This is a genomic window from Streptomyces sp. NPDC017936 (assembly GCF_044328485.1).
Classification (GTDB): Bacteria; Actinomycetota; Actinomycetes; order Streptomycetales; family Streptomycetaceae; genus Streptomyces.
In genome coordinates, this window is the sequence record NZ_JBIRHK010000002.1 from 510,250 (window position 1) to 567,446 (window position 57,197).

The window sequence follows — 57,197 nt, forward strand, 5'->3', positions numbered from 1 at the left end:
TCGTCCCACCATGACGACGACCGTACGCGTACCGGCGGGCTGGCCCGCGACCGAGGAAGAGGCCCGTGCCGTCCAGGACGAGCTGCGGGCGAGGGTGGTCCTCGACGAACCGGGCCCCCCGCCCGGCACGGGCCTCGTGACGGGCGTGGACGTCGCCTACGACGACGAGCTCGACGTGGTGGCGGCCGCGGCCGTCGTGCTGGACGCGGCGAGCCTCGACGTCGTCGCCGAGGCCACCGCCGTCGGGCGGGTCTCCTTCCCGTACGTGTCCGGCCTGCTCGCCTTCCGCGAGATCCCCACCGTCCTGGCCGCCCTCGAGGCCCTGCCCCGCCCGCCCGGCCTGGTCGTCTGCGACGGCTACGGCCTCGCCCATCCCCGCCGCTTCGGTCTCGCCAGCCACCTCGGGGTGCTCACCGGGCTCCCCACGATCGGCGTCGCCAAGAACCCCTTCGCCTTCACCCACGAGGACCCCGGCGCCGCGCGCGGATCCGCCTCACCGCTGCTGGCGGACGGCGACGAGGTGGGCCGCGCCCTGCGGACCCGCCGGGGCGTCAAGCCGGTGTTCGTGTCCGTCGGGCACCGCGTGACCCTGGACGACGCCTGCGCGCACACCCTCGCCCTCACCCCGCGGTTCCGTCTGCCGGAGACGACCCGCAGGGCGGACGCGCTGTGCCGCCGGGCGCTCCAGGAGGCGACGACGCGTCCCTGACCGGCCGCGCGGCGTCCCGCGCCGGGGACCCGCGGTCCGTCACGGGGCTCCACGGCGCGGTGACGGACCACCCCCGCACGCGGGGCGTGTTCGTCGCCCGGACACGCGGTCTGAGTACGCCGTCTGAGTACCCGTACCGATGTGGGGTCCCGTCGCCGCCCGGCAGGCTGACCCGCATGACGACGCACCGCTCCCCGCAGCCCCTCGCCGACCCCGACCGGCCCGTCGAGCGCGCCGTGAACGCCGCGCTGGTCCTCGCCGTCCTGGCCGGACTGGCCTGGATCGCCGGGATGATCTACACGCTGGTGGAGTGGCCGGTCTGAGACGCGACGGGGCCGGCCCGACGCACGACGGGCCGGTCCGACGCGCCGCCGAGCCGGTCCTGGGCACGACGGGCCGGCCCGACGTGCCACCGAGCCGGTCCTGGGCACGACGAACGCTCCGACGCACGACGGGCCTGTACGGAGCACGGCGGCCGGCCTGACGCACGACGGGCCCGTACGGGGCACGGCGGCCGGCCCGACGTGCCACCGAGCCGGTCCTGGGCACGACGAACGCTCCGACGCACGACGGGCCCGTACGGGGCACGGCGGCCGGCCCGACGCACGACGGGCCGGTCCGACGCGCCGTCGGGCCGGTCAGCGGCGCGCGGCCACCCGGAAGCGGATGCCGGCCGCGCGCAGCCGCTCGGTCAGCGCGTCGCCCATCGCCACCGCCGTGGTGACCTGACCGGCCGTCTCCGGCAGGTCGTCGAAGGCCAGGGCGAGCGCCGCCTCGGCGAGCATCTTCGCCGTCTCGTCGTAGCCGGGGTCGCCGCCCGAGACCTCGGTGTACACGCGCCGGCCGCCGCCCTCGCCCACGAACCGGACCGAGAACCGGCTGCGCGCCCGCTTCTCGGCGCTCGGCCCGTCCCCGGGCTTCAGCCGCTCGGACAGCCAGCGCCGGGCGGGCGGCAGTTGGGCCGCGGCGACCAGCGCCCCGACGGCCGCGGCGCCGCCCACGGCGACCGGCAGCCGCCGCACGGCCGCGTAGTGGCGGTAGCGGAAGTCGGGGCCGTAGCGCTCCAGCGCCTTCGCGGACCGGCGCACGACCTGCGGGTCGATGGTCGGCAGGGGCAGCGCCCAGGCCCCGGCCTCCGCGGCGAACCGGGGCGCGCCCAGGGGCGCCGTGACCCGGCGGCCCATCAGCCGCGGCTCGTGCCGGTGCCGTTCCCGCGCGGCGGCCACCATCTGCCGGCCGCGGGCGAACTGGCCCAGCGCGGAGGCGAACGTGCCGCCCGAGAAGGCGGCGTCGGCGGTCACGAACCCGTCCACGGTCAGCGGTACGCCCTCCGGCAGCTGCCGGACGGTGAAGTACACGCCCAGGTCGTGCGGGACCGAGTCGAATCCGCACGCGTGCATCAGGCGCGCCCCGGTCTCCCGCGCGCGTGCGTCGTGCCGGACGTACACGAGGTCCACGAACTCCGGCTCGCCCGTGAGGTCGAGGTAGTCGGTACCGGCGTCCGCGCAGGCGGCCACCAGTTCCTCGCCGTACGTCACGTAGGGGCCGACCGTCGTCGCCACCACGCGCGCGTGCTCCGCGAGGGCGCGCAGCGAGACCGGGTCCGACACGTCCGCCCGCAGCACCCCGGGCCGCGTGCCGCCCGGGAGCAGGTCGCGCAGCCGCCGCAGCTTCGTCTCGTCGCGGCCGGCGATCGCCCAGCGCAGGTCCTCGGGGGCGTGGGCCGCGAGGTACCGCGCGGTGAGCGTCCCGGTGAAGCCGGTCGCCCCGAAGAGCACGATGTCGTAGGGACGGTCCGTCCTTTTCAGCCTGCTCATGACACCCCTTGGTATGTGCAGCCCGCGCCGCTGTCGGTGGCTGAGGCTAGCGTGAGGGGTGCGGAGCCCGACGACGAGCCCGGAGGCAGCAGGTGGCCGTGCCCAGGAACGCCCCGAGGAAGCGGGAGAAAGCGCGCAAGTACGCCCTCGGCCGGCCCGGGTCCGCCGCCGGGGCGGCCGCCGCACCGCCGCGTCCCGGCGGCCCGGAGCGCTGACGGGTGGCGGCCGAGGGCGGGCCGGCGCACCGGGCCCCGAACTGGCTAAGCGCTTGCTCGCCCAGCTCTTGTGTCCACTGGAACACGTTCTTAGCATCACTGGTGTCACATCGGTGGTGTCACGGCGAGGGGGCCGGATGACGACGGCAGGCACGGCGGACCCGGCGGCCCACGGCCCGCTCACCGGTGTGCGCGTGGTCGAACTGGCCGGCATCGGGCCCGGCCCGTTCGCGGCCATGCTCCTCGCCGACCTCGGCGCCGACGTCGTCCGGGTGGACCGCCCCGGCGGCCCCGCCCTCGCGATCGACCCGTCCCGCGACGTCGCCAACCGCAACAAGCGCTCCGTGATCGTCGACCTCAAGGCCCCGGACGGCCCCGCGCGCGTGCTCGACCTCGCCGCCCGCGCCGACGTGCTGATCGAGGGCTACCGCCCCGGCGTCGCCGAGCGCCTCGGCGTCGGCCCCGAGGCCTGCCACGCCCGCAACCCCCGCCTGGTCTACGGCCGGATGACCGGCTGGGGCCAGGACGGCCCGCTCGCCCACCGCGCCGGCCACGACGTGTCCTACATCGCCCTCACCGGCACCCTCGGCATGATCGGCGCCCCGGACACGCCTCCGGCCCTCCCCGCCAACCTCCTCGGGGACTACGCCGGCGGCTCCCTCTACCTCGTCGTCGGCGTCCTCGCGGCCCTGCACCACGCGCGCGCGACGGGCACCGGCCAGGTCGTCGACGCCGCGATCGTCGACGGCGCCGCCCACCTCTCCGCCATGATCCACGGCATGCTCGCCGCCGGCGTCTGGCAGGACCGCCGCGGCGCCAACCTCCTCGACGGCGGCTGCCCGTACTACGGCACCTACGAGACCGCCGACGGCGGGTACATGGCCGTCGGCGCCCTGGAACCGCAGTTCTACGAGGAGTTCGTCCGGCTGCTCGGACTCGACGGCTTCGCCGACGCCCACCGGGACCCGGCCCGCTGGGACGACCTGCGGGAAGCGGTCGCGGCCCGCTTCACAGCCCGGACCCGGGACGAGTGGACGGCCCTGTTCGCGGACTCCGACGCGTGCGTCGCGCCCGTGCTGTCGCTGCGCGAGGCCCCGCACCACCCGCACCTCGCCGCCCGCGCCACCTTCACCGACCACGGCGGGATCACCCAGCCCGCCCCCGCCCCCCGTTTCTCCGCGACCCCCACCGCCGTCCGCAGCGGTCCCGCACGGCCCGGCGCCGACACGGCGGCCGTGGCCCGCGACTGGGACACACCCCGGCTCGCCGCCGGCCTCCCCCCGGGCGACTGACCCGTTCGGCCCACCCTCCCCGAAAGGCTTACCAAGTGAGCACCGAAGCGTACGTGTACGACGCGATCCGCACCCCGCGCGGGCGCGGCAAGGCGAACGGCGCCCTGCACGGCACGAAGCCCATCGACCTCGTCGTCGGCCTCATCCACGAGCTGCGCGACCGCTTCCCCGGCCTCGACCCGGCCGCGATCGACGACATCGTGCTCGGCGTCGTCGGCCCCGTCGGCGACCAGGGCTCCGACATCGCGCGCATCGCGGCGATCGCCGCCGGGCTGCCGGACACGGTGGCGGGCGTGCAGGAGAACCGCTTCTGCGCCTCGGGCCTGGAGGCCGTCAACCTGGCCGCCATGAAGGTCCGTTCGGGCTGGGAGGACCTGGTCCTGGCGGGCGGCGTGGAGTCGATGTCCCGGGTGCCCATGGGCAGTGACGGCGGCGCCTGGTTCAACGACCCCATGACCAACCTGGCCGTCGACTTCGTGCCGCAGGGCATCGGTGCCGACCTCATCGCCACCGTCGAGGGCTTCTCCCGGCGTGACGTCGACGAGTACGCGGCGCTGTCCCAGGAGCGCGCGGCCACGGCCTGGAAGGAGGGCCGCTTCGACCGCTCCGTCGTGCCGGTGAGGGACCGCAGCGGTCTGGTCGTGCTGGACCACGACGAGCACCCGCGCCCCGGCACCACCGCCGACTCGCTGGGCGGGCTGAAGCCGTCCTTCGCGGACATCGGCGAACTGGGCGGCTTCGACGCGGTGGCGCTGCAGAAGTACCACTGGGTGGAGAGGATCGACCACGTCCACCACGCGGGCAACTCCTCCGGCATCGTCGACGGCGCCGCCCTGGTCGCCGTCGGCTCCCGAGAGGTCGGCGAGCGCCACGGGCTGACCCCGCGGGCGCGGATCGTCTCCGCCGCCGTCTCCGGCTCCGAGCCCACCATCATGCTCACCGGCCCCGCCCCCGCCACCCGCAAGGCCCTCGCGAAGGCCGGCCTGACCATCGACGACATCGACCTGGTCGAGATCAACGAGGCCTTCGCGGCGGTCGTCCTGCGCTTCGTGAGGGACATGGGCCTGTCCCTGGACAAGGTCAACGTCAACGGCGGCGCCATCGCCCTCGGCCACCCCCTCGGCGCCACCGGCGCGATGATCCTCGGCACCCTCGTCGACGAGCTGGAGCGCCGCGACCTGCGGTACGGCCTCGCCACGCTGTGCGTCGGCGGCGGCATGGGCATCGCGACCATCGTCGAACGCGTCTGAACACCCCGGCGGAACCAAGAGACTTCTACGGAGACCCTGTCATGACACAGAGCACCACCATCCGCTGGGAACAGGACCGCACCGGCCTCGTCACCCTCGTCCTCGACGACCCCGACCAGTCCGCCAACACCATGAACCGGGCGTTCCGCGCGTCGCTCGCGGTGGTCACCGACCGCCTGGAGGCCGAGAAGGACTCCATCCGGGGCGTCATCATCACCTCCGCCAAGAAGACCTTCTTCGCCGGCGGCGACCTGCGCGACCTGATCCGCGTCACCCCCGACACCGCCCAGGAGCTCTTCGACGGCGGCCTGGAGATCAAGCGCCACCTCCGCCGCATCGAGACCCTCGGCAAGCCGGTCGTCGCCGCCATCAACGGCGCGGCCCTCGGCGGCGGCTACGAACTCGCCCTCGCCTGCCACCACCGCGTCGCCCTGGACGCCCCCGGCTCCAAGATCGGCTGCCCCGAGGTCACCCTGGGCCTGCTCCCCGGCGGCGGCGGCGTCGTGCGCACCGTACGCCTGCTGGGCATCGCCGACGCCCTGCTGAAGGTCCTCCTGCAGGGCACCCAGTACAGCCCCCGGCGCGCCCTGGAGAACGGCCTGGTCGACGAGGTCGCCGCCACCCCCGAGGAACTGCTCGCCAAGGCCCGCGCCTTCATCGACGCGAACCCCGAGTCCCAGCAGCCCTGGGACCGGCCGGGGTACCGGATCCCCGGCGGCACCCCGTCGAACCCGAAGTTCGCGGCGAACCTCCCCGCCTTCCCCGCCACCCTGCGCAAGCAGACCAACGGCGCCCCCTACCCGGCCCCCCGCAACATCCTCGCCGCGGCCGTCGAGGGCGCCCAGGTCGACTTCGAGACCGCGCAGGTCATCGAGGCCCGCTACTTCGTGGAGCTGGCGGCCGGCCAGACCTCGAAGAACATGATCCAGGCCTTCTTCTTCGACCTCCAGGCCGTCAACTCCGGCGCCAACCGGCCCCAGGGCGTCGCACCCCGCCAGGTCCGCAGGGTCGCCGTCCTCGGCGCCGGGATGATGGGCGCCGGCATCGCCTACTCGTGCGCCCGCGCCGGCATCGACGTCGTCCTGAAGGACGTCTCCCTGGAGGCCGCCCTCAAGGGCAAGGGCTACTCCGAGAAGCTGTGCGCCAAGGCCGTCTCCCGGGGCCGCACCACCCAGGAGAAGGCGGACGCGCTGCTCGCCCGCATCACGCCCACCGCCGACGCGCAGGACCTGGCCGGCTGCGACGCCGTCATCGAGGCCGTGTTCGAGGACACCTCCCTCAAGCACAAGGTGTTCCAGGAGATCCAGCACGTCGTCGCCCCCGACGCGCTGCTGTGCTCCAACACCTCCACGCTGCCCATCACCGCCCTCGCCGAGGGCGTCGAGCGCCAGGCCGACTTCATCGGACTGCACTTCTTCTCGCCCGTCGACAAGATGCCGCTCGTCGAGATCATCAAGGGCGAGCGCACCGGCGACGAGGCGCTCGCGCGCGCCTTCGACCTGGTCCGGCAGATCAAGAAGACGCCGATCGTGGTCAACGACTCGCGCGGCTTCTTCACCTCCCGGGTCATCGGCCACTTCATCAACGAGGGCGTCGCCATGGTCGGCGAGGGCATCGAGCCGGCCTCCGTCGAGCAGGCCGCCGCCCAGGCCGGCTACCCGGCCAAGGTCCTGTCCCTGATGGACGAGCTGACGCTGACCCTCCCGCGCAAGATCCGCAACGAGTCGAAGCGGGCCGTCGAGGAGGCCGGCGGCACCTGGCCCGGACACCCCGCCGAAGCCGTCATCGACCGCATGGTCGACGAGTTCGGCCGCACCGGCCGCAGCGGCGGCGCCGGCTTCTACGACTACGCCGACGGCAAGCGGGCGGGCCTGTGGCCGGGGCTGCGCGAGCACTTCACGCGCGAGGGCGCACGGATCCCCTTCGAGGACATGCAGGAGCGCATGCTCTTCTCCGAGGCCCTCGACACCGTCCGGCTCCTCGAGGAGGGCGTGCTGACGTCCGTCGCCGACGCCAACATCGGTTCCCTCTTCGGCATCGGCTTCCCCGGCTGGACCGGCGGCGTGCTCCAGTACATCAACGGCTACCGGGGAGGCCCGGCCGGATTCGTGGCGCGCGCGCGTGAACTCGCCGAGCGCTACGGCGACCGCTTCGCCCCGCCCGCGCTGCTGGTGGAGAAGGCGGAGCGCGGGGAGGTCTTCACCGACGGGCGCTGAGCCGGCCCCGCGTCACGGGGAGCCGTCCGCCGGCGGCTCCCCGAGCCACTCCCGCAGTTCCCGGGTGAGCGACCGCTGGAAGGACGTCAGCAGGGCCTGGACCACCAGGGGCTGCATGTGCGCCGACAGCGACCTCACCTCCCGCGCGTCGCGCTGCGGCACCTCCTCGCGCAACAGCCGCGACAACGCCTGGGCGGCGGCGCACGCGTGCTCCAGCAGGACACCGCGGGCCGCGCTGATCGCGTCCTGCGACAGCGGCACGTCGAGGAGCCGGACCCCGAGCCGCAGCAGCCCGGAGTCGACGCGGTACGCGCCCGCGTCGGCGCGCCGGTCGCCGTCGGCCCCGTCCTCGGCACCGCTCCGGTTCCCGTCCTCGTCGGTCGCACCGGCGGTGGGAGCGACCACGCCCATCGCCACGAGCCGGTCCACCTCCTGCGCGCTCAGCGCCCGCCCCGCCCGCCGTCCGAGCTCCTCCCGCGTCACCGTCTCCACCGCGTCCGGCGCCCAGGACGCCACCACGGCCCGGTGCACGGCGAGGTCGTGCGCGCTGAGGTCCGGCGGCAGTCGCCGCAGACAGCGTCCGATCGCGGCGAGGGTCGTCCCCTGCCCCTGCAGCTCCTCTGTCAGCTCCAGGCGCGCCAGGTGCTCCGGACCGTAATGCCCCACCCGCCGCGGACCGATCACCGGCGGCGGCAGCAGACCCCTGCTGCTGTAGAAGCCGGACCGTCCGCACCGTGACCCCCGCGCGGGCGGCCAGCTCGTCGACCGTGAGGGCGGCCGGCTCCTCGGTCTCGATCGTCATGGGCAGCAGTATCGCCGTCCCACCGGCGCCGCGGCACCCGCGGTGATCACCGGACGGTCCCGGAGGCCGCCTCACGCACGGTGTGACGGCCGTGTGAGAAGTCACGCTCTGTGACGTGAAGCACCGCATGGCGCGGCCCCTTCGGGGAAGATGCCGCCTTGGTCTGTGCCCCGACCAGGGAGCCGCGGGCCAGGACCGTACGGACAGCCGGGCCGCACCGCCCCGGCGCACCAGAGAGTGGAACCACCCGTGAGCAAGGACACCGCGCGCACGGCCGGAGTCGCCGTCCATCCCGAGGCGACCGCGACACCCGCGGACGCGGGCGACGCCGGCTACAGCAAGGACCTCAAGCACCGCCACGTCAACATGATCGCGATCGGCGGCGCGATCGGCACCGGCCTCTTCCTGGGCGCCGGAGGCCGCCTCCACGACGCCGGTCCGGCGCTCGCGCTCGCCTACCTGGTCTGCGGCGTCTTCGCCTTCTTCGTCGTCCGCGCCCTCGGCGAGCTGGTCCTGTACCGGCCCTCGTCCGGTTCGTTCGTGTCGTACGCGCGTGAGTTCCTCGGCGAGAAGGGCGCCTACGTCGCCGGCTGGATGTACTTCCTGAACTGGTCGACCACCGGCATCGCCGACATCACCGCCATCGCGCTCTACACCCACTACTGGAGCACGTTCACGAGCGTCCCCCAGTGGGTGCTGGCGCTGATCGCGCTCGCCGTGGTGCTGACCGTGAACCTCATCTCGGTGAAGATCTTCGGCGAGATGGAGTTCTGGTTCGCGATCGTCAAGGTCGCCACCCTCGTCGCCTTCATGTGCGTCGGCCTCTTCCTGCTCGTCACCCGGCACGACGTCGACGGCCGGACGCCCGGCCTCGGCATGATCACGGACAACGGCGGCGCCTTCCCGCACGGCCTGATGCCCGTCGTCCTCGTCATGCAGGGCGTGATCTTCGCGTACGCCGCCCTGGAGCTGGTCGGCGTCGCCGCGGGCGAGACCGCCGAGCCGGAGAAGGTCGTCCCGCGCGCGGTGAACTCCATCATGTGGCGCGTCGGCCTCTTCTACGTCGGCTCGGTCGTCCTGCTCGCCCTGCTGCTGCCCGGTTCGGTCTACTCGGCCGACGAGAGCCCCTTCGTCACCGTCCTGTCGAAGATCGGCGTCTCCGGCGCCGGCGACGTGATGAACCTGGTCGTCCTCACCGCCGCCATGTCGTCCCTGAACTCCGGCCTGTACTCCACCGGCCGCATCCTGCGCTCCATGGCCATGGCGGGCTCGGCCCCGAAGTTCACCGCCCGCATGAACCGCAGCCAGGTCCCCTACGGCGGCATCCTCCTCACCTGCGCGGTGTGCGTCCTCGGCGTCGGGCTGAACTTCCTCATGCCCGACCAGGCCTTCGAGATCGTGCTGAACGTCGCCTCCCTCGGCATCATCAGCACCTGGGTGATCATCATGATCTGCCACCTGGTCTTCGTCCGCCGGGCGAAGGCCGGCCTGCTCGCCCGCCCCTCCTTCCGCCTGCCGGGCAGCCCGGTCACCGAGATCACCACCGTCGTCTTCCTGCTGGCCGTGCTCGGCCTGATGTGGAACGACGCCGAGGTCGGCCGCAGGACCCTCCTGCTCGTCCCGGTCGTCGCGGCCGCGCTCGTCGGCGGCTGGTTCGCGATCCGCCGCCGGGTGACGACGGCGGCCGACGAGGAGCTGTCGCAGCTCACGAAGTAGCGGCCCGGGCGGCGGCGGAAAACGCCGGGGCCGCTGTCGGTGGCACCGCCCACGGTGGCGTCATGTCGGAGGTCACGTATGTCCGGGGTGACGCCACCGCGCCGTCGGTGAAGGGCGTCAAGGTGATCGCCCACGTCTGCGACGACCTGGCGGACGCGGCAACGAGAGCCAGAGGAAGACGTACGACGTGGTCCAGATGCCGCTGTTCTACGACAACTACTTCGTGCCCCGCGGCTACGCCTTCGTCGCCGTCGACCCGCCCGCCGACACCCCGACCCTCACCCTCGACCTGTCCCGCACCTCGGTCCGGGTCCCCCTGGCCGGCGGCGCGAAGGCGTTCGCCGACGCGACGGCCGGGCGCGGGGCGAGCGCGAGCCCCGCCTCCGCGCACCCGGACGGCGTGCGGGCACCGCGGAACCCGTACCGGATCCCGTAGCCCACCGGGCCGGATCCAGCAGCCCGACGACGGGATCCCGCAGCCGGACGACCGGATCCCGCCCCGGTCCCTCCGGCTCCTCCGACCGCTAGGAGGAGCCGGCCGGGCACACCAGCCCGGCCGCCTCCTCCGCGCACCCCCACGCCACCGTCACCCCGCCCCCGCCGTGCCCGTAGTGGTGCACCACCGCCCGCCCGTCCGGCAGCTCCTCCCGCTCCAGACGCACCGCGTCCCGCACCGGCCGCAGCCCCACCCGGTGTTCCAGGATCCGCGCCCCGGCGACCTCCGGCCGCAACGCGGCGCAGCGGCGGACGATCCCCTCGGCCGTCACCGGGTCCGGTTCCAGCGACCACGCGTCGTCCTCCGCGGTGCCGCCCAGCAGCAGCCTGCCCCCCGGCTGCGGAAGGAGGTAGGCCGTCTCACCGGCCGGGTCCGTCGAGACGAGCCAGGTCCGGACACCGGGGTTCTCCACGACGACCAGCTGCCCCCGCTGCGGCCGTACCGACGCGTCCCCGGCCAGCTCCCGCGCGCCCAGCCCCGCGCAGTTGACGACGACCGGCGCGTCCGCCTCCGCCAGATCGGTCACCGTGCGCTCCTCGACGGTGCCGCCCGCGCGCAGCAGCCGCTCCCGCAGCCACGGCAGGTGGGCCGTCATGTCGATCAGGGGCAGCCGCGCCCGGACGCCGGTCCCGGCGCCGTACTCGTCCGCGGTCGCCCGGCGCAGTCCGGTCAGCCGGCCGGCGGTCCAGCCCTCGACGTCGGCCGGGTCCGTCTCGCCCATGACCCCCTCGACCAGGCGCACCCCGGTCTCCTCGGGCCGTTCGGCCAGCGCCTCGTAGACGTCCAGGGAGCGCAGCGCCCACGCGCGCGCCGAGGCGATCGGCTCGATGTGGTACGGCCACCAGAGCGCGCCCGCGACGGCCGAGGTGGTGCGTTCGGCGGGCTCCCGCGTCCACACCCGCACCCGGCGTCCCCGCTCGGCGAGGACCACGGCGGTCGCCAGCCCGATGACCCCGCCGCCGACCACGACGACCTCGTCGTCCCTCCGCACGTTCCCGCCGGGATTCTCCATGCCCGGACGGTAGCCGAAGCCGGCACGCGACGGCGACGGGGGACACCGGCACGACGGCGGCGCCGCGGGCCGACTAGGATCCACCGTCTGTGACCGCCACCCTCGTCGCCAAGAACCTCGCCGCCGGGCACGGCGACCGCTCCCTCTTCTCCGGGCTCGACCTCGTGGTCGCCCCCGGCGACGTGATCGGACTGGTCGGAGCCAACGGCGCGGGCAAGTCCACGCTGCTGACCCTGCTCGCCGGGCTCACCGCGCCGGAGGAGGGCGAGGTCCGGCTCTCGCCGCCCGCCGCGACCGTCGGACACCTGCCCCAGGAGCCGGAGCGCCGCCCGGGGGAGAGCGTGCGGGAGTTCCTGGCCCGCCGCACCGGGGTCGCCGCGGCGCAGCGCGCCATGGACGAGGCCACGCAGGCCCTGGTCGACGGCGCGCCGGGCGCCGACGACGCGTACGCGACGAGCCTGGAGCGCTGGCTGGACCTCGGCGGCGCCGACCTCGACGAGCGCGCGGAGGAGGTCGCCGACTCCCTCGGTCTGGGCGTGGGCCTCGACCAGCCGATGACCTCGCTCTCCGGCGGCCAGGCCGCCCGCGCCGGACTCGCCTCCCTGCTGCTGTCCCGCTACGACGTCTTCCTCCTCGACGAGCCCACCAACGACCTCGACCTCGACGGCCTGGAGCGTCTGGAACGCTTCGTGACCGGTCTGCGCGCCGGCGCCGTCGTGGTCAGCCACGACCGCGAGTTCCTCACCCGCACCGTCACCAAGGTCCTCGAACTCGACCTGGCGCAACGGCGCATCACCCTCTACGGCGGCGGCTACGAGGCCTACTTGGAGGAACGCGAGGTGGCCCGCCGGCACGCCCGTGAGGACTACGAGGAGTACGCCGACAAGAAGGCCGCCCTCCAGGACCGCGCGCAGACGCAGCGGGCCTGGATGGACAAGGGCGTGCGCAACGCGCGCCGCAAGGCGGGCAACGACAACGACAAGATCGGCCGCAAGTTCCGCAGCGAGGCCAGCGAGAAGCAGGCCGCGAAGGCCCGGCAGACCCAGCGCATGATCGAACGCCTGGAGGTGGTGGAGGAGCCGCGCAAGGAGTGGGAGCTGCGCATGGAGATCGCGGCGGCTCCGCGCTCCGGCGCGGTCGTGGCCGCCCTGCGGGACGCCGAGGTGCGGCGCGGCGACTTCACCCTCGGACCGGTGACCCTGCAGATCGACTGGGCGGACCGGGTCGCGGTCACCGGAGCGAACGGCGCCGGCAAGTCGACCCTGCTCGGCGCGCTCCTCGGGCGTGTCCCGCTGGACGCCGGGCACGCCGCCGTCGGCTCGGGCGTCCTGGTCGGCGAGGTCGACCAGGCCCGCCGGCTGTTCCACGGCCCCGAGGCGCTGCTCGACGCGTTCCACGCCGCCGTCCCCGACACCGACCCGGCCGACGTGCGGACCCTGCTGGCCAAGTTCGCTCTGAAGGCGGACCACGTCCTGCGCCCGGCGGCCACCCTCTCACCGGGCGAGCGCACCCGTGCCGCGCTCGCCCTCCTCCAGGGCCGCGGCGTCAACCTCCTCGTCCTCGACGAGCCGACCAACCACCTCGACCTCCCGGCCATCGAGCAGCTGGAGTCCGCTCTCGACGCCTACGAGGGCACCCTGCTCCTGGTCACCCACGACCGGCGCATGCTGGACGCGGTCCGCGTCACGCGCCGTCTGGGGGTCGCCGACGGCAAGGTGACGGAGCGGTAGCCCCCGGCAGGGCGGGGAGCACGCGCGTCCGCCGCGGGTGCGCCGCCGGCCGGTCGTGGGGCTCCCCGCGCCTGTCGTGCCGGAGCCGGTGACGTCCGGGACGAGGACGCGGGGCGTGCTCCCGCCGTGACCGCGGGAGCGGGCCGGGGCGCGGTGCCCGGCCCGCCCGTGCTCAGCCGCGGCCCTTCTTCGGGTCGAGCAGGCCCGCCCGGCGCAGCGCGTCCGCCATCGCGCTGTTCGCGGGCGCCGGGGCCTGGCGCGCGCCGCCGCCCCGCTGACCGCCGCCCTGCTGGCCGCCGCCGCGCTGGCCGGACTGCCGGCGCTGCTGCGGCGGACGCCCGCCCGTGCGCTGCGGCCGGCCCTCGCCGGAGGGGCCGTCCTTCGGGGCGGCCTCGTCGTCCAGCCGGAGCGTCAGCGAGATCCGCTTGCGCGGGATGTCGACGTCGAGGACCTTCACCTTGACGATGTCCCCGGGCTTGACCACGTCCCGCGGGTCCTTGACGAACGTCCTCGACATCGCGGACACGTGCACCAGGCCGTCCTGGTGGACGCCGACGTCGACGAAGGCGCCGAAGGCGGCCACGTTCGTCACCACGCCCTCCAGGACCATCCCGGGCGACAGGTCGGAGATCTTCTCCACGCCCTCCTGGAAGGTGGCCGTCCGGAAGGCGGGCCGCGGGTCGCGCCCGGGCTTCTCCAGCTCCTTGAGGATGTCGGTGACGGTCGGCAGCCCGAACGTCTCGTCCACGAAGTCGTCCGGCCGCAGCGAGCGCAGCACGGCCGTGTTGCCGACGAGGGCGGCGACCTCCTGCCCGGACGTCTTCACCATCCGCCGGACCACCGGGTACGCCTCGGGGTGCACGCTGGAGGCGTCCAGCGGGTCGTCGCCGCCGCGGATCCGCAGGAAGCCCGCGCACTGCTCGTACGCCTTGGGGCCGAGCCGCGGGACCTTCTTCAGCTCCTGCCGGGAGGTGAACGGGCCGTTGGCGTCGCGGTGCGCCACGATGTTCTCGGCGAGGCCGGAGGTGATGCCGGAGACCCGGGCGAGGAGCGGGGCCGACGCGGTGTTCACGTCGACGCCGACGCCGTTCACGCAGTCCTCCACGACCGCGTCCAGCGAGCGCGACAGCTTCACCTCGGACAGGTCGTGCTGGTACTGGCCGACGCCGATCGACTTCGGGTCGATCTTCACCAGCTCGGCCAGCGGGTCCTGCAGCCGGCGCGCGATCGACACGGCGCCGCGCAGCGACACGTCCATGTCGGGCAGCTCCTGCGAGGCGAAGGCGGAGGCCGAGTACACGGAGGCGCCCGCCTCGGACACCATCACCTTGGTGAGCTTCAGCTCCGGGTGCTTCGTGATCAGCTCACCGGCGAGCTTGTCGGTCTCGCGGGAGGCCGTGCCGTTGCCGATCGCGACCAGCTCGACCGCGTGCTCCTTCGCGAGCCGGGCGAGCTTGGCGAGCGCCTCGTCCCACCTGTTCGCCGGGACGTGCGGGTGGATGACGTCCGTGGCGACGACCTTGCCGGTCGCGTCGACCACCGCCACCTTCACGCCGGTACGGAATCCGGGGTCCAGACCCAGCGTCGCGCGCGTGCCCGCGGGAGCGGCCAGCAGCAGGTCGCGGAGGTTCGCCGCGAACACGTCGACCGCCTCGTCCTCGGCGGCCGTGCGCAGCCGCAGCCGCAGGTCGATGCCGAGGTGCACCAGGATGCGGGTGCGCCAGGCCCAGCGGACGGTGTCCGTCAGCCACTTGTCGGCGGGGCGGCTCCGGTCGCCGATGCCGAACCGGTGGGCGACGATCCCCTCGTACGACGAGGGCCCGTCGGTCGGTTCCTCCGGCTCCAGGACGAGGTCGAGGACCTCCTCCTTCTCGCCGCGCAGCATGGCCAGGACGCGGTGCGAGGGCAGCTCGGTGAAGGGCTCGGCGAAGTCGAAGTAGTCGGCGAACTTCGCCCCCGCCTCCTCCTTGCCCTCGCGCACCTTGGCGACGAGCCGTCCGCGCCCCCACATGCGCTCGCGCAGCTCACCGATCAGGTCGGCGTCCTCCGAGAACCGCTCGGTGAGGATGGCCCGCGCGCCGTCCAGCGCGGCCTGCGGGTCGGCGACGCCCTTGTCGGCGTCCACGAAGGCGGCCGCCGCGGCCAGCGGCTCGACACCCGGGTCCCCGAGCAGTCCCTCGGCGAGCGGCTCCAGTCCGGCCTCCCGCGCGATCTGCGCCTTCGTCCGCCGCTTCGGCTTGTACGGCAGGTAGACGTCCTCGAGCCGGGCCTTGGTCTCGGCGCCGCGGATCTGCGCCTCCAGCTCGCCGGTGAGCTTGCCCTGCTCCCGCACGGACTCCAGGATCGCCGCCCGGCGCTCCTCCAGCTCCCGCAGATAGCGCAGCCGCTCCTCGATCGTGCGCAGCTGCGCGTCGTCGAGCATCTCGGTCGCTTCCTTGCGGTAGCGGGCGATGAAGGGCACCGTCGAGCCGCCGTCCAGCAGCTCGACGGCGGCCCTGACCTGCCGCTCCCGTACGCCGAGTTCCTCGGCGATCCTGCCTTCGATGGACCCTGATTCGATGGACCCGGGTGTCGTCACGATCCCGTACCGCCTTCTCCACTGAGGTTGCGCGGCAATTGTGGCAGGCGGCGCCGACAATTCGGGGATCAGGGCCGACGCGCGGCGGGACTCATGCCCTGCCGCCCCGCGCGGAGGCCGAGGCGCCGCCGAAGAGCCGGGCCAGGGCCCGGAACGGCAGCGTCACCACGGTCGCGACGGCCCCACCGATCTGCCGCACCACGTCTGCGATCGAACGGAACACGGAGCATCTCCTTCCCTCGGCCCGGCCACTCGGCCGGGCAAGGGTGCGGGTACCTCGGCGTCGCCGTGACATGCCCCCGACCGGTGGGCCGTCGCACGGGTGCCGGCGGCGGCACCCCCGCCCTCACGTACGACCCGCGGCCGCCCTACGGCGCGGGCTCCGCGCACAAGGCGCGCGCGCACCCGGTCGAGGAGCGGCGGGGCGGGAGCGGTCTCATCCTGACGTGGTCCAGGTGAAGCGCGGCTCCCTGCGCTCCAGGAACGCGGCGACGCCCTCCGCGGTGTCGCCGGCGGCACGCGCCTGCGCCGCCCAGTGGGCGTCCCGGTCCGTGCGGCCGCCGGCGAACTCCTTGGCCGCGGCCTGCGTCAGCTGCGAGCGGGACACCAGGACCCGGGTGAACTCCGCGACCCGCTCGTCGAGTGCGCCGGCCGGCGCCACCTCGTCGACGAGCCCCGTGCGCAGTGCCCGCTCCGTGTCGATCAGCTCGCCGGAGAACAGCAGGTACTTGGCGGTGGCCGGCCCCACCAGCGCCACCAGTCGCCGGGTCGCGGACGACGGGTAGACGATCCCCAGCTTCGCCGGCGTCACCCCGAACAGCGCGCCCTCCTCGGCGAACCGCAGGTCGCAGGCGGCCGCCAGTTGCGCGCCGCCGCCCACGCAGTGCCCCTTGACCGCCGCCAGCGTCGGCTTCGGGAACGCGGCGAGGGCCTCCTCGGCGCGCACCGCCAGCTCCTGCGCCTCGTCCGGCGACCCCTGGAGGGTGGAGATGTCGGCCCCCGCGCAGAAGGTGCCGCCCGCACCGGTCACCACGAGCACCCGGACGCCCGGGTCGGCGGCCAGCTTGTCCAGCAGGGGCGGAAGCGCCCGCCACATCGCGGCCGTCATGGCGTTGCGCTTGGCCGGGTGGTGCAGGACGACGGTGGCGACCGCGTCGGTGACGCCGTGCAGCAGTTCGGGCTCCATGCGCCGGATGCTAACCGCCGTCCGGAACCCGGCACCGGCCGCCTCCGGCCGACCGCGTACAGCCGACCGCCTACAGCCTCCGGCCGACCGTATGCAGCCGACCGCCTCCGGCCGGGGAAGGGCCTGCGGGGACGAACGGGGTGAGCGCCCCGATAAACCCGTACAACCCGAAGAATGCGCGAAGGAGGCACGGGCGCGTCAGGACCGGCCGCCTTCGCGGCAGAGCGGGTCAGGGGCGATCGGGAACGCTCGATAAGTGCTGACTTCTGTTCAGGCATCCGGAGGTGAGTGCTTCGCTACCAACACTCGACGCGTGGTGACAATCGAGCGCAAGGGTGGCGACCCGACGATGGACGACCACGGGCGCGGGCCCGGCCCACGCCCAGAAGGCGACGCAGGCGCACCTCGCGAGCCCCTCGAGGACGACCTGCCGCGTCCGCTGCCGTACGAGGGGGTCTGGCGGTTCACCGCCGCCCCCGTCGACGCCTCGGTCCCGCAGGCGCGGCACGCCGTGCGGGACCTGCTGCTGCGCCAGGGGGTGCCGATCTCGGACGACCTCGTCCAGGGACTGCTGCTCATCGTCTCGGAACTCGTGACCAACGCCGTCCGGCACGCGGCGCTGCTGTCGCCCGTGCTCGCGGTGGAGGTGGCCGTCGGCGCCGAGTGGGTGCGGGTGTCCGTGGAGGACAACCACCCCTACCGCCCGACCGCCCTGGAGACCGACCACGGCCGGACCGGAGGCCGGGGCCTGCTCCTGGTCCGGGAGATCACCAGGGAGGCGGGCGGCGTGTGCGACGTCGAGCACACGGCGAGCGGCGGCAAGGTGATCTGGGCCGCCCTGCCGCTCAAACCCACCCGGCTGTTCTGACGACGACGCCACCGGCGCCGGGAACGCCACCGGCACGGCGCACACCACCGCCACCGGCACCACGGACGCCGCCGGCCGGTCCCGGGGACGTCACCAGCCGGCCGACGGGCCCGTCAGCTCCCGGACCGCCGGACGGGCCGCGTCCAGCACGGTCATGAACCACGAGGAGAACGTGCCCTTCGCGTGCCGCTCGGCCAGCTCGGCGGACGTCACGAAGGCCGTGTCGCCGACCTCCTCCGGATCCGGCCGCAGCGGGGCCTGCACCATCCCGACGAACAGGTGGTTGTACTCCTGCTCCACCAGTCCCGAGGCCGGGTCCGGATGGTTGTAGCGGACCGTGCCGGCTTCCGCGAGCAGGGACGGGGACACGCCCAGCTCCTCGAACGTGCGCCGCGCGGCCGCCGCGAACGGCGCCTCACCGGGGTAGGGGTGGCCGCAGCAGGTGTTGGACCAGACGCCGGGGGAGTGGTACTTGCCGAGCGCCCGCTGCTGGAGCAGCAGCCGGCCGTGCTCGTCGAAGAGGAACACGGAGAACGCCCGGTGCAGCTGTCCCGGCGGCTGATGGGCGGCGAGCTTCTCCGCGGTGCCGACGGTCACGCCGTTCTCGTCGACGAGCTCCAGCAGAATCGCGTCCGCGGTGCCGTTCGACGAACCGGTCGTCGTGGTGGCAGGTGTGATCGGCATACCCATCCTTAAGCATCGGTCCTCGCGCCCCCAGTCTGCCGTACGCGTACGGCGCCCCGGGCACTTCGCGCGCATGCCCGCATGTCCCGCGCACGGCGCCGGGGCCGGTGAGTGATCTTGCCCGGCGCGGTGCGCGCGGAACCGTCCTGAACAGATGTGCGCATCCCCCGAGCGCCCGGGAAGGCGTCCTCCGCTCAGCCCTGCGCTCAGTGGCAGAGCCGTGCCTCGTGCGCCGCGTGCCCGCCCGGCTCCAGCTGGAAGGTGCAGTGCGCCACGTCGAAGTGGTGGCCCAGGCAGCCCTGCAGCTCGTGCAGCATCTTCTCGTGGCCGATCGCGCTCAGCACGTCCGAGCGCACCACCACGTGCGCGGACAGCACCGGCATCCCGGAGGTGATGGTCCACGCGTGCAGGTCGTGGACGTCCTCCACACCGTCCAGGGCGAGGATGTGCGCCCGCACCTGGGCCATGTCGACGCCCTTGGGGGCCGCCTCCAGCAGCACGTCCAGCGTCTCGCGCAGCAGCCCGAGGGTCCGCGGCACGATCATCAGGCCGATGACGAGCGAGGCGATCGGGTCGGCGGCCTGCCGGCCGGTGGCCAGGATCACGGCCGCCGAGACCAGCACCGCCACCGAGCCCAGCGCGTCCGCCGCCACCTCCAGGAACGCCCCCCGCACGTTCAGGCTCTCCGCCTGGCCGCGCATCAGCAGGGTGAGCGAGATCATGTTCGCGACCAGGCCGACGGCGCCGAACACGAGCATCAGCCCGCCCTCGGTGGGCGCCGGCGTGAAGAACCGCTGGACCGCCTCGTACAGGACGTAGCCGCCCACCCCGAGCAGCAGCAGACAGTTGGCGAGGGCCGCCAGGATCTCCGCGCGGGCGTAGCCGAAGGTGCGGTTGGCGCTCGCGGGCCGGTTGGCGAAGTGGATGGCGAGCAGCGCCATGACGAGCCCCACCGCGTCCGTCGCCATGTGCGCCGCGTCCGCGATCAGGGCGAGGGAGTCCGCGAGCACTCCGCCGACGATCTCCACCACCGTCACGGTGAGCGTGATCACCAGCGCCGCCCGCAGTCTGCCGCGGTACGCCGCCGCGGCCGTACCGGTCGCCGGCGGGTGTGCGTGCGCATGGCCGTGGTCGTGCCCAGCCCCCATGGAAAAGGACCTCCCGTGATCCGTCCGGGACCCCAGTCAACTACGGGTGGGGGGTATCCGGCAACGCGGCACTGAACACCGTTGTCATGTGCCCTGACCTGCGGAAATTTCTCGCAGGTCAGGACGTGTCCAGGTGCCGCCGGGCCGGTCCGCGCGACCGGAGGGGACCGCGGTTTGTCGGCCGGGGCGCCGATCACCCATGATGATCTCTGCAGAGCCGGTCCGCGCCGTGCCGCCGGCCCGTGTCGATCCGCCCTGAACGGCCGGTGAACACGGCCTTCACGGCATCCGATAGCCTCTGCCGACACGCCGCCCGCCCGGTGCAGCCGCGGAAGGGGCGCCCCCACCATGCAGACGACCGACGCGGACGCGTCGGGACCCAGGGAGTGAGTTCGGTTTGCCGACCGCCATCCTCACCGGTCAGCCGGTCCCCGGATCGTCGATCGAGCCGGACCTGCGGTCCCTCGGCTTCGACGTCCGGGTCGCCGGCGACGCCGCCGACGCGGAGACCCTCCTCGCGGCGGTCCCCGGCGACCAGCGGGTCGCCGTCGTCGACGCCCGCTTCGTGGGTCACCGGCACGCGCTGCGCCTCGGCCTGACCGACCCCCGCTTCCCGCTCGCCGCGCTCCCGGGCGCCGTCACCGCCCAGCCGGCCGGCCGCCAGGCCCTGACCCGCGCGGTGGCCCGCGAGAACTCCGCGAACGGCGGCACGGCCCCCGGGGGCGACACCGCGAGCGCGGAGTCGGGCGCGCAGGACGTCGTCGACGGCCTCGCCGACCGCATCGCCACCGCCCTCGACGCCGACGGCGCCGACGTCCACCGGCCCGAGCTCGGCAGCCTGGTGGCCGCGGTCCCGGCCGACCCGCAGGCCCGCAACGAGGCACGGCAGGCCGTCTCGGCCGTCGACGACGAGGCCGTACGCCTGAAGTCGGCCGTGAAGGCCCGCGACGGCTTCTTCACCACCCACTTCATCAGCCCGTACTCGCGCTACATCGCCCGCTGGTGCGCCCGCCGCGGCCTCACCCCGAACCAGGTCACCACCGCCTCGCTGCTCACCGCGCTGATCGCGGCCGGCTGCGCGGCGACCGGCACCCGCGGCGGGTTCGTCGCCGCCGGCGTCCTGCTGATCGCGTCGTTCGTCCTGGACTGCACCGACGGCCAGCTCGCCCGCTACTCCCTGCAGTACTCCACCCTCGGGGCCTGGCTGGACGCCACGTTCGACCGGGCCAAGGAGTACGCCTACTACGCCGGCCTCGCCCTCGGCGCGGCCCGCGGCGGCGACGACGTCTGGGCCCTCGCGCTGGGCGCCATGATCCTGCAGACCTGCCGGCACGTCGTGGACTTCTCCTTCAACGAGGCCAACCACGACGCCACCGCCAACACCAGTCCCACCGCCGCCCTCTCCGACAAACTCGACAGCGTCGGCTGGACGGTCTGGGTGCGCCGGATGATAGTGCTGCCCATCGGCGAACGATGGGCCATGATCGCCGTCCTGACCGCGGCCACCACGCCCCGCATCACCTTCTACGCGCTGCTGGTCGGCTGCGCCTTCGCGGCCGCCTACACCACCGCCGGGCGGGTCCTGCGGTCGCTGACCCGCCGGGCGCAGCGGACCGACCGGGCGGCACGCGCGCTGGCCGACCTGACCGACGTCGGCCCCCTCGCCGAGGCGGTCGCCCGGGCCGCCCGGGGCAAGGTCCCCCACCTGGCGCCGCTGAGCGCCGCCCTGGGTGCCGCCGCCGTGGTGACCGCCGCGGGGCTGACGGGACCGGGCTGGTGGACCGTCCTGGCGGCCGCCGTGTACGTCCCGCTCTCGGCCGCGGCCGTCGCGCGCCCCCTCACGGGCGCCCTCGACTGGCTCGTCCCCCCGTTCTTCCGCGCCGCCGAATACCTCGCCGTCCTGTTCCTCGCCGCCCGGTCCGATGCGGACGGAGCGCTGCCGGCGGCTTTCGGGCTGGTCGCCGCGGTCGCCTACCATCACTACGACACGGTGTACCGCATCCGCGGGAACGCCGGCGCGCCGCCGGCCTGGCTGGTGCGCGCCGTCGGGGGGCAGGAGGGACGGACCCTGCTGGTCGCGGTCCTGGCGGCGCTGCTCACCGCCGGGCAGTTCACCGTCGCGCTCACGGTGCTCGCCGTGGCCGTCGCCCTGGTGGTGCTCGTCGAGAGCATCCGCTTCTGGGTGTCCGCTGGGGCGCCCGCCGTACACGACGAAGGAGAACCCGCATGATCGGCCTCGTGCTGGCGGCCGGCGCCGGACGGCGTCTGCGCCCCTACACCGACACCCTGCCCAAGGCGCTGGTGCCGGTGGGGCCGGCGGGCATAGAGGGCGAGCCCACGGTCCTGGACCTGACCCTCGGTAACTTCGCCGAGATCGGCCTGACCGAGGTCGCGGTCATCGTCGGCTACCGCAAGGAGGCCGTGTACGCGCGCAAGGCGGCCCTCGAGGAGAAGTACGGCCTCAGGCTCACCCTCATCGACAACGACAAGGCCGAGGAGTGGAACAACGCCTACTCCCTGTGGTGCGGCCGTGACGCCCTCAAGGACGGCGTGATCCTCGCCAACGGCGACACCGTGCACCCGGTCTCCGTCGAGAGGACGCTGCTCGCCGCCCGCGGCGAGGGCAAGAGGATCATCCTCGCGCTGGACACCGTGAAGTCCCTCGCCGACGAGGAGATGAAGGTCGTCGTCGACCCCGACAAGGGCATGACGAGGATCACCAAGCTGATGGACCCGGCCGAGGCCACCGGCGAGTACATCGGCGTCACCCTCATCGAGGGCGACGCCGCCCCCGAGCTGGCCGACGCGCTGAAGACCGTGTGGGAGACCGACCCGCAGCAGTTCTACGAGCACGGCTACCAGGAGCTGGTGAACCGCGGCTTCCGGATCGACGTCGCGCCGATCGGCGACGTCCGGTGGGTGGAGATCGACAACCACGACGACCTCGCCCGGGGACGGGAGATCGCGTGCCAGTACTGACCCGGCTCATCCCCTCGCCGGTGGTCGTGGACATCCGCCCGGGCGCCCTCGACGACCTGGCGTACGTCCTGGCCGACGAGCGCGTCTCGCACTCCGGCCGGCTCGCCGTCGCCGTCAGCGGCGGCTCGGGCGCCCGGCTGCGCGAGCGGCTCGCCCCGTCGATGCCCGGCGCCACCTGGTACGAGGTCGGCGGCGGCACCCTCGACGACGCCGTGCGACTGGCCGGTGACATAAAGGCCGGCCGCTACGACGCGGTCGTGGGCCTGGGCGGCGGCAAGATCATCGACTGTGCCAAGTTCGCCGCGGCGCGCGTCGGCCTGCCCCTGGTCGCCGTCCCGACGAACCTCGCCCACGACGGTCTGTGCTCGCCGGTCGCCACCCTCGACAACGACGCCGGCCGCGGCTCCTACGGCGTGCCGAACCCGATCGCGGTCGTCATCGACCTCGACGTGATCCGCGAGGCCCCGGTGCGGTTCGTGCGCGCCGGCATCGGCGACGCGGTGTCGAACATCTCGGCGATCGCGGACTGGGAGCTCGCCCACCGGGTCAAGGGCGAGAAGATCGACGGCCTCGCCGCCGCGATCGCCCGGCAGGCCGGCGAGGCCGTCCTGCGCCACCCGGGCGGCATCGGCGACACCGGCTTCCTGCAGGTGCTCGCCGAAGCGCTGGTCCTCAGCGGCATCGCCATGTCGGTGTCGGGCGACTCCCGCCCCTCCTCCGGCGCCTGCCACGAGATCAACCACGCCCTCGACCTGCTCTTCCCCCAGCGCGCCGCCGCCCACGGCGAGCAGTGCGGCCTGGGCGCGGCCTTCGCGATGTACCTGCGCGGAGCCCAGGAGGAGTCGGTCCACATGGCCGGCGTGCTCAGACGGCACGGCCTGCCGGTGCTGCCGGAGGAGATCGGGTTCACGGCGGAGGAGTTCGTCCGCGCCGTGGAGTTCGCCCCCGAGACCCGGCCCGGCCGCTACACGATCCTCGAACACCTCGACCTCAAGACCGACCAGATCAAGGACACCTACGCCGACTATGTCAAGGCCATCGGTAGCTGAACTCAGACCGGTCGTCCACCCCCCGGGGGTGAAGGACCGGCGCAGCGGTGAGCACTGGATGGGACGCCTCTACATGCGTGAGGTGTCCCTGCGGGTCGACCGCTACCTGGTGAACACCAGGGTCACGCCCAACCAGCTCACGTATCTGATGACCGTCTTCGGGGTGCTCTCGGCCCCGGCACTCCTCGTGCCGGGGATCTGGGGCGCCGTGCTCGGCGTGGTCTGCGTCCAGCTGTACCTGCTGCTGGACTGCGTGGACGGCGAGATCGCGCGCTGGAAGAAGCAGTACTCGCTGAACGGGGTCTACCTGGACCGCGTCGGCGCGTACCTCACCGACGCCGCCGTGCTCACCGGCCTCGGGCTGCGCGCCGCCGACCTGTGGGGGAGCGGCCGCATCGACTGGCTGTGGGCCTTCCTCGGCACGCTGGCCGCGCTCGGCGCGATCCTGATCAAGGCCGAGACCGACCTGGTCGGCGTCGCCCGGCACCAGGCCGGGAAGCCGCCGGTCCAGGAGACCGCCGCCGAGATGCGCTCCTCCGGCATGGCCCTGGCCCGCCGGGCCGCCGCGGCGCTGAAGTTCCACCGGCTGATCCTGGGCATCGAGGCGTCCCTGCTGATCCTGGCCCTGGCGGTCGCCGACCACCTGCGCGGCGACCTCTTCTTCACCCGGCTCGGCGTCGCCGTCCTCGCGGGCATCGCCCTGCTGCAGACCCTGCTCCACCTGGTGTCCATCCTCGCGTCGAGCAGGCTGAAGTGAGCGCGCCCCTGAAGGTCGGCGCGGTGATCATCACCATGGGCAACCGCCCCGACGAGCTCAGCGCCCTGATCGACTCGGTCGCCCGGCAGGACGGCGACCCGGTCGAGGTGGTCGTCGTCGGCAACGGCTCCCCCGTGCCGGACGTCCCCGACGGCGTGCGGACCGTGGAGCTGCCCGAGAACCTGGGCATCCCGGGCGGCCGCAACGTCGGCATCGAGGCCTTCGGCCCCAGCGGCCGCGACGTCGACATCGTCCTCTTCCTCGACGACGACGGCCTGCTCGCGCGCCACGACACCGCCGAGCTGTGCCGCCGGGCCTTCGAGGCCGACCCGAAGCTCGGCATCATCAGCTTCCGCATCGCCGACCCGGACACCGGCGAGACCCAGCGCCGGCACGTCCCCCGGCTGCGGGCCTCCGACCCGATGCGCTCCTCCCGGGTCACCACCTTCCTGGGCGGCGCCAACGCCGTCCGCACCCGGGTCTTCGCCGAGGTCGGCGGCCTGCCGGACGAGTTCTTCTACGCACACGAGGAGACCGACCTGGCCTGGCGGGCCCTCGACGCGGGCTGGATGATCGACTACCGGTCCGACATGGTGCTGTACCACCCGACGACCGCGCCCTCGCGGCACGCGGTCTACCACCGCATGGTCGCCCGCAACCGCGTCTGGCTGGCCCGCCGCAACCTCCCCGCCCTCCTGGTCCCGGCCTATCTCGGGGTCTGGCTGCTGCTCACGCTGGCGCGCCGCCCCTCCCGGCCCGCGCTGAAGGCGTGGCTCGGCGGATTCCGGGAAGGGTGGACCACACCGTGCGGACCGCGCAGGCCCATGAAGTGGCGTACGGTGTGGCGGCTGACCCGGCTGGGCCGGCCTCCCGTCATCTGACAAGCTCGTCCCCGGGGGCCCCGGAGCGTTCCGCGGCCCCCGGCTCGTGCCAGACCCGATCAGGCTGCGCATCCCGAAGACGAAAGTTTCCTACTGGTGAGTGAGACAACGCATGACGGCGGAGTCGCGGTGAGCGCGCCCCCGTCGCCCGACGAGGGCCTCACGGCGGCGCAGCTGGCCGCCAAGCACGGGCTGGCCGTGAGCGGTGCCCGGCCTTCCCTGCCGGACTACGTCCGCCAGCTCTGGGGCCGGCGCCACTTCATCCTGGCCTTCTCCTCGGCGAAGCTGACCGCGCAGTACAGCCAGGCCAAGCTGGGCCAGCTGTGGCAGGTGGCCACCCCGCTGCTGAACGCGGGCGTCTACTTCGCGATCTTCGGGCTGATCCTCGACGCGGGCCGCGGGATGGACAAGGACGTGTACATCCCGTTCCTCGTCACGGGCGTCTTCGTCTTCACCTTCACCCAGAGCTCCGTGATGAGCGGGGTCCGCGCGATCTCCGGCAACCTCGGCCTGGTCCGCGCCCTGCACTTCCCGCGTGCCTCGCTGCCCATCTCCTTCGCGCTCCAGCAGCTCCAGCAGCTGCTGTACTCGATGGTCGTGCTGTTCGCCGTGGCGATCGGCTTCGGCAGCTACCCGGACGCCTCCTGGGCGCTGATCGTCCCGGTGCTCGTCCTGCAGTTCTGCTTCAACACCGGCCTGGCGCTGATCTTCGCCCGGGCCGGCGCGAAGACCCCGGACCTCGCGCAGCTGATGCCGTTCGTGATGCGCACCTGGATGTACGCGTCCGGCGTGATGTTCTCCATCCCGGTCTTCCTCGCCGACAAGCCGCAGTGGGTGGCCAACGTCCTGCAGTGGAACCCGGCCGCCATCTACATGGACCTCATGCGTTTCTCCCTCATCGAGGAGTACGGCGCCGAGAACCTCCCCGACCACGTCTGGGCGGCCGCGGGCGGCTGGGCGCTGCTGTTCGCCGTCGGCGGCTTCGTGTACTTCTGGAAGGCGGAGGAGAGGTACGGCCGTGGCTGAGAAGGTTCCGGGGCAGCGGGTCCCCACCGTCATCGCCGACGACGTGCACATCGTGTACCGCGTCAACGGCGCGAAGACCGGCAAGGGCAGCGCCACCGCCGCCCTGAGCCGCATCCTCAAGCGGGGCTCCGGCGACGCCGAGCGCGGGGTGCGCAAGGTGCACGCGGTGCGCGGCGTCTCCTTCGTCGCCCACCGGGGCGAGGCCATCGGCCTGATCGGCTCCAACGGCTCCGGCAAGTCGACGCTGCTGCGCGCCATCGCCGGTCTGCTGCCCCCCGAGAGCGGCAAGGTCTACACCGACGGCCAGCCCTCGCTCCTCGGCGTCAACGCCGCCCTGATGAACGACCTGACCGGCGAGCGCAACGTCATCCTCGGCGGTCTGGCCATGGGCATGTCCCGGGAGCAGATCAAGGAGCGCTACCAGGAGATCGTCGACTTCTCCGGCATCAATGAGAAGGGCGACTTCATCACCCTGCCGATGCGCACCTACTCCTCCGGCATGCAGGCGCGGCTGCGCTTCTCCATCGCCGCCGCCAAGGACCACGACGTCCTGATGATCGACGAGGCCCTGGCCACCGGTGACGCGAAGTTCCGGCTGCGCTCCGAGGCCCGCATCCGGGAGCTGCGCGAGGAGGCCGGCACGGTGTTCCTGGTCAGCCACAGCAACAAGTCGATCCGGGACACCTGCGACCGCGTCCTGTGGCTGGAGCGCGGCGAGCTGCGCATGGACGGCCCGACCGACGAGGTCCTCAAGGAGTACGAGAAGTTCTCGGGCAAGTAGCCCGTCCTCCGCGGGGCCCCGCCGGAACTGTCCGGCGGGGCCCCGCGTCTGCAAAGGAAACGTCAACTCCGGCCCCGCTGGGGAATCTTGACGCCGATCGGTGTGTTGTTGTGATCTGCGGAGCACCCCCGCGATCCCCGCCTCGTTGTACAACGTAAGCTGTACCGGTCCCGAAACACGTCAAGTGGGGCGATAATGCGCGACACCCTCGGACAGGGCTGCCGTGCGCGCGGCCGGGCGGCGTGTCCGAAATAGTGGGTCTCGGGTTGTCGGTGTAGAACGGGAGATGTGACGGCAATGGCTACGGAAACTCCCCAGCTCAACGCAGCATGCGCCGTCCTGGTCCGGGGCAGCCGGCGGTGACGGCCCGGACCGCGCCGCGCCCGGTGGACCCGGAGCGCGGCACCCTCGCCAAGGCCGCGGACGAGAACTTCCCCGTGGCCCCCTTCTTCCTCCCCCGGGCCTGGCGCGACGACCTCATGGCCGTGTACGGCTTCGCCCGCCTCGTCGACGACATCGGCGACGGCGACCTGGCCCCGGGCGGCGCCGACGCCCGCCTGCTCGGCGTGCCGGCGGACCGGGCCGGGGACCGTCTCGTCCTGCTGGACGCCTTCGAGGACGACCTGCGCCGTGTCTTCGGCGGCGCCGACGGCCCGCCCCGCCACCCGCTGCTGCGCCGCCTGCAGCCGACGGTCCGCCGCCGCGCGCTCACCCCCGAGCCGTTCCTCGGCCTGATCGCCGCCAACCGCCAGGACCAGCTCGTCACCCGCTACGAGACCTACGACGACCTCCTCGCCTACTGCGAACTGTCCGCCAACCCCGTGGGCCGGCTCGTCCTCGCCGTCACCGGCACCTCGACCCCCGAGCGGATCCGCCGCTCCGACGCGATCTGCACCGCCCTGCAGATCGTGGAGCACCTCCAGGACGTGGCCGAGGACCTCGGCCGCGACCGCGTCTACCTGCCCGCCGCCGACATGAAGCGCTTCCACGTCCAGGAGGCGGACCTCGCCGTGCCCAGCGCGGGCGCGTCGGTGCGCGCGCTGGTCGCGCACGAGGCGCAACGCGCCCGCGATCTGCTGAATGAGGGCGCCCCCCTGGTGGGTAGCGTCCACGGCAGACTGAGGCTGCTGCTCGCGGGATTCGTGGCGGGGGGACGGGCGGCGATCCACGCGATCGCCGCCGCCGAGTACGACGTACTTCCCGGCCCGCCCAAGCCCGGCAAGCTCCGGTTGCTGCGCGAGGTGGGCGTGACCCTGCGAGGAGAGGGGTGATCCGGGCCGTGGAGTCCGCACCACACGTGTCCGCGCCGGTACTCGCCGCCTACGGCTACTGCGAGGCCGTCACCGGACAACAGGCCCGCAACTTCGCCTACGGCATCCGGCTGCTGCCCGCACCGAAGCGGCGCGCGATGTCGGCGCTGTACGCGTTCTCGCGCCGCGTCGACGACATCGGCGACGGCACGCTCGACGGCGACGTCAAGACCGCCCGGCTCGAGGACACCCGGGCGCTGCTGGACCGGGTGCGCGCGGGCGAGGTCGACGAGGACGACACCGACCCCGTCGCGGTCGCCCTCACGCACGCCGCCCGGGTCTTCCCGATCCCGCTGGGCGGCCTGGACGAGCTGATCGACGGCGTCCTGATGGACGTCCGCGGCGAGACCTACGAGACCTGGGACGACCTGAGGACGTACTGCCGCTGCGTGGCGGGCGCCATCGGCCGGCTCTCGCTCGGCGTGTTCGGCACGGAACCGGGCGCGCGCGGCGCCGAGCGCGCCCCGGAGTACGCCGACACGCTCGGGCTCGCGCTGCAGCTCACCAACATCCTCCGGGACGTCCGCGAGGACGCGGCGGGCGGCCGCACCTACCTGCCCGCCGACGACCTCGCGAAGTTCGGCTGCTCGGCCGGGTTCGACGGGCCGCGGCCGCCGGAGGGCTCCGACTTCGCGGGCCTCGTGCACTTCGAGGTGCGACGGGCCCGCGCCCTCTTCGCCGAGGGCTACCGGCTGCTGCCCCTGCTGGACCGGCGCAGCGGCGCCTGTGTCGCCGCGATGGCCGGCATCTACCGCCGCCTCCTGGACCGCATCGAGCGCGACCCCGAGGCCGTCCTGCGCGGCCGGGTCTCCCTGCCCGGCCGGGAGAAGGCCTACGTCGCCGTGCGCGGACTGTCCGGCCTCGACGCCCGGCACGTCTCCCGGCTGGCCGTCAGGAGGCAGGCCTGATGGACACCCGGGGCGACACTGCGGGCCGAGGTGAGCGCACCGGCGAAAAACGGCGGGCAACCCTCCGGTGCGGCGCGGCGTCCCTGACTGCGACGGCCCGCCGGGGAGCGTGCCGGCGGCACGGCGGCCGCGCAGGGGAGGATGCACGATGAGCGAGGAGCTGCTCTCGGACGCGCCGGAGGGATCCGGGCGGGAGGCCGTCGTGGTCGGGGGCGGGCTGGCCGGCGTCACCGCCGCGCTCGCGCTCGCCGACGCGGGCGTACGCGTCACCCTGCTCGAGGGCAGGCCCCGGCTGGGCGGTCTGGCCTTCTCCTTCCGGCGCGGCGGGCTCACCGTCGACAACGGCCAGCACGTGTACCTGCGCTGCTGCACCGCCTACCGCTGGTTCCTCGACCGGATCGGGGGCAGCGCGCTGGCGCCCCTGCAGGAACGTCTCGACGTGCCCGTCGTCGACCTGGCCAAGCCCGAGGGGCGGCGGCTCGGCAGGCTGCGGCGCGACGCCCTGCCCGTCCCCCTCCACCTGGCGCGCAGCCTCGCCGCGTACCCGCACCTCTCGCTCGCCGAGCGCGCCCGGGTGGGCCGGGCCGCGCTCGCGCTCAAGGGGCTCGACCCCGCCGATCCGCGCCTGGACGCGCAGGACTTCGGCAGCTGGCTGACCGCGCACGGCCAGTCGCCGCGTGCCGTCGAGGCACTGTGGGACCTGGTCGGGGTCGCCACCCTCAACGCGGTCGCGCACGACGCCTCCCTCGGGCTCGCCGCGATGGTGTTCAGAACCGGCCTGCTCTCCGACCCGGGCGCGGCCGACATCGGCTGGGCGCGCGTCCCGCTGGGCGAGCTGCACGACCGGCTCGCCCGCGAGGCGCTCGACTCCGCGGGCGTGCGCACCGAGGTCCGCACCCGCGTCACCTCCCTCTCCCGCGACGGTGACGGGAGCTGGAGCGTCCAGGTGCCCGGGAGGACGCTCCGGACCGACGCGGTCGTGCTCGCCGTGCCGCAGCGCGAGGCGTACGGCCTGCTGCCGGACGGGGCGCTCGAGGCGCCCGAGCGGTTGCTGGAGATCGGCACCGCCCCCATCCTGAACGTCCACGTCGTCTACGACCGCACGGTCCTCGACGTCCCCTTCCTCTGCGCGCTCGGCACGCCCGTGCAGTGGGTGTTCGACCGCACCGACGCCTCCGGGCTGCGCGAGGGCCAGTACCTCGCGCTGTCGCAGTCCGCCGCGCAGGACGAGATCGACGAGCCCGTGGCCGCGCTGCGCGAGCGCTACCTGCCCGAGCTGGAGCGGCTGCTGCCGGGCACGCGCGGCGCCGCGGTGAAGGACTTCTTCGTGACCAGGGAGCGCACGGCGACGTTCGCCCCCACCCCCGGCGTCGGACGGCTCAGGCCCGGCGCCCGCACCAAGGCACCCGGCCTGTACCTGGCCGGAGCGTGGACCGCCACCGGGTGGCCCGCGACCATGGAGAGTGCGGTCCGCAGCGGTGTGAGCGCGGCGGACGCCGCGCTCGGCGCCCTGGGCCGGCCCCGCCCCCACCGCCTCTTCGCTCTCGAGGAGGCGGCCTGATGTTCGATCAGCACGGCTCGGCACGTCCCCGCACCCCCTCCGGCACCGCGACAAGAGGAGAAACCGTGCCCCCTGTGCCCCCGGCCCCCGCGGCCGCTCGAGAGACCGCGGTCGACGTGGCCGCGCTCCTGGAGCGCGGGCGGACCCTGGCCACACCGGTGCTGCGGGCGGCCGTCGACCGTCTGGCGCCCCCCATGGACACGGTCGCCGCCTACCACTTCGGCTGGATCGACGCCCAGGGGAACCCGACCGACGGCGACGGCGGCAAGGCCGTGCGTCCCGCGCTCGCGGTGCTCTCCGCGGAGGTCGCCGGCGCCGCGCCCGAGGTGGGCGTCCCCGGCGCGGTCGCCGTCGAGCTGGTGCACAACTTCTCGCTCCTGCACGACGACCTGATGGACGGCGACGAGCAGCGCCGCCACCGCGACACCGTCTGGAAGGTGCACGGCCCCGCCCAGGCCATCCTGGTCGGCGACGCCCTGTTCGCCCTGGCCAACGAGGTCCTGCTGGAGCTCGGCACCGTCGAGGCCGGACGGGCGACCCGCCGGCTGACCACCGCCACCCGCGCCCTGATCGACGGTCAGGCGCAGGACATCTCCTACGAGCACCGCGACCGCGTCAGCGTCGAGGAGTGCCTGGAGATGGAGGGCAACAAGACCGGCGCCCTGCTGGCCTGCGCCAGCTCCATCGGCGCCGTGCTCGGCGGCGCGGACGAGCGCACCGCCGACACGCTGGAGAAGTACGGCTACCACCTCGGCCTGGCCTTCCAGGCCGTCGACGACCTCCTCGGCATCTGGGGCGACCCGGTCTCCACCGGCAAGCAGACCTGGAGCGACCTGCGCCAGCGCAAGAAGTCCCTGCCGGTCGTGGCCGCCCTCGCGGCGGGCGGCCCGGCCTCCGAGCGGCTCGGCGAGATGCTCGCCGCGGACGCCAAGAGCAGCGACTTCGAGAACTTCTCCGAGGAGGAGTTCGCGGCCCGGGCCGCCCTCATCGAGGAGGCCGGCGGCCGCGAGTGGACCGCGCGGGAAGCACGCCGTCAGCACACCGTCGCCATCGAAGCGCTCGACGCCGTCGACATGCCCGAGCAGGTCCGGGCCCGGTTCACGGCGCTCGCCGACTTCGTCGTCGTACGAAAGAGATGATCCCTATCGGTCGAATAGCCCTCGCGTAGTCGCCGGCCGGTGCAGCGAGGCGAGTGACGCACCGGCCGACGGCGGACCCACAGCAGCACGACTTCGCACGACTGCACGAAGGGGAAGCCATGACAGCGACGACCGACGGAAGCACCGGGGCCCTGCCGCCCCGCGCTGCCGCGGCCAGCGACACCGACATCGACACCCCCGGGGCGGCCGGGGTACAAGAAGCCGCCGAGAGCGCGATGCGGCGCGCCACCGACTTCCTGCTCGCCCGGCAGGACGCCGAGGGCTGGTGGAAGGGCGACCTCGAGACGAACGTCACGATGGACGCCGAGGACCTGCTGCTCCGTCAGTTCCTGGGCATCCGCGACGAGCCGACCACGCGGGCCGCCGCCCTCTTCGTCAGGGGCGAGCAGCGCGAGGACGGCTCGTGGGCCACCTTCTACGGCGGACCCGGCGACCTCTCCGCCACCATCGAGGCGTACGTCGCCCTGCGCCTGGCCGGGGACCCGCCCGACGCGGCCCACATGGCGCGGGCCTCCGCCTGGGTCCGCGACCGGGGCGGTATCGCCGCCGCCCGGGTCTTCACCCGGATCTGGCTGGCCCTGTTCGGCTGGTGGAAGTGGGAGGACCTGCCCGAACTCCCGCCGGAGCTGCTGTACTTCCCGAAGTGGTTCCCGCTCAGCATCTACAACTTCGGCTGCTGGGCCCGGCAGACGATCGTCCCGCTCACCGTCGTCTCGGCGAAGCGCCCGGTGCGTCCGGCGCCGTTCCCGCTCGACGAACTGCACACCGATCCCGAGAACCCCGATCCGCCCCGGCCCCTCGCCCCGGTGAACAGCTGGGACGGGCTCTTCCAGCGGCTCGACAAGGTGGTGCGCGGCTACCGCCGGGTCGCGGTGCGCAGGCTCCGCCGAGCGGCCATGAACGACGCCGCCCGCTGGATCATCGAGCGGCAGGAGAACGACGGCTGCTGGGGCGGCATCCAGCCCCCGGCCGTGTACTCCGTCATCGCCCTGTACCTGCTCGGCTACGACCTCGAGCACCCCGTGATGCGCGAGGGGCTGAAGTCGCTGGACCGTTACGCCGTGTGGCGCGAGGACGGGGCCCGGATGATCGAGGCCTGCCAGTCCCCGGTGTGGGACACCTGCCTGGCGACCATCGCGCTCGCCGACGCCGGACTGCCCGCCGACCACCCGCAGCTGGTCAAGGCCGCCGACTGGATGCTGGGCGAGCAGGTCGTGCGCCCCGGCGACTGGTCCGTCCGCAGGCCCCAGCTCCCGCCGGGCGGCTGGGCGTTCGAGTTCCACAACGACAACTACCCCGACATCGACGACACCGCCGAGGTCGTCCTCGCGCTGCGCCGGGTGCGCCACCACGACCCGGAGCGGGTGGACCGGGCGATCGCGCGCGGGGTGCGCTGGAACCTCGGGATGCAGTCGAGGAACGGCGCCTGGGGCGCCTTCGACGTCGACAACACCAGCCCGTTCCCCAACCGGCTGCCGTTCTGCGACTTCGGCGAGGTCATCGACCCGCCGTCGGCGGACGTCACCGCGCACGTCGTCGAGATGCTCGCCGTCGAGGGGCTCGCCCACGACCCGCGCACCCGGCGCGGCATCGACTGGCTGCTGGCCGAACAGGAGCCGGACGGTTCGTGGTTCGGACGCTGGGGCGTCAACTACGTCTACGGCACCGGCTCGGTGGTGCCCGCGCTGACCGCGGCCGGACTGCCCACGCGGCACCCGGCGATCCGCCGGGCGGTGGCCTGGCTGCAGCGGGTGCAGAACGACGACGGCGGCTGGGGCGAGGACCTGCGCTCCTACCGGGACCCCGGCCGGTTCGCCGGCCGGGGCGCCTCCACCGCCTCCCAGACGGCCTGGGCGCTGATGGCGCTGCTGGCGGCGGGGGAGAGGGACTCCCGGGCCGTCGAGCGGGGCGTCGCCTGGCTGGCGCGGACCCAGCGGCAGGACGGCTCCTGGGACGAGCCCTACTTCACCGGCACCGGCTTCCCGTGGGACTTCTCCATCAACTACCACCTCTACCGGCAGGTGTTCCCGCTCACCGCGCTCGGCCGGTACGTCCACGGGGAGCCGTTCGCCGCCGGGGCCCCCGCCGCCGCGGTCCCCGTCGAGGTCGAGGGAAGCTGATGAACGCCCAGCCCGCCTCCGCCCCGCTGCTGATCGCCTGCGCGCTCGGCATCGAGCACCTCGCCCTGCGCATGGGCGACCGCGGCGGGGCCGGCGGGCCGGTCACGGTCCTGCGCACCGGCATGGGACCGAAGGCGGCCGAGCGCTCCGTCACCCGGGTCCTGGCCGACCCGGTGCTCGGCGGCGCGGCGGTGCTGGCCACCGGCTTCTGCGCGGGGCTCGCCCCCGGCATGCACCCCGGTGACCTGGTGGTCGCCGAGAAGACCCGCGACCCGCGCGGCACGGTGCCGTGCGTGGGCACCGAACTGCTCGTCAAGGAACTCGTGCGCACGCTGCCCGGGCGCACCGTCCACACCGGCCCCCTCACCGGTTCCGACCACGTCGTGCGCGGCCCCGAGCGGTCCGACCTGCTCGCCACCGGCGCGATCGCGGTCGACATGGAGTCGGCGGCCACGCTCCTGAGCGCCGTCCGCGCGGGGACGCGCCCGGTTGCGGCCGTCCGGGTGGTCGTGGACGCTCCTGAACATGAACTCGTCCGGATCGGCACGGTGCGCGGTGGAATATCGGCTTTCCGCGTCCTTCGTTCCGTCCTGCCTGCATTCTTCGAATGGCACCGCAATGTGCTGCTCCCCCGGAGGTGAGCCGAATGGCCATGCCGCTGCGCCAGTCCATCAAGGTCGCTACCTACTTGGCTGAACAAAAGCTCCGCAAACGGGACAAGTTCCCGCTCATCGTCGAGTTGGAGCCCCTCTTCGCCTGCAACCTCAAGTGCGAGGGCTGCGGCAAGATCCAGCATCCGGCGGGAGTGCTCAAACAGCGCATGCCGGTCGCCCAGGCGGTGGGAGCGGTGCTCGAATCCGGCGCTCCCATGGTGTCGATCGCGGGCGGCGAACCGCTGATGCACCCTCACATCGACGAGATCGTGCGGCAGTTGGTGGCGAGAAGGAAGTACGTCTTCCTGTGCACCAACGCGATGCTGCTGCGCAAGAAGATCGACCGGTTCAAGCCCTCCCCCTACTTCGCCTTCGCCGTGCACATCGACGGGCTGCGCGAGCGGCACGACGAGTCGGTGGCGAAGGAGGGCGTGTTCGACGAGGCCGTGGAGGCGATCAAGGAGGCCAAACGGCGCGGCTTCCGCGTCACCACCAACTCCACCTTCTTCAACACCGACACCCCGCAGACCATCGTCGAGGTGCTGAACTTCCTCAACGACGACCTCGAGGTCGACGAGATGATGATCTCGCCCGCCTACGCCTACGAGAAGGCGCCCGACCAGGAGCACTTCCTCGGCGTGGAGCAGACCCGCGAGCTGTTCAAGAAGGCCTTCGCGGGCGGCAACCGGCGCCGCTGGCGCCTCAACCACTCCCCGCTCTTCCTCGACTTCCTCGAGGGCAAGGTCGACTTCCCGTGCACGGCCTGGGCGATCCCGAACTACTCGCTCTTCGGCTGGCAGCGCCCCTGCTACCTGATGAGCGACGGGTACGTGCCGACGTACCGCGAACTCATCGAGAAGACCGACTGGGACAAGTACGGCCGCGGCAGGGACCCGCGCTGCGCCAACTGCATGGCGCACTGCGGCTACGAGCCCACCGCCGTCCTCGCCACCATGGGATCGCTGAAGGAGTCGCTGCGCGCGATGCGCGAGACGGTCTCCGGGAACCGGGAGTGAGGCCGTGACCGCCGTCTCCCTGGGCGTCCCCGAGGTGCCCCTCCGGCCGGTCGCCGAGCGGCGCGCGTCGCGGCGGATCCACGTCGGGCCGGTCCCGGTCGGGGGCGGGGCCCCCGTGTCCGTGCAGTCGATGACCACGACCCGTACGTCCGACGTCGGCGCGACCCTCCAGCAGATCGCCGAGCTGACCGCGTCCGGCTGCCAGATCGTCCGCGTGGCCTGTCCCACGCAGGACGACGCGGACGCCCTCGCGACCATCGCGCGCAAGTCGCAGATCCCGGTCATCGCCGACATCCACTTCCAGCCCAAGTACGTGTTCGCCGCCATCGAGGCCGGCTGCGCCGCGGTCCGGGTGAACCCCGGCAACATCAAGCAGTTCGACGACAAGGTCAAGGAGATCGCGCGCGCCGCGAAGGACCACGGCACGCCGATCCGCATCGGCGTCAACGCCGGCTCGCTGGACCGCCGCCTGCTGCAGAAGTACGGCAAGGCGACGCCCGAGGCCCTGGTGGAGTCGGCGCTGTGGGAGGCCTCCCTCTTCGAGGAGCACGGCTTCCGCGACATCAAGATCTCCGTCAAGCACAACGACCCGGTCGTGATGATCGAGGCCTACCGCCAGCTCGCCGCCCGGTGCGACTACCCCCTCCACCTCGGGGTGACCGAGGCGGGCCCCGCCTTCCAGGGCACGATCAAGTCCGCGGTCGCCTTCGGCGCCCTGCTCTCCCAGGGCATCGGCGACACCGTCCGGGTGTCGCTGAGCGCGCCCCCGGTCGAGGAGGTCAAGGTCGGCATCCGGATCCTGGAGTCCCTGGGGCTGCGGCAGCGACGTCTGGAGATCGTCTCCTGCCCGTCCTGCGGCCGCGCCCAGGTCGACGTCTACAAGCTGGCCGACGAGGTCACGGCGGGCCTGGAAGGCATGGAGGTCCCGCTGCGCGTGGCCGTCATGGGGTGCGTGGTGAACGGTCCCGGCGAGGCCCGCGAGGCCGACCTCGGCGTCGCCTCCGGCAACGGCAAGGGCCAGATCTTCGTCAAGGGCGAGGTCGTGAAGACCGTCCCCGAGTCCAAGATCGTGGAAACCCTCATCGAGGAGGCGATGAGGATCGCCGAGCGGATGGAACAGGACGGCGTCGCGGCGGGGGAGCCGGCCGTCACCGTGAGCTGAGCAGCACGGACCGAAGGGGGCCCGATCGTGACGATCCTGGAGAGCATCCGGCAACCACGCGACCTGAAGGCGCTGTCCGAGGCGGAACTCGGTGAACTGTCCGACGAGATCAGGGAGTTCCTGGTGCACGCGGTCGCCAGGACCGGCGGCCACCTCGGACCCAACCTGGGCGTGGTGGAGCTGACCCTCGCGCTCCACCGGGTCTTCGAGTCGCCGGTGGACCGCATCCTGTGGGACACCGGCCACCAGAGCTACGTGCACAAGCTGGTGACGGGGCGTCAGGACTTCTCCAAACTGCGCGGCAAGGGCGGTCTGTCCGGCTACCCCTCCCGTGAGGAGTCCGAGCACGACGTCATCGAGAACAGCCACGCCTCCACCGCCCTCGGCTGGGCCGACGGGCTCGCCAAGGCCCGCCAGGTGCAGGGCGAGAAGGGGCACGTCGTCGCGGTCGTCGGCGACGGGGCGCTGACCGGGGGCATGGCCTGGGAGGCGCTGAACAACATCGCGGCCGCCAAGGACCGGCCGCTGATCATCGTCGTCAACGACAACGAGCGCTCGTACGCGCCGACCATCGGCGGCCTCGCCCACCACCTGGCCGCCCTGCGCACCACCGACGGCTACGAGAAGGTGCTGGCCTGGGGCAAGGACGTCCTGCTGAGGACCCCGGTGGTCGGGCACACCGTCTACGAGTCGCTGCACGGCGCGAAGAAGGGCTTCAAGGACGCGTTCGCCCCGCAGGGCATGTTCGAGGACCTCGGCCTGAAGTACGTCGGGCCGATCGACGGGCACGACATCAAGGCCGTCGAGTCCGCGCTGCGCCGGGCCAAGCGGTTCCACGGGCCGGTGCTGGTGCACTGCCTGACGGAGAAGGGCCGCGGCTACGAGCCCGCCCTCGCCCACGAGGAGGACCACTTCCACACCGTCGGCGTGATGGACCCGCTGACCTGCGCGCCCCTCGTCCCCTCGAGCGGCCCGTCATGGACCTCGGTGTTCGGCGACGAGATCGTGCGCATCGGCGAGGAGCGCGACGACGTCGTGGCGGTCACGGCGGCCATGCTGCACCCGGTCGGACTCGGCGCCTTCGCCGAGCGCTTCCCGGACCGGGTGTGGGACGTCGGCATCGCCGAGCAGCACGCGGCGGTGAGCGCCGCCGGACTGGCGACCGGCGGACTGCACCCGGTCGTCGCCGTCTACGCCACCTTCCTCAACCGCGCCTTCGACCAGCTGCTGATGGACGTCGCCCTGCACCGCTGCGGGGTCACCTTCGTGCTGGACCGGGCCGGGGTGACCGGCGTGGACGGCGCCTCCCACAACGGGATGTGGGACATGTCCGTCCTCCAGGTCGTCCCCGGCCTGCGGATCGCCGCCCCGCGCGACGCCGAGCAGCTGCGCGCCCAGCTGCGCGAGGCCGTCGCGGTGGACGACGCGCCGACGCTGGTCCGCTTCCCCAAGGAGTCGGTGGGACCCGAGATCCCGGCCGTCGGCCGCGTGGGCGGCATGGACGTCCTGCACCGCGGCGAGCGGCCGGACGTGCTGCTGGTGGCCGTCGGCGTGATGGCGCCGGTGTGCCTGCAGGCCGCCGGACTCCTGGCCGCCCGGGGCCTGCACTGCACGGTCGTCGACCCGCGCTGGGTCAAGCCGGTCGACCCGGACCTGCCCGCCCTCGCCGCCGGGCACCGGCTGGTGGCCGTCGTCGAGGACAACAGCCGGGCCGCGGGCGTCGGTTCGGCGGTGGCGCTGGCCCTGGGCGACGCCGGGGTCGACGTGCCCGTGCGGCGGTTCGGCATCCCCGAGCAGTTCCTCGCGCACGCCAAGCGCGCCGAGGTGCTCGCCGACATCGGCCTCACGCCCGTCGAGATCGCCGGACGGATCAGCGCGAGCCTGGCGGTCGAGGACGCCGCCGGCTCAGTCAAGGAGAAGACCGAATGACCAAGGAGTTCGACCTCGGCGCGCTCTTGGCCGAGCGCGGGGCCGAGCGCTACGAGCTGCACGGCAGGTACCTCAACCACCAGCTCCCGCGCATGCTGCACACCATCGGCTTCGACAAGGTCTACGAGCGCGCCGAGGGCGCCCACTTCTGGGACGCGGACGGCAACGACTACCTGGACATGCTCGCCGGGTTCGGGGTGATGGGCCTGGGCCGCCACCACCCCGTCGTGCGCAAGGCGCTGCACGACGTCCTCGACGCCTCCCTCGCCGACCTCACCCGCTTCGACTGCCAGCCGCTGCCCGGACTGCTGGCCGAACGGCTCCTCGCCCACAGCCCGCACCTGGACCGGGTGTTCTTCGGCAACAGCGGCACGGAGGCCGTCGAGACCGCCCTGAAGTTCGCCCGCCGGGCCACCGGCAAGCCCCGCGTCCTCTACTGCGACCACGCCTTCCACGGCCTGACCACCGGCTCGCTCTCGGTCAACGGCGAGGACGGCTTCCGTGACGGCTTCGCCCCGCTGCTGCCGGACACGGCCGTGCCGCTCGGGGATCTCGACGCGCTGGCGAAGGAGCTGAGGAAGGGCGACGTCGCCGCGCTGATCGTCGAGCCGATCCAGGGCAAGGGCGTGCACGAGGCCCCGCCGGGCTTCCTGCGCGCCGCGCAGGAGCTGCTGCACCGGCACAAGGCGCTGCTGATCGCCGACGAGGTGCAGACCGGCCTCGGCCGGACCGGCGACTTCTACGCCTACCAGCACGAGGACGGCGTCGAGCCGGACCTGGTGTGCGTGGCCAAGGCGCTCTCCGGCGGCTACGTGCCGGTCGGCGCCACCCTCGGCAAGGACTGGATCTTCAAGAAGGTCTACTCGTCGATCGACCGGGTGCTGGTCCACTCCTCGAGCTTCGGCTCCAACGCCCAGGCGATGGCGGCGGGCCTGGCGGTGCTGTCGGTCCTGGAGGACGAGGGGATCGTCGCCAACGCCCGGGTCACCGGGGAACGGCTGAGATCACGGCTGGCGGCGCTCACCGAGAAGTACGAGCTGCTCGCCGACGTGCGGGGCCGGGGCCTGATGATCGGCATCGAGTTCGGCCGGCCCAGGTCGCTGAAGCTGCGCAGCCGGTGGGCCATGCTCCAGACCGCGCGCAAGGGGCTCTTCGCGCAGATGGTGGTGGTCCCGCTGCTGCAGCGGCACCGCATCCTCACCCAGGTCTCCGGCGACCACCTGGAGGTGATCAAACTGATCCCGCCGCTGGTCGTGGACGAGGCCGACGTGGACCGGTTCGTGGACGCGTTCACCGAGGTGATGGACGACGCCCACGGCGGGAGCGGGCTGATGTGGGACTTCGGCCGGACGCTGATCAAGCAGGCGGTGGCCCACCGGTGACCGGGCCGGAGCGTCACCCTGCCGGCTTTGCCTCTGAGGCAAGAGATTTGCCATAGAGGCAAAGCCGGGTGCTGAATGGAGGCATGAGCTCCTCCGACGCCGTTCCCGGCACCGGCCACGGCCCGGGCGCCGACCACGGCCCCGGCCCGGCCGACGCCCTGCCGGTGGTCGCACCGCAGCTGCGGGCCCTGCGCCGCCGGGCCGGACTCACCCTGGAGGCCGCCGCCCGCTCCGCCGGCCTGTCGCCCGCCCACCTCTCCCGGCTGGAGACCGGCGGACGGCAGCCGTCGCTGCCCATGCTGCTCGCGCTCGCCCGCATCTACGGTACGACCGTCTCGGAACTGCTCGGTGAGACGGTCACCGGCCGGGACGCCGTCGTGCGGGCCGCCGACATGGAGCCGACCCACGCGGGCGGATGGACGTACTGGCAGGCCGGTGCGTCCGGGCGGGGCATGCAGGCCCTGCGGGTCCACGTGCCGTACGGCTCCCAGGGCGACATCGTGCGGGTGCACCCCGGTGAGGAGTGGCTGCACGTCCTCGCCGGACGGCTGCGGCTGCGGCTCGGCGACACCACGCACCTGCTCGGCCCGGGCGACAGCGCGCACTTCGACTCGCTGACCCCGCACCGCATCGCCGCGCAGGACCCCGACGGGGTCGAGCTCCTCTTCGTCCACACCCTGCTGCAGAGTCCGACGGCCGCCCTGTGCCTCGGCCCCACCCCTGGAGAGACGCCATGAGCGACATCGAGGAGAAGTTCCCCCGGAGCCTGTGGATCCGGCTGATCATCTACATCGCCGTGGGGCACCTCTTCGCCGGGTTCCTCTGGCTGCTGTTCGAGGTCGGCGCCAAGTAGGGGAGACCGGGCTCCGGGAGCGCCCGCTCAGTCCAGCAGGCGCTCCCGCAGCCGCTCGCGGGTCCGCGGGGCCAGCCCGAGGCCCTGCTCCAGGTAGGCCTCGACACCGCCCCAGGTGTCCTCGATGGTGCGGAACGCGGCCGTGAGGTACTCGGCACGGGCTTCGAAGAGGGGGCTCAGCAGCTCCATGACCTCGGGGGAGTACGCCTCGGCGGAGGTGCCGCTGCGGCGCACCTTGTAGCGGCGGTGCTTGGCGTTGGACTCCAGGTAGTCGGCCATGATCGCCTCGTGCTCCACGCCCACCGCGAGCAGCGTCACGGCGACGGACAGACCGGCCCGGTCCTTGCCCGCCGCGCAGTGCATGAGCGCCGGGACGCTGTCCTCGGCGAGGGAGTGCAGCACGCGCGAGTGCTCACCCGTGCGCTCCTTCACGATCGAGCGGTAGGAGGCGATCATCCGGCCGGCCGCCTTGCCGTCGCCGAGGATCCCCCGCAGCTGCTCGATGTCGCCGTCGCGGACCATCTTCCAGAACTCGGCCCCGTCCGCCGGGTCGGAGAGCGGCAGGTTCACGTTGCGCACGCCCGGCAGCTCGACGTCCGGGCCCTCCAGCCGCTGGTCCGCCGCGTTGCGGAAGTCGAAGACCGTGTGCAGGCCCAGCGAGGAGAGGAAGGCGGCGTCCTCCTCGGTCGCGTGCGCGAGGTGGCCGCTGCGGAACAGCACGCCGTGCCGCACCCGCCGTCCGTCGACGGTGGGCAGGCCGCCCACGTCACGGAAGTTGCGCACACCGGCCAGCTGGGACTCGGTCGACGGGATCTGCTGCGTCACAGGGGCTCCTGGCGGTCGTCGGTCCCGGCCGGCGCGGCTCGGATGGCCGACGGAACGCTTCCCCGACGATACGACAACGATGCGTGGCGCAACGGATCGCCCACAGTGAGCAGGAGCACGTGTCCGGCTCATGGGCCGTGCGGGTGTTTGCCCAGGCGGGCCCCGTCCCCTGATGATGTCGGAGCTTGATCGCACCTGTTCGAATCAGTGGGGGTTTGATGCCCGAGTCCGCCGCCGACGGCCGCACCTGGCTCCTTACGGGGCCCGCCAGCAGTTACGCCGTCCATGTCACCGAGGCCGACGAGCTCGTGCACCTGCACTGGGGCCCGCGGCTCGCGCTCGCCGACGCCGAGGCCCTCGCCGAGCGCCCCCTGCCCGACTACTGGTCCTTCGAGTCCCCGCTCGACGGCCGGGAGGAGTACCCGGTGGAGGGCGGGGCCCGCTTCGTCCGGCCCGCCCTGTCGGTGCGCGGCGCCGGGCGGCGCGGCACCGAGTGGACCTTCGCCGGCCACGAGACCGAGGGCGGCGAACTGCGCCTGCTCTTCCGTGACGCCGGGCTCGGCGTCACCCTCCACTACCGGATGCGCGACGACGTCGTCGAACGCTGGGTGACCCTGCGCAACGACGGCGACGAACCCCTGGAACTGCTGCGCGCCGACTCCGCCGCCTGGAGCCTGCCCGACCGCGACGGCTGGCGCCTGTCCCAGCTGCACGGCCGCTGGGCCGCCGAGTCCCGCCTCACCCGGGGGCCCCTCACCTACGGCGAGAAGGTCATCGGCAGCCGCCGCGGCCACACCGGCCACCAGCACCTGCCCTGGGTCGCCCTGGACACCGACGCGACCGAGGAGCGGGGCGAGGTCTACGGCTGCGCCCTCGGCTGGTCGGGCTCGTGGCGGATCGCCGTGGCCCAGCTGCCCGACGCGCGCGTGCAGATCACCGGCGGCGCCGGCTACGACGACTCGGGCCTGCTGCGGCTGGCGGCCGGGGAGTCGTTCACCACGCCCGTCTTCGCCGGCCTGTGGACCGACGCCGGCTTCGGCGGCGCGAGCCGCGCCTGGCACGCCTACCAGCGGGCGCACGTGATCCCGGAGGCCGGGCGCGACCGGCCCGTGCTGTTCAACTCCTGGGAGGCCACCTACTTCGACATCTCCGAGGAACAGCAGGCGAGCCTCGCGCGGCGGGCCGCGGACATCGGCGTCGAGCTGTTCGTGGTGGACGACGGCTGGTTCGGCGCGCGCACCGGCGACCACGCCGGGCTCGGCGACTGGCGGCCCAACCCCGAGCGCTTCCCGCGGGGCCTCGAGCCGCTCGCGGACCAGGTGCACGCGCTCGGCATGCAGTTCGGCATCTGGGTCGAGCCCGAGATGGTCAACGCCGACAGCGACCTGTACCGGGCGCACCCCGACTGGGTGCAGTACCAGCCGGGACGCAGGCGGACGGAGCTGCGCAATCAGCTGGTGCTCAACCTCGCGCGCGAGGACGTCCAGGAGTACCTCTGGCAGCAGCTCGACGGACTGCTGTCCAGTGCGCCCATCGACTACGTGAAGTGGGACTTCAACCGCTGCTTCACCGACGCCGGCTGGCCGGACGACGACTACCCCCAGCGGCTCTGGGTGGACCACGTGCGCGCCCTGTACGCGCTGCTGGACCGGCTGCGGGCGGCCCATCCGGGCGTGGCCTTCGAGTCCTGCTCGGGCGGCGGCGGGCGGATCGACCTCGGGATCATGAGCCGCACGGACCAGGTGTGGACCTCCGACAACACCGACCCGCTGGACCGGCTCGCCATCCAGCACGGCTTCAGTCAGATCCACCCCGCGCGGGTGATGGCCGCCTGGGTCACCGACAGTCCGAACACCCAGCTCAACGGCCGGGTCAGCTCGCTGCGCTTCCGGTTCGTCAGCGCCATGGCCGGGGTGCTCGGGGTCGGCGGGGACCTCTCCGAGTGGTCCGGGGAGGAGCTCGCCGAGGCCCGCCGCTGGGTCGATCTCTACAAGGAGATCCGGCCCCTCGTGCAGCACGGCGAGCTCTACCGGCTGCGGCCCCCGGAGGGGGGCCTGAGCGCCGTGCAGTACGTGCGCGGGGACGAGTCCGTCGTCCTCGCCTGGCTCCAGGCGCAGCGGTACGGCGAGCCGGTGCCGGCGGTACGGCTGCGCGGCCTCGACCCGGCCGCTTCGTACGAATGCCTCGAAACGGGCGAAGTGCACCGGGGGGCGGTGCTGGTGCACCACGGGATGCGCACGGGGCTCCGTGGTGACCTCGATGCGACGGTCATCCGCTTGCGTCGCATCTGAGTGATCTGTCCGGATTGGGGGCCTTCATTCCAACTCGGCCGGGAGTAAAGGGTCCTGGGGGCACGTCACGTGAGGAGCGTCATATCCGTGACCGTGCGTCGCTCGTCATGTTCACGTAATTTCGGTGCTCTTCCCGGCCGTTCGGTGGGCGGCGGCCGTTCCGGTACACGGAAAGTGACCGGGATTCCCCGCCGGGGGCCGGGAGGAAGGGGGCAGGGGGGCAACCCTCGCTTGTCGTCGTGCGTCCGGGTCGCTTACGTTCCACACCGATCCGGACGGACGCCGAATCCTGCCGCCGCCCGGAGCCCGCACACACTCACCCGTGCACGGCAGGAGCGGGGGACCCACAGGCAGAACCGCCTGTTCCGGTCTCCGGAACAGGCTCGGGGTAAAGCCGCGCCCCGGCGCGGCCGGGCATCTCCAGCCCGCACCCGACAGCTCACCTCGCAGGCGCCGGAGAGGAATCCGCCATGCCCGCGAAGGGTAAGCACCGCCGCCCGAAGACCCAGCGCTTCACCCGCTCCCTCGCCGCCGCCGGAACCGGTGGCGCCGCGCTCGCCCTCCCGCTCATCGGCGCCGCCGGCGCCCACGCCGCACCGGCCGCGCAGCCGGTGTCCTCGCTTCCGGAGAAGGCCGTCCAGAGCGTTCCGGTCGCGCAGCCGGCCGCCGCCGGCTCGAAGTCCGCCGCGAGCGCCACGACCTACACGGTGCGGGCGGGCGACTACCTCTCCAAGATCGCGGACGAGCAGCACGTCGGCGGCGGCTGGCAGAAGCTGTACGCCGACAACCGCGCGGCCGTCGGCGACGACCCGTCGCTGATCCACCCCGGTCTGAAGCTGTCGATCGGCGAGAAGGCCGCGACCGGCGCCACCGGGTCGCCGTCCGCCGCGGCCGGTTCCTCCTCCTCGTCGAAGTCGTCGCAGTCGTCCAAGTCCGCGAAGGCCTCGGAGGCCTCGGAGGCCTCGCGGTCGAAGGCCTCGGAGTCCGCCGGGCAGTCCTCGTCCTCCCGGACCACGGCCGCCCAGGGCGCCGGGAACGACGGCGGCTCCAGCGGCTACGCCCTGCCCACGGCGAACGCCGCCGTCGGCACCCCGTACCGCATGTCCGGCAGCATGTGGTCCAGCGGCTACCACACCGGCGTCGACTTCGTCGTCCCGACCGGCACCTCGCTCAGGGCCGTCGGCGCGGGCACGGTCGTCTCCGCGGGCTGGGGCGGCGCGTACGGCAACCAGGTCGTCATCCGGCTCGCCGACGGCTACTACGCCCAGTACGCCCACCTGTCCTCGCTCTCGGTCTCGGCCGGCCAGACCGTCTCCGCGGGCCAGCAGGTCGGCCTGTCCGGCGCGACCGGCAACGTCACCGGTCCGCACCTGCACTTCGAGATCCGCACCACGCCGAACTACGGCTCGGACATCGACCCGCTCGCCTACCTCCGTTCGCACGGCGTCTCCGTCGGCTGACGCCTGGCGCGACCAGCTGCCCCACGCCGGAGGCCGGACCCGTTTCCCGGGTCCGGCCTCCGGCGTGTTTGCGTCTTCATGATCATTGTGTTGCGGTCGTATGGCGGTCCCCGCCGGACCGTCGACAGGCGGGACGGAGGGGGGAGACAGTGATCTCCCGTAGGGGACAAGCGCTTTCCGCGATCCCGCGCATGTCCGACACGTCGAACGTCGTTCGGCTTCATGGACGGTGACCGGACATCGCGAGGTGGCCGACCCCACGACCACTCCCATCGTGAAGGACCACACGTGAACCCCACCCGACGCCGAAGAACCGTCGCCGTCACCGCCGCCGCCCTGCTGGCCGGGCTCTTCTCCGCGCCCGCCGGCCAGGCCGCCGAGCAGCCGCGCCGGATCGTCGAGAACCTCGACCGGGGCCTGGTCGCCGTGCCGTCCGGCGAGGGCACCTTCCTCAGCTGGCGCCTGCTGGGCACCGAGTACGCCCGGTACGGCGACGCGATCGCCTTCAACGTGTACAAGAACGGCCGCCGGCTGAACCGCGAGCCGATCAGGAAGTCGACGACCTACCAGGACGACTCCCGGGGCAGGGGGACCTACACCGTGCGCGCGGTCGTGGGCGGGCGCGAGCAGCGGCCGGGTTCCGCGGCCCTCGACCTCGCCGAGGGGTACGCCGAGATCCCGCTCGCCGCGGCCGACGGCTACACCGTCCAGCACGCCTGGCCCGGCGACCTCGACGGCGACGGACGCTACGAACTCGTCGTCAGCCGGCTCTCCGGGACCCGCGACCGGTCCGACCTGCTGGAGGCGTACACCCTCACCGGGGAGCGGCTCTGGCGGGTCGACCTCGGCCCGGGCTCCTACACCCAGGTCGGCGGGAACGGCGCCAACGACCCGGCGCCCGCCGCGATCAGCGGCTCCACGGCGATCGGCGGCTACCGCAACGACGACAACGTCACCGTCTACGACCTCGACGGCGACGGGAAGGCCGAGGTGCTGGTGCACACGGCCGACGGCACCACCTTCGCGGACGGCGCGCGGGTCACCGCCGCCTCGCCCGCCGACCAGTTCGTCTCGGTGATCGACGGCGCCACCGGAGCCGAGCGCACCCGGCAGCCCGTCCCCGACGACTTCGCCGCCGACGGCCCCTCCGGCGGCCACTTCGGCATCGCCCATCTCGACGGCGTCCACCCGAGCCTGGTCACCAAGCTGGTCACCCGCGTCGGCGCCAAGCGCGGCACCTTCCGGATCCTCTTCCAGACCTGGGACTTCGACGGCACGGACCTCGAACGCCGCTGGAAGTACGTCGTCCCCTCCGACAGCGGCGCGACCAGCTTCCACCAGATCCGCACCGTCGACGTCGACAGGGACGGCAGGGACGAGATCGCCGACGGCAACTACGTCGTCAACAGCGACGGAACCCTGCGCTACGTCGTCGACGGCGCCGGGCACGGCGACCGCTTCCACATCGCCGACCTCGATCCCGGCCGCCCCGGCCTGGAGGGCTTCGCCATCCAGCAGGCCGAACTCGGCGTCGTCCCGAACTTCCCCTGGTACTACTACGACGCCGACACCGGGGAGCGTCTGGTCACCGGACAGCACCCCGCCGACTGGGTGAACGACACCGACATCGACGTCGGCCGCGGCAGCACCGGGGACATCGACCCCGGCCATCCCGGCTACGAGTACTGGACCTCCACCGCCGACGTCACCGCACCCGGCGCCGGCGTCCACAACGTCCAGGACGGCAAGGTCTCCACGACCACGCCCAGCGTCAACTTCCGCATCTGGTGGGACGGCGACAAGGCGTCGGAGAACCTCGACTTCACCCGCGTCGAGAAGTGGGACCCGGCCACCGAGACCAGCGCCACGCTCTTCGACCCGGCCGGCGTCGTCTCCGGCGCCCGCAACGCCACCCCCTTCTACGGAGACCTCCTCGGCGACTGGCGCGAGGAGATCCTCGCCGAGACCGCCGACCACACCGCCCTGCGCCTGTACACCACCACCGAGCCGACGCGGACCCGCCTCTACACGCTCGCCCAGAACCCCGCGTACCGCCTGGGCTGGACCGTGCGCGGCTACCTCCAGTCGACGTACACCGACTACTACCTCGGCACCGAGACCCGTCGCGTCCCCGCGCCCCGCATCACGACCCCCTGAAGGAGCACTTTCCCGTGACCACGTCCCGCAGAGCCTTCGGCGCCCTGGCCGCCGGCGCGGCCCTGGCCGCCCTCGCCCCCGCGGCGGAGGCGAGCGCCGCACCCCGTCACCGCCGCCTGATCGCCCACGACGACTTCCGCCGCGGCCTGCGCCGCTGGGCCGTCGAACTGGAGAAGGGCGGCACCGTCACCGCCTCGCGCGGCACCCTGGAGGTCGACGTGCCCGCCGGCGCGACCATCTGGTTCAAGCAGCGGCTCGAAGGACCGTACGTCCTGGAGTACACCGCCACCCCGGTCTCCGCGGGCGGCGCGAACGACCGCGTCTCCGACCTCAACAACTTCTGGAACGCCGTCGACGTCCGTTCCCCGGACGACCTCTTCGCCACGCGGCGCGGCGGCGCCCTCGCCGAGTACGACTACCTGAAGACGTATTACGTCGGCTACGGCGCCAACACCAACACCACCACCCGGCTGCGCCGTTACGTCGGCCGGCCGGGGGTCCGGCCGCTGATCCACGACTACACCGAGCCGCTGTTGACGGCGAACGAGCCGCACCACGTCCGCATCGTCTCCGACGGCTCCACCGTCCGGTGGTGGAACAACGGGCGGCTCGTCTTCGACCACACCGACCCGGAGCCGTACACCGCCGGGCACTTCGCCTTCCGCACCACCTGGAGCCATTTCCGGATCGACGACTTCCGGGTGTGGTCGCTTATTCCCTGATTGGCCAACTCTTTAGGAGTGGCTTATCTCACCGTCCGTCAACCCTTGCCTACGGTCGCGTAGGTCACATTCGAAGGTGAATCATGCACTGCTGTGGCAGACGATTCGAAGAGTGACAACAGATCAGTGATCGGGTCGTACGTGGCGGTGGGCGACAGCTTCACCGAGGGCGTCGGCGACCCCGGCCCCGACGGGGCGTTCGTCGGCTGGGCCGACCGGTTCGCGGTGCTGCTCGCGGACCGGCGGCCCGAGGGCGACTTCAACTACACCAACCTCGCGGTGCGCGGCAAACTCCTCGACCAGATCATGGCCGACCAGCTGCCCAGGGCGGTGGAGCTCGCTCCCGACCTGGTCTCCTTCTGCGCGGGCGGCAACGACATCCTGCGTCCCGGCACCGACCCGGACGAGGTGGCCGAGCGCTTCGAGCGGGCGATCGCCGCGCTGACCGCCACGGCGGGGACGGTGATGGTGACGACCGGGTTCGACACCCGCGGCGTTCCCGTGCTCAAGCACCTGCGCGGCAAGATCGCCACCTACAACGGGCACGTCCGCGCCGTCGCCGACCGGTACGGCTGCCCGGTGCTCGACCTGTGGTCCCTGAAGTCGGTGCAGGACCGCCGGGCCTGGGACCACGACCGGCTCCACCTCTCCCCGGAGGGGCACACGCGCGTGGCGCTGCGCGCCGGACAGGTCCTCGGCCTCCAGGTGCCGGCCGACCCGGAGCAGCCCTGGCCGCCCCTGCCGCCGCGCGGCACCCTGGAGATCCGGCGCGACGACGTGCACTGGGCGCGCGAGTACCTGGTGCCGTGGATCGGGCGCCGGCTGCGCGGGGAGTCCTCGGGCGACCACGTCACGGCCAAGGGCACGCTGTCGCCGCACGACATCAAGATGCGGATCGCCGCGGTGGCGTGAACCGCCGGGGCACGGCCGGCCGTCGACGGGGGGCGGCCGGCCGCCCCGCGTGCCCGCTCCGGACGAGCCGCCGCCGTGCCCCCGCGCCCGCCGGGGCCCTCAGCGCTCCGGGGCGCCCACCGTGCCGTCGTCCAGCGCGAGTTCCCGGGCCAGCGCCTGGTCCACCCACTCCTCGGCCCGGGCCCGCGACACCGTGCCCTGATAGGACGTCAACTGCACGGCGAGGCCGTCGAGCAGGGCCGTCAGGCGCAGGGCGGCGCCCGACGGGTCGGGGCAGCGGAACTCGCCCGCGGCCACGCCCTCCCCGATCACCTCGGTCAGCGCCGCCTTCCACCGCCGGTCGAGGTCGCGGGCCACCTCCCGCAGGGCGGGCTCGCGCAACGACACCGCCCAGCCCTCGATCCACAGCCGCCAGCCCTTGGCCTGGCCGGTCGGCGCGTACCAGCGCACCGCCGACCGCAGCCGGCGCAGGGCGGTGGTGCGGCGGCCGAGCAGCTTGCGCAGACGGGCCAGGTCGTCCTCGGCCGCGCGGGCGAACGCGGCGGCGACCAGCTTCTCCTTGGTGGAGAAGTGGTAGAGCACGAGCGCGTTGCTCACGCCGAGCGCCGCGGCCACGTCGGCGATCCTGACCGCCGCCACGCCCCGCGCCTCGATCTGCTCGATGGCGGCCCGCAGCAGCTCCTCGCGCCGCTCGGCCACGCTCAACCGGACTCTCGCCACGGGCGTCACCCTACACAGCCCCCGCGACCTGCGCCGACGCCGTCAGAGGCGGCGGTGGCGGCCGAACCGCTCGGCGACGACCGGCGGCCGCCGCGCGCCGCACGGCCCGCGCACGAGCCGGTCGACGACCAGGGAGCCCCGGCAGCCGGTCCAGCCGGTCCAGCCGGTCCAGCCGGTCCGGGCGAGGGACGACGAGGGGGCGGTCGCGCGGACTCCTCGACCGGAACCGTTGCTGAACCGTGAGTCGGTGTCAGGAGGGGAGCGGCAGGTCGACGAGGCGGGGCCGCCGGGCCGGCCGTCGTCGCGGGCCCCGGACGAGGCCGGTCCGGCTCTGTCGTAGGAGCCGACCATAATGGGAATCCTCAGCGACTCCACCTGGAGGTACCGTGCCCGGTTCCCGTTCCCTGAGCCCCGGGCTCCGCGCGTTGCAGCCCGAGGCCTTCGGCGCGGACCCGAGCGGTGAGCGCCTGGCGCGCATCCGCAGATCACCCCACTTCAAGGACGGGGTCTTCCAGAACCCCGGCGGCCCGGCGCGCACCCGCCCCTCGGGCTCCGCCCTCGACTTCGCCAAGGTGTTCTTCGACAAGGACTCCCGTCCGCGCCGCGCCCCCGCCGGCACGGTCCCGGTGCACGCCACCACCCTCGCCGACTTGGCGCGGCCGCCCGCCACGGGTCTGCGGCTGACCTGGATGGGCCACTCCAGCGTGCTCGCGGAGATCGACGGGCGGCGCGTGCTGTTCGACCCCGTCTGGGGCGAGCGCTGCTCCCCCTTCCCCTTCGCGGGCCCGAAGCGGCTGCACCCCGTCCCGCTGCCGCTCGCCGCCCTCGGCCCGGTCGACGTCGTCGTCGTCTCGCACGACCACTACGACCACCTGGACATGCCCACGATCAAGGCGCTGGCCGGCACGGACACGCTCTTCGCCGTCCCGCTCGGCGTCGGCGCCCACCTCGAGCACTGGGGCGTGTCCGCCGACCGGCTGCGCGAGCTGGACTGGCACGAGTCGACCCGGGTCGGCGGGCTCACCCTCACCGCCACCCCGGCCCGTCACTTCTGCGGCCGCGGGCTGCGCAACACCCAGCACACCCTGTGGGCGTCCTGGGTCGTCGCGGGCGACGACCACCGGATCTACCACAGCGGGGACACCGGCTACTTCGAGGGCTTCAAGGACATCGGCGCCGCACACGGGCCGTTCGACGCGACGATGATCCAGATCGGCGCGTACTCCGACTTCTGGCCCGACATCCACATGACGCCCCAGGAGGGCCTGCGCGCCCATCTCGACCTCCAGGGCGGTCCGGCGGGCGTGTTCCTGCCGATCCACTGGGCCACCTTCAACCTCGCCACGCACGCGTGGGCGGAGCCCGGCGAGGGCACCCTGGCCGCCGCGGAGGCGGCCGGCGCGCCCGTCGCGCTGCCCCGGCCCGGCGAGCCCTTCGAGCCGGCCGCCGAGACCGTTCCGGCCGAGCCGTGGTGGCGCGGTGCCGCGCTCGCCCCGGCGGGTGGCTGGCCGCCCCCGGTCGCCGCGGCGGCAAAGGCCAAAGCGGATACCGAGAGTGACGGTCTGACGGGGGCGGCCGAGGGCGGCGAAGCCCCGGACGCGGTTCCGGCGGGCTGACCGGGGGCGTCGAAGGGGTCGGTGCGAGGGCCGGGGAGCGGAGGGCTCCCCGGCCCTCGCTTTTTGTTCGAGATCGCCTCTGAACAGGTGTGACCGAGTTCTTCCCGTCTTGGTGCCGGAAAAGTCGCAGGGTTATCGGTCTTTCGTGCGAGACCTCATACCAGAGCGGGACCCTCTCCGGGGGACTTCGTCAACTGCCCACCGCACATGTTGCGTTGGCGACTACTGTGAGTGTCCGTCGAGCGGGGTGCGGCCGAATTCCCGGCCCTCCCGACCGACACCGCGATGGCGCACGCCCGAGTCGGGCATCCCGCGCACCACCACGCCCGACGGACACAGGACGAGGACCCCGATGTCTCACCTCCGCGCACCGGCCGCACGCGCAGACCGCCGTGAGGGCGGACGGCACGGACGACCGGTCGCCCGCACCGCACCCGCACCGGCCGAGACACACATAGGGCCCCAACTCCTGCGGCTCGCCGTCCTGCCCCCGACCGCCGTCGCCCTCAGCGCCTGCGCCGCCGTGCTGTTCGCCGTGCGCTCCACCGGCGTCCGGCCCGGCCCGACCCTGTGGGCGGTGCTGGCCGGCGCGCTCGGCGTGACGACCGCGGGCATCGTGATCGCGGCCGTGGCCGCCGGCCGCGCCGCGCGCTCCGTCAGCGACCGCGTCGAGGCGCTGCGCCGCAGCAGCGCGCGCGGCGAGGCCGACCTGCGCGCCCTGCTCGACACCCTGCGCCGCGGCGAGGTCCCGGCCCGGCGCGCGCCGCACGGCGGCCCGCCCGCCGGCGCCGACGCGTTCGAACTGCTCGCCGCGGACCTGTCCCGCGCCCACGACGGGGCCGTCACCGCCGTCGTCCAGGCCGCCCGGCTCTCCAGCCAGGCCGGCAGCGAGCAGAAGCTCGAGGTCTTCGTCAACCTCGCGCGGCGCCTGCAGTCGCTCGTGCACCGCGAGATCTCGATCCTCGACGAGCTGGAGAACGAGATCGAGGACCCCGACCTCCTCAAGGGCCTCTTCCACGTCGACCACCTCGCCACCCGCATCCGCCGCCACGCCGAGAACCTCGCCGTCCTCGGCGGGGCCGTCTCCCGGCGGCAGTGGAGCAACCCGGTCCCCGTGACCGAGGTGCTGCGCTCCGCCATCGCCGAGGTCGAGCAGTACTCGCGGGTCAGGCTGGTGCCGCCGGTCGACGGGGAACTGCGCGGGCACGCCGTCGCCGACGTCGTCCACCTGCTCGCCGAACTCGTCGAGAACGCCACCGTGTTCTCCGCCCCGCACACCCAGGTGCTGCTGCGCGCCGACCTCGTCACCTCCGGGCTCGCCGTGGAGGTCGAGGACCGCGGGCTCGGCATGCCGGTCGAGGAACAGAGCCGGGTGAACGCCCTGCTCGCCGACCCCGACCAGGTCAACGTCGGCCTCCTGCTGGCCGACGGCCGCATCGGCCTGTACGTCGTCTCCCAGCTCGCCCGCCGGCACGGCATCCGGGTCCGGCTCCAGACCAACATCTACGGCGGCGTCCAGGCGGTCCTCGTCGTCCCGCAGGCCCTGCTGGGCCCGGCAGCGGGCGTGCCCGTGCCGCAGCCGGAGGAGAGCGGCGGGGGAGAGGCGCCGGCCGGGGCGGACGCGCGGGAGCACGCGCCCCGGGCGACCGGCAGCCGGGGCCCGGCCCCGGTACCGCCGGCGGGGCGGACCCCGGCCCTCGCCCCGGCCCCCGCTCCGCTTCCGGTCCCGGTCCCCGCCCCGGTCCCGGCGCAGGTCCGGCCGCAGGGTCAGGTCCAGCCGCAGACCCCGGTGCCGGGCCAGGCCCGGACCCCGTTGCCGCGGCCGTCGGACGCCGGGGCGGCCGGGACCGGCCCGTCCGGTGCGCCGGTCACGGGCGGGGAGCGCCCCGGGGCCGACGCCGCACCGGTGCGGAGCACGCCCGCCGACGGCGGCACGCCGTCCCCGGCCCGGCGGCGCGACGCGTCCGGCGGCGAACGGCCGCCCCTGGCCCCGCAGCCCGTGCCACCCGCTCCGCATGCCGTGCCTCCGGCCCCCCAGGCCGCCCTTCCGCCTTCGCGGGTCGTGTCACCGGCCCGGCAGGCCGTGTCCCCGGCCCCGCAGGCCGGCTACCCGGCGTCCCAGGCGGTTCCCGGACGCCTCGCCGGTCCACCGTCCTCGCAGGCCGTGTCATCGGTGGCGCCCGGGCCCGGAGACCCCGCCGGATCACCGGCAACGCGGGTCGGGCTCCCGGCGTCCCAGGCGGTTCCCGGACGCCTCGCCGGTCCACCGTCCTCGCAGGCCGTGTCATCGGTGGCGCCCGGGCCCGGAGATCCCGCCGGATCACCGGCCCCGCTCGTCACCCCGCCCGCGCAGGGCACGCCCCGCGGGTACGGCGGTGGCCCGGCCCCCCTGCCCGTGCGCGGCGCCCACGAGGTGCGGGCCGATCCGGCCGGGGCCCTGCCCGGCGTCCGGCCCGGCGACCGGCCCGTCGTGGACGAGCACGCGGGGCGGGCACCGGTGCCGCGCGCGGGCGCGGTGCGCGGCACCATGGGCAAGCCCCGACTTCCCCGCCGCCGGGCCCAGGAGCACCTCGTGCCCCAGCTGCGCGGCGGCCCGGCCCCGCGTCAGGACGCCGAGGAGCCCGCCGGGCACGACCCCGGCCTGATGGCCGCCTTCCAGCGCGGCATCGGCCTCGCCGAGGCCCGGCAGAGCCTGCGGCCGGACGGCCCGGAACAGGCCCCGTACCCCGCCGCGGACCCGCTCCGGCGCACGCCGCCCGCCCCGGCAGAGCCGTCCGGCGGGCCCGCCGCCCCCGGGGGGCACGACGCGTCCGGCCCCGGCCACCCCTCCACCGCCCGGCACGACGGGAGCGCACCGGCCGGATGACCACCCCCGCCCCCACCGCTCCCGCGAACCCCCGTACCCCAAGGAGTCGATCCACCATGGCGAGCGATGCGCCGACCGGCCACGTGTCCGATCTCGACTGGCTGATGAGCGGCCTCGTACAGCGCGTACCGCACACGACCAGCGCGGTCCTCCTCTCCTGCGACGGCCTGGTGAAGTCCGTCCACGGCCTCGACGCCGACAGCGCCGACCACATGGCCGCCCTCGCCTCCGGCCTGTACTCCCTCGGCCGCAGCGCCGGCGTCCGCTTCGGCGACGGCGGGGACGTGCGCCAGGTCGTCGTCGAACTCGACTCGACCCTGCTGTTCGTCACCACGGCCGGGTCCGGCACCTGTCTCGCCGTGCTCGCGGGCCGCGAGGCCGACGCGGCGGTCCTCGGCTACGAGATGGCGATGCTGGTCAAGAGCGTCCGCCCCTACCTGGTGACCGCGCCCCGGCAGCACGCCGTCGAACCGCCGGTGATGAGGCCTTGAACGTCGTGGCGGCCGGCGACGGACCCTGGCTCGACGACGCTGCCGGACGCCTGGTGCGGCCGTTCACGGTCAGCAACGGCCGCACCAGACCCACCGTCGCCCTCGACCTCATGTCCCAGGTCAGGGCCACCGGGGCGCCCCCCCTCGGCTACCTCGGACCCGAGCACGCACAGGCCCTCGACCTGTGCCTCGCACCCGTCCCGGTCGCCGAGGTCGCCGCCCACCTGAAGCTGCCGGCCGCGGTCACCAAGGTGCTGCTGTCGGACCTCGTCGACTGCGGCGCGCTGACCACCAAGCCCCCCGAGTTCCCCCACCACCCCACCGACCGGGCCCTACTGGAGGCAGTGCTCGATGGACTACGACGACAGCTCTGAGCGCCACGACCACGACGACGGTCCCGAGCCCTTCCCCACCGCGCTGAAGATCCTGGTGGCGGGCGGGTTCGGGGTCGGCAAGACGACGTTCGTCGGCGCGGTCAGCGAGATCGCGCCGCTCAGCACCGAGGAGTTGCTCACCACGGCCGGCGCCGCGACCGACAACCTCGACGGCATCGAGAACAAGGTCGAGACGACCGTCGCGATGGACTTCGGCCGCATCAGCCTCGACCCGCAGCACGTCCTGTACCTGTTCGGCACACCCGGGCAGGAGCGGTTCTGGTTCATGTGGGACGAGCTGTCCGAGGGCGCGCTCGGCGCGGTCGTCCTCGCCGACACCCGGCGCCTGCAGGAGTGCTTCGCGGCCGTCGACTTCTTCGAGGAGCGCGGTCTCGGCTTCGTCGTCGCCCTCAACGAGTTCGACGGCGCCCACCGCTACGAGCCCGAGGAGGTGCGCGCCGCCCTCGACCTGTCCGCGGAGATCCCCGTCGTGCGCTGCGACGCCCGCATCTCCGCCTCCGGCGTCCAGACGCTGCTCACCCTGGTCAGGCACCTCATCGCGCACGCGCCGGCGGTGCCCCGGCCGAGTCACGGCGCCCACAGGTGATCCCCGTCCCCGACGCACCGGAGCCGCACATGCCGTACGCCCACCGCGACGGAGCCCGCCCATGAGATACGACCCGCCGGGCCCGGCCGGCCGCCTGCTGCTCACGCCCGAGGACAAGGGGGCCCCCGCCCGCACCCGCAGACTGCGCCGGCTCGGCCTCGGCGACCGGCCGGAGCCCGTCCTGGACGCCTTCGCGGACCGCCTCGCCGAGCTCACCGGCGCGCCGTACGCCATGGTCAACTTCATCGGCGAGGAACGGCAGTTCTTCGCCGGACTGCACGCCCCGCGGGGCGACGCGGCCGTCCGGGGCGGCAAGCCCGAGCTGGGCCGCCGGCTGACCCGCGACTACGGCTACTGCCCGCACGTCGTCGTCCGGCGCAAGGCGCTGGTCCTGGAGGACGTCCGCGACTACCCGCGCTTCGCGGGCAACCCCGTGGTCGACGAGTACGGCATCCGTTCCTACCTCGGCGCCCCGCTCCTCGACACCAGCGGGACGGCGCTCGGCACGGTGTGCGTCGCCGACCTCGCGCCCCGGACCTGGGGGCGGACGGGACTGGAGACCGTCAAGGCGACCGCGGCGGACCTCGCCGGACGGCTGGAGCGGCGGGAGGCCGAGGAGACCCCGCCGTGAGGCGGCGCCCCGGGAGGCACGGCCGGGGCCGTGTCCGGGGCCGCGCGCGTCACGCGGTCCTCACAGGCCGCGCCAGACGTTGTCGAAGGCGGCGTCCTCGACGGACCGCCGCTGTCGCACGGCCACCAGTTCCGTCACCGCGTCGCCGACCGCGGCCAGCACGGTGACCACCGCGTCGGCCGGCTCGTCCGGGACGCCCCCGGCCGGCTCGTCCGGGGCGCCGCCGGCCGGTTCGTCCCGGATGCCGGCCGCGGCGGCCAGCGCGGCGAGGACCGGCTC

Annotated in this window: 51 protein-coding genes, 1 pseudogene and 1 riboswitch (1 of these 53 running past the window's edge); of the genes and pseudogenes, 40 read left to right on the forward strand and 12 right to left on the reverse strand. The window is 73.6% G+C overall.

Features of this window, described 5'->3' with window-relative positions; translation table 11 throughout:
• Positions 1-10 precede the first annotated feature (10 nt).
• On the forward strand, positions 11-709 hold the full coding sequence (locus ACH4F6_RS05765) for an endonuclease V (protein ID WP_397958611.1): 699 nt from the start codon (positions 11-13) through the stop codon (positions 707-709).
• A 176-nt stretch (positions 710-885) separates the two neighbouring features.
• Positions 886-1,032 carry a morphogenic membrane protein MmpA gene (gene mmpA, locus ACH4F6_RS05770; protein ID WP_397958612.1) on the forward strand — a complete coding sequence of 49 codons (147 nt, stop codon included), beginning with the start codon at positions 886-888 and terminating at the stop codon, positions 1,030-1,032.
• Between the two features lie 315 nt (positions 1,033-1,347).
• Here the strand turns inward: mmpA and ACH4F6_RS05775 are convergent, their stop codons facing one another.
• Positions 1,348-2,526 carry a saccharopine dehydrogenase family protein gene (locus tag ACH4F6_RS05775; RefSeq protein ID WP_397958613.1) on the reverse strand — a complete coding sequence of 393 codons (1,179 nt, stop codon included), beginning with the start codon at positions 2,524-2,526 and terminating at the stop codon, positions 1,348-1,350.
• A 352-nt stretch (positions 2,527-2,878) separates the two neighbouring features.
• Here ACH4F6_RS05775 and ACH4F6_RS05780 point away from each other — a divergent pair, with 352 nt between their 5' ends.
• Genes ACH4F6_RS05780 through ACH4F6_RS05790 form a run of 3 tightly spaced genes read left to right on the forward strand, consistent with a single transcriptional unit; the run spans position 2,879 to position 7,499 of the window.
• Complete coding sequence (locus ACH4F6_RS05780) at positions 2,879-4,033, forward strand: CaiB/BaiF CoA transferase family protein (protein WP_397958614.1); 1,155 nt, start codon at positions 2,879-2,881, stop codon at positions 4,031-4,033.
• 35 nt (positions 4,034-4,068) lie between these two features.
• A complete protein-coding gene (locus tag ACH4F6_RS05785; protein WP_397958615.1) occupies positions 4,069-5,283 on the forward strand; it encodes an acetyl-CoA C-acetyltransferase in 1,215 nt (404 codons plus the stop codon).
• Positions 5,284-5,324: 41 nt separating this feature from the next.
• Complete coding sequence (locus ACH4F6_RS05790; protein WP_397958616.1) at positions 5,325-7,499, forward strand: 3-hydroxyacyl-CoA dehydrogenase NAD-binding domain-containing protein; 2,175 nt, start codon at positions 5,325-5,327, stop codon at positions 7,497-7,499.
• A gap of 12 nt (positions 7,500-7,511) precedes the next feature.
• Here ACH4F6_RS05790 and ACH4F6_RS05795 read toward each other — a convergent pair.
• Positions 7,512-8,301, reverse strand: a pseudogene (locus tag ACH4F6_RS05795) (MerR family transcriptional regulator).
• A gap of 249 nt (positions 8,302-8,550) precedes the next feature.
• Between ACH4F6_RS05795 and ACH4F6_RS05800 the strand changes: the two are divergent.
• Both ACH4F6_RS05800 and ACH4F6_RS05805 read left to right on the forward strand, forming a co-directional pair.
• On the forward strand, positions 8,551-10,017 hold the full coding sequence (locus tag ACH4F6_RS05800) for an amino acid permease (RefSeq protein WP_397958617.1): 1,467 nt from the start codon (positions 8,551-8,553) through the stop codon (positions 10,015-10,017).
• Between the two features lie 187 nt (positions 10,018-10,204).
• Positions 10,205-10,453, forward strand: coding sequence for a hypothetical protein (locus tag ACH4F6_RS05805; protein WP_397958618.1), 249 nt, complete (start codon positions 10,205-10,207; stop codon positions 10,451-10,453).
• 88 nt (positions 10,454-10,541) lie between these two features.
• Here the strand turns inward: ACH4F6_RS05805 and ACH4F6_RS05810 are convergent, their stop codons facing one another.
• On the reverse strand, positions 10,542-11,525 hold the full coding sequence (locus ACH4F6_RS05810; protein ID WP_397958619.1) for an NAD(P)/FAD-dependent oxidoreductase: 984 nt from the start codon (positions 11,523-11,525) through the stop codon (positions 10,542-10,544).
• A gap of 89 nt (positions 11,526-11,614) precedes the next feature.
• Here ACH4F6_RS05810 and ACH4F6_RS05815 point away from each other — a divergent pair, with 89 nt between their 5' ends.
• Positions 11,615-13,255 (forward strand): ABC-F family ATP-binding cassette domain-containing protein, encoded by a 1,641-nt coding sequence (locus ACH4F6_RS05815; protein ID WP_397958620.1) that lies wholly within the window; start codon positions 11,615-11,617, stop codon positions 13,253-13,255.
• 172 nt (positions 13,256-13,427) lie between these two features.
• Here ACH4F6_RS05815 and ACH4F6_RS05820 read toward each other — a convergent pair whose 3' ends face one another.
• The 3 genes from ACH4F6_RS05820 to ACH4F6_RS05830 form a co-directional block, all read right to left on the reverse strand.
• On the reverse strand, positions 13,428-15,833 hold the full coding sequence (locus tag ACH4F6_RS05820) for a Tex family protein (RefSeq protein WP_397958621.1): 2,406 nt from the start codon (positions 15,831-15,833) through the stop codon (positions 13,428-13,430).
• 91 nt (positions 15,834-15,924) lie between these two features.
• A complete protein-coding gene (locus ACH4F6_RS05825; protein ID WP_397958622.1) occupies positions 15,925-16,056 on the reverse strand; it encodes an LPFR motif small protein in 132 nt (43 codons plus the stop codon).
• 213 nt (positions 16,057-16,269) lie between these two features.
• Positions 16,270-17,019, reverse strand: a complete 750-nt coding sequence (locus ACH4F6_RS05830) for an enoyl-CoA hydratase/isomerase family protein (protein ID WP_397958623.1) — start codon at positions 17,017-17,019, stop codon at positions 16,270-16,272.
• 349 nt (positions 17,020-17,368) lie between these two features.
• Here ACH4F6_RS05830 and ACH4F6_RS05835 point away from each other — a divergent pair, with 349 nt between their 5' ends.
• Complete coding sequence (locus ACH4F6_RS05835) at positions 17,369-17,887, forward strand: ATP-binding protein (protein ID WP_397958796.1); 519 nt, start codon at positions 17,369-17,371, stop codon at positions 17,885-17,887.
• A 90-nt stretch (positions 17,888-17,977) separates the two neighbouring features.
• Here ACH4F6_RS05835 and idi read toward each other — a convergent pair whose 3' ends face one another.
• Together idi and ACH4F6_RS05845 are read right to left on the reverse strand one after the other, a co-directional pair.
• Positions 17,978-18,571, reverse strand: coding sequence for an isopentenyl-diphosphate Delta-isomerase (idi, locus tag ACH4F6_RS05840; protein WP_397958624.1), 594 nt, complete (start codon positions 18,569-18,571; stop codon positions 17,978-17,980).
• 206 nt (positions 18,572-18,777) lie between these two features.
• On the reverse strand, positions 18,778-19,719 hold the full coding sequence (locus ACH4F6_RS05845; RefSeq protein WP_397958625.1) for a cation diffusion facilitator family transporter: 942 nt from the start codon (positions 19,717-19,719) through the stop codon (positions 18,778-18,780).
• Between the two features lie 397 nt (positions 19,720-20,116).
• Here ACH4F6_RS05845 and ACH4F6_RS05850 point away from each other — a divergent pair, with 397 nt between their 5' ends.
• From ACH4F6_RS05850 to ACH4F6_RS05945, 20 genes are all read left to right on the forward strand, one after another.
• Complete coding sequence (locus ACH4F6_RS05850) at positions 20,117-21,949, forward strand: DUF5941 domain-containing protein (protein ID WP_397958626.1); 1,833 nt, start codon at positions 20,117-20,119, stop codon at positions 21,947-21,949.
• A complete protein-coding gene (locus ACH4F6_RS05855) occupies positions 21,946-22,698 on the forward strand; it encodes a sugar phosphate nucleotidyltransferase (protein WP_397958627.1) in 753 nt (250 codons plus the stop codon). Before ACH4F6_RS05850 ends, ACH4F6_RS05855 begins: the two co-directional genes overlap by 4 nt.
• Positions 22,686-23,747, forward strand: a complete 1,062-nt coding sequence (locus tag ACH4F6_RS05860) for an iron-containing alcohol dehydrogenase family protein (protein ID WP_397958628.1) — start codon at positions 22,686-22,688, stop codon at positions 23,745-23,747. Before ACH4F6_RS05855 ends, ACH4F6_RS05860 begins: the two co-directional genes overlap by 13 nt.
• Positions 23,725-24,504, forward strand: coding sequence for a CDP-alcohol phosphatidyltransferase family protein (locus ACH4F6_RS05865; RefSeq protein ID WP_397958629.1), 780 nt, complete (start codon positions 23,725-23,727; stop codon positions 24,502-24,504). Before ACH4F6_RS05860 ends, ACH4F6_RS05865 begins: the two co-directional genes overlap by 23 nt.
• A complete protein-coding gene (locus ACH4F6_RS05870; protein WP_397958630.1) occupies positions 24,501-25,385 on the forward strand; it encodes a glycosyltransferase family 2 protein in 885 nt (294 codons plus the stop codon). Before ACH4F6_RS05865 ends, ACH4F6_RS05870 begins: the two co-directional genes overlap by 4 nt.
• A 96-nt stretch (positions 25,386-25,481) precedes the next feature.
• Complete coding sequence (locus tag ACH4F6_RS05875; RefSeq protein ID WP_397958631.1) at positions 25,482-26,411, forward strand: ABC transporter permease; 930 nt, start codon at positions 25,482-25,484, stop codon at positions 26,409-26,411.
• Positions 26,404-27,192, forward strand: coding sequence for an ABC transporter ATP-binding protein (locus ACH4F6_RS05880; protein ID WP_397958632.1), 789 nt, complete (start codon positions 26,404-26,406; stop codon positions 27,190-27,192). The genes ACH4F6_RS05875 and ACH4F6_RS05880 overlap by 8 nt, the downstream gene beginning before the upstream one ends.
• A gap of 329 nt (positions 27,193-27,521) precedes the next feature.
• On the forward strand, positions 27,522-28,463 hold the full coding sequence (gene hpnC, locus ACH4F6_RS05885) for a squalene synthase HpnC (RefSeq protein WP_397958633.1): 942 nt from the start codon (positions 27,522-27,524) through the stop codon (positions 28,461-28,463).
• Positions 28,460-29,410 (forward strand): presqualene diphosphate synthase HpnD, encoded by a 951-nt coding sequence (hpnD, locus tag ACH4F6_RS05890; RefSeq protein WP_397958634.1) that lies wholly within the window; start codon positions 28,460-28,462, stop codon positions 29,408-29,410. Before hpnC ends, hpnD begins: the two co-directional genes overlap by 4 nt.
• Positions 29,410-29,562: a DUF6380 family protein gene (locus ACH4F6_RS05895; RefSeq protein WP_397958635.1), complete on the forward strand. Its 153-nt coding sequence runs from the start codon at positions 29,410-29,412 to the stop codon at positions 29,560-29,562. Before hpnD ends, ACH4F6_RS05895 begins: the two co-directional genes overlap by 1 nt.
• Positions 29,559-30,971 carry a hydroxysqualene dehydroxylase HpnE gene (gene hpnE / locus ACH4F6_RS05900; protein WP_397958636.1) on the forward strand — a complete coding sequence of 471 codons (1,413 nt, stop codon included), beginning with the start codon at positions 29,559-29,561 and terminating at the stop codon, positions 30,969-30,971. The genes ACH4F6_RS05895 and hpnE overlap by 4 nt, the downstream gene beginning before the upstream one ends.
• Positions 30,972-31,045: 74 nt before the next feature.
• Positions 31,046-32,110 (forward strand): polyprenyl synthetase family protein, encoded by a 1,065-nt coding sequence (locus tag ACH4F6_RS05905; protein ID WP_397958797.1) that lies wholly within the window; start codon positions 31,046-31,048, stop codon positions 32,108-32,110.
• 119 nt (positions 32,111-32,229) lie between these two features.
• Complete coding sequence (gene shc, locus ACH4F6_RS05910; protein ID WP_397958637.1) at positions 32,230-34,251, forward strand: squalene--hopene cyclase; 2,022 nt, start codon at positions 32,230-32,232, stop codon at positions 34,249-34,251.
• Positions 34,251-34,892: a 1-hydroxy-2-methyl-2-butenyl 4-diphosphate reductase gene (locus ACH4F6_RS05915; protein ID WP_397958638.1), complete on the forward strand. Its 642-nt coding sequence runs from the start codon at positions 34,251-34,253 to the stop codon at positions 34,890-34,892. Before shc ends, ACH4F6_RS05915 begins: the two co-directional genes overlap by 1 nt.
• Positions 34,893-34,897: 5 nt before the next feature.
• Positions 34,898-35,920 carry an adenosyl-hopene transferase HpnH gene (gene hpnH, locus ACH4F6_RS05920; protein WP_397958639.1) on the forward strand — a complete coding sequence of 341 codons (1,023 nt, stop codon included), beginning with the start codon at positions 34,898-34,900 and terminating at the stop codon, positions 35,918-35,920.
• Positions 35,921-35,924: 4 nt separating this feature from the next.
• Positions 35,925-37,082 (forward strand): flavodoxin-dependent (E)-4-hydroxy-3-methylbut-2-enyl-diphosphate synthase, encoded by a 1,158-nt coding sequence (gene ispG / locus ACH4F6_RS05925; protein ID WP_397958640.1) that lies wholly within the window; start codon positions 35,925-35,927, stop codon positions 37,080-37,082.
• Positions 37,083-37,109: 27 nt separating this feature from the next.
• Positions 37,110-39,011 (forward strand): 1-deoxy-D-xylulose-5-phosphate synthase, encoded by a 1,902-nt coding sequence (dxs, locus tag ACH4F6_RS05930; RefSeq protein ID WP_397958641.1) that lies wholly within the window; start codon positions 37,110-37,112, stop codon positions 39,009-39,011.
• Positions 39,008-40,393: an aspartate aminotransferase family protein gene (locus ACH4F6_RS05935; RefSeq protein WP_397958642.1), complete on the forward strand. Its 1,386-nt coding sequence runs from the start codon at positions 39,008-39,010 to the stop codon at positions 40,391-40,393. Before dxs ends, ACH4F6_RS05935 begins: the two co-directional genes overlap by 4 nt.
• Before the next feature lie 83 nt (positions 40,394-40,476).
• Positions 40,477-41,130: a helix-turn-helix domain-containing protein gene (locus ACH4F6_RS05940; protein WP_397958643.1), complete on the forward strand. Its 654-nt coding sequence runs from the start codon at positions 40,477-40,479 to the stop codon at positions 41,128-41,130.
• On the forward strand, positions 41,127-41,246 hold the full coding sequence (locus tag ACH4F6_RS05945) for a DUF6126 family protein (protein WP_397958644.1): 120 nt from the start codon (positions 41,127-41,129) through the stop codon (positions 41,244-41,246). The genes ACH4F6_RS05940 and ACH4F6_RS05945 overlap by 4 nt, the downstream gene beginning before the upstream one ends.
• Before the next feature lie 27 nt (positions 41,247-41,273).
• Here the strand turns inward: ACH4F6_RS05945 and ACH4F6_RS05950 are convergent, their stop codons facing one another.
• The gene (locus ACH4F6_RS05950; RefSeq protein WP_397958645.1) at positions 41,274-42,071 is read right to left on the reverse strand and encodes a tyrosine-protein phosphatase; all 798 of its coding nucleotides are present in this window, start codon (positions 42,069-42,071) and stop codon (positions 41,274-41,276) included.
• Between the two features lie 218 nt (positions 42,072-42,289).
• Between ACH4F6_RS05950 and ACH4F6_RS05955 the strand changes: the two genes are divergently transcribed.
• The 5 genes from ACH4F6_RS05955 (at position 42,290) to ACH4F6_RS05975 (ending at position 49,613) form a co-directional block, all read left to right on the forward strand.
• A complete protein-coding gene (locus ACH4F6_RS05955) occupies positions 42,290-44,362 on the forward strand; it encodes an alpha-galactosidase (RefSeq protein ID WP_397958646.1) in 2,073 nt (690 codons plus the stop codon).
• Positions 44,363-44,669: 307 nt separating this feature from the next.
• A riboswitch (cyclic di-AMP (ydaO/yuaA leader) is annotated at positions 44,670-44,828 on the forward strand.
• A gap of 4 nt (positions 44,829-44,832) precedes the next feature.
• The gene (locus tag ACH4F6_RS05960) at positions 44,833-45,822 is read left to right on the forward strand and encodes a LysM peptidoglycan-binding domain-containing M23 family metallopeptidase (protein ID WP_397958647.1); all 990 of its coding nucleotides are present in this window, start codon (positions 44,833-44,835) and stop codon (positions 45,820-45,822) included.
• Positions 45,823-46,110: 288 nt separating this feature from the next.
• On the forward strand, positions 46,111-47,979 hold the full coding sequence (locus ACH4F6_RS05965) for a hypothetical protein (RefSeq protein WP_397958648.1): 1,869 nt from the start codon (positions 46,111-46,113) through the stop codon (positions 47,977-47,979).
• Between the two features lie 14 nt (positions 47,980-47,993).
• Entirely contained in the window at positions 47,994-48,701 is a 708-nt protein-coding gene (locus tag ACH4F6_RS05970) for a DUF6250 domain-containing protein (protein ID WP_397958649.1), read from the forward strand.
• 126 nt (positions 48,702-48,827) lie between these two features.
• Positions 48,828-49,613 carry an SGNH/GDSL hydrolase family protein gene (locus ACH4F6_RS05975; RefSeq protein ID WP_397958798.1) on the forward strand — a complete coding sequence of 262 codons (786 nt, stop codon included), beginning with the start codon at positions 48,828-48,830 and terminating at the stop codon, positions 49,611-49,613.
• A gap of 99 nt (positions 49,614-49,712) precedes the next feature.
• Here ACH4F6_RS05975 and ACH4F6_RS05980 read toward each other — a convergent pair whose 3' ends face one another.
• Together ACH4F6_RS05980 and ACH4F6_RS05985 are read right to left on the reverse strand one after the other, a co-directional pair.
• Positions 49,713-50,333 (reverse strand): TetR/AcrR family transcriptional regulator, encoded by a 621-nt coding sequence (locus ACH4F6_RS05980; RefSeq protein ID WP_397958650.1) that lies wholly within the window; start codon positions 50,331-50,333, stop codon positions 49,713-49,715.
• 42 nt (positions 50,334-50,375) lie between these two features.
• Positions 50,376-50,684, reverse strand: coding sequence for a hypothetical protein (locus ACH4F6_RS05985; protein WP_397958651.1), 309 nt, complete (start codon positions 50,682-50,684; stop codon positions 50,376-50,378).
• A gap of 35 nt (positions 50,685-50,719) precedes the next feature.
• Here ACH4F6_RS05985 and ACH4F6_RS05990 point away from each other — a divergent pair, with 35 nt between their 5' ends.
• From ACH4F6_RS05990 to ACH4F6_RS06015, 6 genes are all read left to right on the forward strand, one after another.
• Positions 50,720-51,949, forward strand: coding sequence for an MBL fold metallo-hydrolase (locus ACH4F6_RS05990; protein WP_397958652.1), 1,230 nt, complete (start codon positions 50,720-50,722; stop codon positions 51,947-51,949).
• A 352-nt stretch (positions 51,950-52,301) separates the two neighbouring features.
• Positions 52,302-54,815, forward strand: a complete 2,514-nt coding sequence (locus ACH4F6_RS05995; RefSeq protein WP_397958653.1) for an ATP-binding protein — start codon at positions 52,302-52,304, stop codon at positions 54,813-54,815.
• 56 nt (positions 54,816-54,871) lie between these two features.
• Positions 54,872-55,306 (forward strand): roadblock/LC7 domain-containing protein, encoded by a 435-nt coding sequence (locus tag ACH4F6_RS06000; protein ID WP_397958654.1) that lies wholly within the window; start codon positions 54,872-54,874, stop codon positions 55,304-55,306.
• Positions 55,303-55,680 carry a DUF742 domain-containing protein gene (locus tag ACH4F6_RS06005; protein ID WP_397958655.1) on the forward strand — a complete coding sequence of 126 codons (378 nt, stop codon included), beginning with the start codon at positions 55,303-55,305 and terminating at the stop codon, positions 55,678-55,680. Before ACH4F6_RS06000 ends, ACH4F6_RS06005 begins: the two co-directional genes overlap by 4 nt.
• Positions 55,658-56,287, forward strand: coding sequence for a GTP-binding protein (locus ACH4F6_RS06010; protein WP_397958656.1), 630 nt, complete (start codon positions 55,658-55,660; stop codon positions 56,285-56,287). The genes ACH4F6_RS06005 and ACH4F6_RS06010 overlap by 23 nt, the downstream gene beginning before the upstream one ends.
• Before the next feature lie 61 nt (positions 56,288-56,348).
• Positions 56,349-56,918, forward strand: coding sequence for a GAF domain-containing protein (locus tag ACH4F6_RS06015; RefSeq protein WP_397958657.1), 570 nt, complete (start codon positions 56,349-56,351; stop codon positions 56,916-56,918).
• 60 nt (positions 56,919-56,978) lie between these two features.
• Here ACH4F6_RS06015 and ACH4F6_RS06020 read toward each other — a convergent pair whose 3' ends face one another.
• Positions 56,979-57,197 carry the 3' end of a GPP34 family phosphoprotein gene (locus tag ACH4F6_RS06020; protein WP_397958658.1) on the reverse strand. It continues 411 nt past the right edge of the window, so only the last 219 of its 630 coding nucleotides appear in the window; its start codon lies off the right edge, out of view — the gene reads right to left on this strand; its stop codon occupies positions 56,979-56,981.

Bases quoted from the DNA above. Each gene is read 5' to 3' on its own strand.
- ACH4F6_RS05765 (WP_397958611.1), top strand. From the start codon at position 11: ATGACGACGACCGTACGCGTACCGGCGGGCTGGCCCGCGACCGAGGAA.
- mmpA (WP_397958612.1), top strand. From the start codon at position 886: ATGACGACGCACCGCTCCCCGCAGCCCCTCGCCGACCCCGACCGGCCC.
- ACH4F6_RS05775 (WP_397958613.1), bottom strand. From the start codon at position 2,526: ATGAGCAGGCTGAAAAGGACGGACCGTCCCTACGACATCGTGCTCTTC.
- ACH4F6_RS05780 (WP_397958614.1), top strand. From the start codon at position 2,879: ATGACGACGGCAGGCACGGCGGACCCGGCGGCCCACGGCCCGCTCACC.
- ACH4F6_RS05790 (WP_397958616.1), top strand. From the start codon at position 5,325: ATGACACAGAGCACCACCATCCGCTGGGAACAGGACCGCACCGGCCTC.
- ACH4F6_RS05810 (WP_397958619.1), bottom strand. From the start codon at position 11,525: ATGGAGAATCCCGGCGGGAACGTGCGGAGGGACGACGAGGTCGTCGTG.
- ACH4F6_RS05830 (WP_397958623.1), bottom strand. From the start codon at position 17,019: ATGGAGCCCGAACTGCTGCACGGCGTCACCGACGCGGTCGCCACCGTC.
- ACH4F6_RS05835 (WP_397958796.1), top strand. From the start codon at position 17,369: ATGGACGACCACGGGCGCGGGCCCGGCCCACGCCCAGAAGGCGACGCA.
- idi (WP_397958624.1), bottom strand. From the start codon at position 18,571: ATGCCGATCACACCTGCCACCACGACGACCGGTTCGTCGAACGGCACC.
- ACH4F6_RS05845 (WP_397958625.1), bottom strand. From the start codon at position 19,719: ATGGGGGCTGGGCACGACCACGGCCATGCGCACGCACACCCGCCGGCG.
- ACH4F6_RS05855 (WP_397958627.1), top strand. From the start codon at position 21,946: ATGATCGGCCTCGTGCTGGCGGCCGGCGCCGGACGGCGTCTGCGCCCC.
- ACH4F6_RS05865 (WP_397958629.1), top strand. From the start codon at position 23,725: ATGTCAAGGCCATCGGTAGCTGAACTCAGACCGGTCGTCCACCCCCCG.
- hpnC (WP_397958633.1), top strand. From the start codon at position 27,522: ATGCGCCGTCCTGGTCCGGGGCAGCCGGCGGTGACGGCCCGGACCGCG.
- ACH4F6_RS05895 (WP_397958635.1), top strand. From the start codon at position 29,410: ATGGACACCCGGGGCGACACTGCGGGCCGAGGTGAGCGCACCGGCGAA.
- hpnE (WP_397958636.1), top strand. From the start codon at position 29,559: ATGAGCGAGGAGCTGCTCTCGGACGCGCCGGAGGGATCCGGGCGGGAG.
- shc (WP_397958637.1), top strand. From the start codon at position 32,230: ATGACAGCGACGACCGACGGAAGCACCGGGGCCCTGCCGCCCCGCGCT.
- ACH4F6_RS05915 (WP_397958638.1), top strand. From the start codon at position 34,251: ATGAACGCCCAGCCCGCCTCCGCCCCGCTGCTGATCGCCTGCGCGCTC.
- hpnH (WP_397958639.1), top strand. From the start codon at position 34,898: ATGGCCATGCCGCTGCGCCAGTCCATCAAGGTCGCTACCTACTTGGCT.
- ACH4F6_RS05935 (WP_397958642.1), top strand. From the start codon at position 39,008: ATGACCAAGGAGTTCGACCTCGGCGCGCTCTTGGCCGAGCGCGGGGCC.
- ACH4F6_RS05940 (WP_397958643.1), top strand. From the start codon at position 40,477: ATGAGCTCCTCCGACGCCGTTCCCGGCACCGGCCACGGCCCGGGCGCC.
- ACH4F6_RS05945 (WP_397958644.1), top strand. From the start codon at position 41,127: ATGAGCGACATCGAGGAGAAGTTCCCCCGGAGCCTGTGGATCCGGCTG.
- ACH4F6_RS05955 (WP_397958646.1), top strand. From the start codon at position 42,290: ATGCCCGAGTCCGCCGCCGACGGCCGCACCTGGCTCCTTACGGGGCCC.
- ACH4F6_RS05960 (WP_397958647.1), top strand. From the start codon at position 44,833: ATGCCCGCGAAGGGTAAGCACCGCCGCCCGAAGACCCAGCGCTTCACC.
- ACH4F6_RS05985 (WP_397958651.1), bottom strand. From the start codon at position 50,684: ATGGTCGGCTCCTACGACAGAGCCGGACCGGCCTCGTCCGGGGCCCGC.
- ACH4F6_RS05995 (WP_397958653.1), top strand. From the start codon at position 52,302: ATGTCTCACCTCCGCGCACCGGCCGCACGCGCAGACCGCCGTGAGGGC.
- ACH4F6_RS06000 (WP_397958654.1), top strand. From the start codon at position 54,872: ATGGCGAGCGATGCGCCGACCGGCCACGTGTCCGATCTCGACTGGCTG.
- ACH4F6_RS06010 (WP_397958656.1), top strand. From the start codon at position 55,658: ATGGACTACGACGACAGCTCTGAGCGCCACGACCACGACGACGGTCCC.
- ACH4F6_RS06015 (WP_397958657.1), top strand. From the start codon at position 56,349: ATGAGATACGACCCGCCGGGCCCGGCCGGCCGCCTGCTGCTCACGCCC.